This is a genomic window from Streptomyces sp. NPDC002004, from assembly GCF_053593975.1.
The window spans coordinates 223,829-281,499 of the sequence record NZ_JBSFDP010000002.1 but is presented as its reverse complement, the minus strand read 5'-3'; the positions used below and the strand labels follow the sequence as shown (position 1 = coordinate 281,499).

The 57,671-nt window shown below is 71.8% G+C and carries 44 protein-coding genes and 1 riboswitch (2 of these 45 running past the window's edge); of the genes, 18 read left to right on the top strand and 26 right to left on the bottom strand.

Going from position 1 to position 57,671, the window contains the following annotated elements; genetic code table 11:
* Positions 1-1,066, bottom strand: partial view of an ATP-binding protein gene (locus ACWCP6_RS04280; RefSeq protein ID WP_450931098.1) — the 5' portion only. The gene continues 92 nt to the left of window position 1, outside the view; only the first 1,066 of its 1,158 coding nucleotides appear in the window; its start codon is at positions 1,064-1,066; its stop codon lies beyond the left edge, outside the window.
* Between the two features lie 140 nt (positions 1,067-1,206).
* On the opposite strand from ACWCP6_RS04280, the gene ACWCP6_RS04275 reads away from it, so the two are divergent.
* Both ACWCP6_RS04275 and ACWCP6_RS04270 read left to right on the top strand, forming a co-directional pair.
* Positions 1,207-2,568 (top strand): SWIM zinc finger family protein, encoded by a 1,362-nt coding sequence (locus tag ACWCP6_RS04275; protein WP_450930784.1) that lies wholly within the window; start codon positions 1,207-1,209, stop codon positions 2,566-2,568.
* Positions 2,569-2,663: 95 nt separating this feature from the next.
* Entirely contained in the window at positions 2,664-4,445 is a 1,782-nt protein-coding gene (locus ACWCP6_RS04270; protein WP_450930783.1) for a DUF5691 domain-containing protein, read from the top strand.
* A gap of 173 nt (positions 4,446-4,618) precedes the next feature.
* Here the strand turns inward: ACWCP6_RS04270 and ACWCP6_RS04265 are convergent, their stop codons facing one another.
* A complete protein-coding gene (locus ACWCP6_RS04265) occupies positions 4,619-5,035 on the bottom strand; it encodes a cobalamin B12-binding domain-containing protein (RefSeq protein ID WP_450930782.1) in 417 nt (138 codons plus the stop codon).
* A 465-nt stretch (positions 5,036-5,500) separates the two neighbouring features.
* Between ACWCP6_RS04265 and ACWCP6_RS04260 the strand changes: the two genes are divergently transcribed.
* Together ACWCP6_RS04260 and ACWCP6_RS04255 are read left to right on the top strand one after the other, a co-directional pair.
* A complete protein-coding gene (locus ACWCP6_RS04260) occupies positions 5,501-6,394 on the top strand; it encodes an esterase/lipase family protein (RefSeq protein WP_450930781.1) in 894 nt (297 codons plus the stop codon).
* Between the two features lie 95 nt (positions 6,395-6,489).
* Positions 6,490-8,214 carry a M23 family metallopeptidase gene (locus ACWCP6_RS04255; RefSeq protein WP_450930780.1) on the top strand — a complete coding sequence of 575 codons (1,725 nt, stop codon included), beginning with the start codon at positions 6,490-6,492 and terminating at the stop codon, positions 8,212-8,214.
* 91 nt (positions 8,215-8,305) lie between these two features.
* Here ACWCP6_RS04255 and pcrA read toward each other — a convergent pair whose 3' ends face one another.
* A complete protein-coding gene (pcrA, locus tag ACWCP6_RS04250; RefSeq protein WP_450930779.1) occupies positions 8,306-10,783 on the bottom strand; it encodes a DNA helicase PcrA in 2,478 nt (825 codons plus the stop codon).
* Between the two features lie 217 nt (positions 10,784-11,000).
* A riboswitch (cyclic di-AMP (ydaO/yuaA leader) is annotated at positions 11,001-11,170 on the top strand.
* 8 nt (positions 11,171-11,178) lie between these two features.
* Between pcrA and ACWCP6_RS04245 the strand changes: the two genes are divergently transcribed.
* Complete coding sequence (locus ACWCP6_RS04245; RefSeq protein WP_450930778.1) at positions 11,179-12,366, top strand: NlpC/P60 family protein; 1,188 nt, start codon at positions 11,179-11,181, stop codon at positions 12,364-12,366.
* A gap of 120 nt (positions 12,367-12,486) precedes the next feature.
* Here ACWCP6_RS04245 and ACWCP6_RS04240 read toward each other — a convergent pair whose 3' ends face one another.
* The gene (locus ACWCP6_RS04240) at positions 12,487-12,840 is read right to left on the bottom strand and encodes a hypothetical protein (RefSeq protein WP_450930777.1); all 354 of its coding nucleotides are present in this window, start codon (positions 12,838-12,840) and stop codon (positions 12,487-12,489) included.
* Between the two features lie 280 nt (positions 12,841-13,120).
* Here ACWCP6_RS04240 and ACWCP6_RS04235 point away from each other — a divergent pair, with 280 nt between their 5' ends.
* Positions 13,121-14,188 carry an NlpC/P60 family protein gene (locus ACWCP6_RS04235; protein WP_450930776.1) on the top strand — a complete coding sequence of 356 codons (1,068 nt, stop codon included), beginning with the start codon at positions 13,121-13,123 and terminating at the stop codon, positions 14,186-14,188.
* A 52-nt stretch (positions 14,189-14,240) separates the two neighbouring features.
* Here ACWCP6_RS04235 and ACWCP6_RS04230 read toward each other — a convergent pair whose 3' ends face one another.
* Together ACWCP6_RS04230 and ACWCP6_RS04225 are read right to left on the bottom strand one after the other, a co-directional pair.
* Positions 14,241-14,966 carry a LuxR C-terminal-related transcriptional regulator gene (locus tag ACWCP6_RS04230; protein WP_450930775.1) on the bottom strand — a complete coding sequence of 242 codons (726 nt, stop codon included), beginning with the start codon at positions 14,964-14,966 and terminating at the stop codon, positions 14,241-14,243.
* The gene (locus ACWCP6_RS04225; RefSeq protein ID WP_450930774.1) at positions 14,963-16,252 is read right to left on the bottom strand and encodes an ATP-binding protein; all 1,290 of its coding nucleotides are present in this window, start codon (positions 16,250-16,252) and stop codon (positions 14,963-14,965) included. The genes ACWCP6_RS04230 and ACWCP6_RS04225 overlap by 4 nt, the downstream gene beginning before the upstream one ends.
* Before the next feature lie 208 nt (positions 16,253-16,460).
* Here ACWCP6_RS04225 and ACWCP6_RS04220 point away from each other — a divergent pair, with 208 nt between their 5' ends.
* Both ACWCP6_RS04220 and ACWCP6_RS04215 read left to right on the top strand, forming a co-directional pair.
* Positions 16,461-17,834, top strand: a complete 1,374-nt coding sequence (locus tag ACWCP6_RS04220) for a PspC domain-containing protein (protein ID WP_450930773.1) — start codon at positions 16,461-16,463, stop codon at positions 17,832-17,834.
* Positions 17,821-18,048: a hypothetical protein gene (locus ACWCP6_RS04215; protein WP_450930772.1), complete on the top strand. Its 228-nt coding sequence runs from the start codon at positions 17,821-17,823 to the stop codon at positions 18,046-18,048. Before ACWCP6_RS04220 ends, ACWCP6_RS04215 begins: the two co-directional genes overlap by 14 nt.
* Before the next feature lie 34 nt (positions 18,049-18,082).
* Here ACWCP6_RS04215 and ACWCP6_RS04210 read toward each other — a convergent pair whose 3' ends face one another.
* From ACWCP6_RS04210 to ACWCP6_RS04200, 3 genes are all read right to left on the bottom strand, one after another.
* A complete protein-coding gene (locus ACWCP6_RS04210) occupies positions 18,083-18,616 on the bottom strand; it encodes a TQO small subunit DoxD (protein WP_450930771.1) in 534 nt (177 codons plus the stop codon).
* A 308-nt stretch (positions 18,617-18,924) separates the two neighbouring features.
* A complete protein-coding gene (locus tag ACWCP6_RS04205) occupies positions 18,925-20,190 on the bottom strand; it encodes a hypothetical protein (RefSeq protein ID WP_450930770.1) in 1,266 nt (421 codons plus the stop codon).
* Between the two features lie 243 nt (positions 20,191-20,433).
* Positions 20,434-21,219, bottom strand: coding sequence for a class II aldolase/adducin family protein (locus tag ACWCP6_RS04200; protein WP_450930769.1), 786 nt, complete (start codon positions 21,217-21,219; stop codon positions 20,434-20,436).
* A 359-nt stretch (positions 21,220-21,578) separates the two neighbouring features.
* Here ACWCP6_RS04200 and ACWCP6_RS04195 point away from each other — a divergent pair, with 359 nt between their 5' ends.
* Complete coding sequence (locus tag ACWCP6_RS04195; RefSeq protein WP_450931097.1) at positions 21,579-22,139, top strand: pyridoxamine 5'-phosphate oxidase family protein; 561 nt, start codon at positions 21,579-21,581, stop codon at positions 22,137-22,139.
* A gap of 56 nt (positions 22,140-22,195) precedes the next feature.
* On the opposite strand, the gene guaA is transcribed toward ACWCP6_RS04195, so the two are convergent.
* The gene (gene guaA, locus ACWCP6_RS04190; RefSeq protein WP_450930768.1) at positions 22,196-23,782 is read right to left on the bottom strand and encodes a glutamine-hydrolyzing GMP synthase; all 1,587 of its coding nucleotides are present in this window, start codon (positions 23,780-23,782) and stop codon (positions 22,196-22,198) included.
* Positions 23,783-24,181: 399 nt separating this feature from the next.
* On the opposite strand from guaA, the gene ACWCP6_RS04185 reads away from it, so the two are divergent.
* Complete coding sequence (locus tag ACWCP6_RS04185) at positions 24,182-24,511, top strand: chorismate mutase (RefSeq protein ID WP_450930767.1); 330 nt, start codon at positions 24,182-24,184, stop codon at positions 24,509-24,511.
* A gap of 849 nt (positions 24,512-25,360) precedes the next feature.
* Entirely contained in the window at positions 25,361-26,401 is a 1,041-nt protein-coding gene (locus ACWCP6_RS04180; protein ID WP_450930766.1) for an LAETG motif-containing sortase-dependent surface protein, read from the top strand.
* A 119-nt stretch (positions 26,402-26,520) separates the two neighbouring features.
* Here ACWCP6_RS04180 and ACWCP6_RS04175 read toward each other — a convergent pair whose 3' ends face one another.
* The 6 genes from ACWCP6_RS04175 to ACWCP6_RS04150 all read right to left on the bottom strand — a co-directional run bounded on the left by ACWCP6_RS04175 (position 26,521) and on the right by ACWCP6_RS04150 (position 38,791).
* Positions 26,521-28,368 (bottom strand): GMC oxidoreductase, encoded by a 1,848-nt coding sequence (locus ACWCP6_RS04175; RefSeq protein WP_450930765.1) that lies wholly within the window; start codon positions 28,366-28,368, stop codon positions 26,521-26,523.
* Positions 28,369-28,421: 53 nt separating this feature from the next.
* Entirely contained in the window at positions 28,422-30,053 is a 1,632-nt protein-coding gene (locus tag ACWCP6_RS04170; protein WP_450930764.1) for a succinic semialdehyde dehydrogenase, read from the bottom strand.
* A gap of 280 nt (positions 30,054-30,333) precedes the next feature.
* Positions 30,334-32,034, bottom strand: a complete 1,701-nt coding sequence (locus tag ACWCP6_RS04165) for a protein kinase domain-containing protein (protein ID WP_450930763.1) — start codon at positions 32,032-32,034, stop codon at positions 30,334-30,336.
* A 117-nt stretch (positions 32,035-32,151) separates the two neighbouring features.
* The gene (locus ACWCP6_RS04160; protein ID WP_450931096.1) at positions 32,152-33,687 is read right to left on the bottom strand and encodes a serine/threonine-protein kinase; all 1,536 of its coding nucleotides are present in this window, start codon (positions 33,685-33,687) and stop codon (positions 32,152-32,154) included.
* Between the two features lie 348 nt (positions 33,688-34,035).
* Entirely contained in the window at positions 34,036-36,546 is a 2,511-nt protein-coding gene (locus tag ACWCP6_RS04155) for a protein kinase (RefSeq protein WP_450930762.1), read from the bottom strand.
* Between the two features lie 223 nt (positions 36,547-36,769).
* Positions 36,770-38,791, bottom strand: coding sequence for a serine/threonine-protein kinase (locus ACWCP6_RS04150; RefSeq protein WP_450930761.1), 2,022 nt, complete (start codon positions 38,789-38,791; stop codon positions 36,770-36,772).
* A 116-nt stretch (positions 38,792-38,907) separates the two neighbouring features.
* Here ACWCP6_RS04150 and ACWCP6_RS04145 point away from each other — a divergent pair, with 116 nt between their 5' ends.
* Positions 38,908-39,951: a serine hydrolase domain-containing protein gene (locus ACWCP6_RS04145; protein WP_450930760.1), complete on the top strand. Its 1,044-nt coding sequence runs from the start codon at positions 38,908-38,910 to the stop codon at positions 39,949-39,951.
* Between the two features lie 102 nt (positions 39,952-40,053).
* On the opposite strand, the gene ACWCP6_RS04140 is transcribed toward ACWCP6_RS04145, so the two are convergent.
* The gene (locus ACWCP6_RS04140) at positions 40,054-41,760 is read right to left on the bottom strand and encodes a glycerol-3-phosphate dehydrogenase/oxidase (protein ID WP_450930759.1); all 1,707 of its coding nucleotides are present in this window, start codon (positions 41,758-41,760) and stop codon (positions 40,054-40,056) included.
* A gap of 263 nt (positions 41,761-42,023) precedes the next feature.
* On the opposite strand from ACWCP6_RS04140, the gene ACWCP6_RS04135 reads away from it, so the two are divergent.
* Positions 42,024-43,280, top strand: a complete 1,257-nt coding sequence (locus tag ACWCP6_RS04135) for a nucleotide sugar dehydrogenase (protein ID WP_450930758.1) — start codon at positions 42,024-42,026, stop codon at positions 43,278-43,280.
* A gap of 90 nt (positions 43,281-43,370) precedes the next feature.
* Here ACWCP6_RS04135 and ACWCP6_RS04130 read toward each other — a convergent pair whose 3' ends face one another.
* The 4 genes from ACWCP6_RS04130 to ACWCP6_RS04115 form a co-directional block, all read right to left on the bottom strand.
* The gene (locus ACWCP6_RS04130; RefSeq protein ID WP_450930757.1) at positions 43,371-44,495 is read right to left on the bottom strand and encodes a GuaB3 family IMP dehydrogenase-related protein; all 1,125 of its coding nucleotides are present in this window, start codon (positions 44,493-44,495) and stop codon (positions 43,371-43,373) included.
* Between the two features lie 126 nt (positions 44,496-44,621).
* Positions 44,622-46,127: an IMP dehydrogenase gene (guaB, locus tag ACWCP6_RS04125; RefSeq protein WP_450930756.1), complete on the bottom strand. Its 1,506-nt coding sequence runs from the start codon at positions 46,125-46,127 to the stop codon at positions 44,622-44,624.
* Between the two features lie 260 nt (positions 46,128-46,387).
* Positions 46,388-46,963: a sigma-70 family RNA polymerase sigma factor gene (locus ACWCP6_RS04120; RefSeq protein WP_450930755.1), complete on the bottom strand. Its 576-nt coding sequence runs from the start codon at positions 46,961-46,963 to the stop codon at positions 46,388-46,390.
* Between the two features lie 367 nt (positions 46,964-47,330).
* Positions 47,331-47,942, bottom strand: coding sequence for a response regulator transcription factor (locus tag ACWCP6_RS04115; protein ID WP_003948568.1), 612 nt, complete (start codon positions 47,940-47,942; stop codon positions 47,331-47,333).
* A gap of 376 nt (positions 47,943-48,318) precedes the next feature.
* Here ACWCP6_RS04115 and ACWCP6_RS04110 point away from each other — a divergent pair, with 376 nt between their 5' ends.
* Positions 48,319-48,648: a WhiB family transcriptional regulator gene (locus ACWCP6_RS04110; protein ID WP_450930754.1), complete on the top strand. Its 330-nt coding sequence runs from the start codon at positions 48,319-48,321 to the stop codon at positions 48,646-48,648.
* 198 nt (positions 48,649-48,846) lie between these two features.
* Here the strand turns inward: ACWCP6_RS04110 and ACWCP6_RS04105 are convergent, their stop codons facing one another.
* Entirely contained in the window at positions 48,847-49,755 is a 909-nt protein-coding gene (locus ACWCP6_RS04105) for a LysR family transcriptional regulator (protein WP_450930753.1), read from the bottom strand.
* Between the two features lie 80 nt (positions 49,756-49,835).
* Here ACWCP6_RS04105 and ACWCP6_RS04100 point away from each other — a divergent pair, with 80 nt between their 5' ends.
* The 3 genes from ACWCP6_RS04100 to ACWCP6_RS04090 all read left to right on the top strand — a co-directional run bounded on the left by ACWCP6_RS04100 (position 49,836) and on the right by ACWCP6_RS04090 (position 52,785).
* Positions 49,836-50,513, top strand: a complete 678-nt coding sequence (locus ACWCP6_RS04100; RefSeq protein WP_450930752.1) for an MOSC domain-containing protein — start codon at positions 49,836-49,838, stop codon at positions 50,511-50,513.
* A 628-nt stretch (positions 50,514-51,141) separates the two neighbouring features.
* Positions 51,142-51,915 carry an SDR family NAD(P)-dependent oxidoreductase gene (locus ACWCP6_RS04095; RefSeq protein ID WP_450930751.1) on the top strand — a complete coding sequence of 258 codons (774 nt, stop codon included), beginning with the start codon at positions 51,142-51,144 and terminating at the stop codon, positions 51,913-51,915.
* Between the two features lie 171 nt (positions 51,916-52,086).
* The gene (locus ACWCP6_RS04090; protein ID WP_450930750.1) at positions 52,087-52,785 is read left to right on the top strand and encodes an ester cyclase; all 699 of its coding nucleotides are present in this window, start codon (positions 52,087-52,089) and stop codon (positions 52,783-52,785) included.
* A 213-nt stretch (positions 52,786-52,998) separates the two neighbouring features.
* Here ACWCP6_RS04090 and groL read toward each other — a convergent pair whose 3' ends face one another.
* The 4 genes from groL to ACWCP6_RS04070 all read right to left on the bottom strand — a co-directional run bounded on the left by groL (position 52,999) and on the right by ACWCP6_RS04070 (position 57,327).
* Entirely contained in the window at positions 52,999-54,627 is a 1,629-nt protein-coding gene (gene groL / locus ACWCP6_RS04085; RefSeq protein ID WP_450930749.1) for a chaperonin GroEL, read from the bottom strand.
* Positions 54,628-54,731: 104 nt separating this feature from the next.
* Positions 54,732-55,040, bottom strand: a complete 309-nt coding sequence (groES, locus tag ACWCP6_RS04080) for a co-chaperone GroES (RefSeq protein WP_003998759.1) — start codon at positions 55,038-55,040, stop codon at positions 54,732-54,734.
* A gap of 272 nt (positions 55,041-55,312) precedes the next feature.
* Positions 55,313-56,137 (bottom strand): polysaccharide deacetylase family protein, encoded by an 825-nt coding sequence (locus tag ACWCP6_RS04075; protein ID WP_450930748.1) that lies wholly within the window; start codon positions 56,135-56,137, stop codon positions 55,313-55,315.
* Between the two features lie 113 nt (positions 56,138-56,250).
* Positions 56,251-57,327 carry a polysaccharide deacetylase family protein gene (locus tag ACWCP6_RS04070; RefSeq protein WP_450930747.1) on the bottom strand — a complete coding sequence of 359 codons (1,077 nt, stop codon included), beginning with the start codon at positions 57,325-57,327 and terminating at the stop codon, positions 56,251-56,253.
* A 90-nt stretch (positions 57,328-57,417) separates the two neighbouring features.
* On the opposite strand from ACWCP6_RS04070, the gene ACWCP6_RS04065 reads away from it, so the two are divergent.
* Positions 57,418-57,671 carry the 5' portion of a THUMP-like domain-containing protein gene (locus ACWCP6_RS04065; RefSeq protein WP_450930746.1) on the top strand. 1,033 nt of this gene lie beyond the right edge of the window, so the window shows 254 of its 1,287 coding nt (coding positions 1-254); it begins with the start codon at positions 57,418-57,420; its stop codon lies off the right edge, out of view.

Here is a 57,671-nt window from a genome sequence, read left to right as displayed (position 1 = left end):
GGTCGGCCGCGGGATCGCGGACGACGGCGCCGAGGATGCCCGCGGCGACGTCGCCGGACCGCAGCACGCCGTCGCCGAAGTGGGCGGCGAGGGCGAGCCCGTTGGTCACCACGGAGATCGCCTCGGCCGTGGAGAGCGTGCCGCTCGGGGACTTCAGCTTCGTACGCCCGTCCGCGGTGACTCCGTCGCGCAGTTCGCGGAAGACGGTGACGACCCGGCGGATCTCGTCGATGCCGTCGGGCGCGCCCGGCAGATCCAGTGAGCGGCCGATCTGGTCGACGCGGCGGGCGACGATGTCGACCTCGGCCTCGGCGCTCTCCGGCAGCGGCAGCACCACCGTGTTGAAGCGGCGGCGCAGCGCGCTGGACAGGTCGTTGACCCCGCGGTCGCGGTCGTTGGCCGTGGCGATGAGGTTGAACCCGCGGACGGCCTGCACCTCCTGCCCCAACTCCGGTATGGGCAGCGTCTTCTCGGACAGGATCGTGATCAGGGTGTCCTGCACGTCCGCCGGGATGCGGGTCAGCTCCTCGACGCGTGCCGTCATGCCCTCCGCCATGGCCCGCATCACGGGGCTCGGCACGAGGGCATCACGGCTGGGGCCGTGCGCGAGCAGCCGCGCATAGTTCCAGCCGTACCGGATCGCCTCCTCCGGTGTACCCGCCGTGCCCTGCACCAGCAGCGTCGAGTCGCCGCTGACGGCGGCGGCCAGATGCTCGGACACCCAGGTCTTCGCGGTTCCGGGGACACCGAGCAGGAGCAGCGCCCGGTCGGTGGCCAGGGTGGTGACGGCGACCTCGACGATGCGGCGGGGCCCCACGTACTTCGGAGTGATCACCGTCCCGTCGGGCAGCGTGCCGCCGAGGAGATAGAGCGCGACGGCCCAGGGCGAGAGCCGCCAGCGGGCCGGACGCGGCCGGTCGTCCTGGGCGGCCAGCGCGGCGAGTTCGGCGGCGAACGCGTCCTCGGCATGCGGCCGCAGCGCCTGCACGTCCTCACTCTCCGCGACCGGTGCGGTGGTCGTCCCGGCCCCGGGAACGGGTGCGGACGTGGACGCGGACATGGGCATGGACATGGAGCGGTCCCCCTCCAGCTCGGCTGCTGCTCGGATGTGTCCCACCGTGCACCACCCCACTGACAATCGGCTCCGACCTGCACGAACACCCGCCGGGCGGCCGGTTGTCAGTGGGGCCGCCTACGGTCGACGACATGACTCAGCAGGGGGTGCGCTGGACGGCGGATCAGGTGCTGGCACTGGCTCCTGACGCACCGTCACGCAAGGCGGGAAGCAAACTCGGCGTGGCCGGACCGTGGTCGGACGCGGGCAGCTCGGGCGACGGCGGCACGGCGGTGTGGGGGCTGTGCAAGGGCAGCGGAAGCAAGCCGTACCGGACGGTGGTGGACCTCGCGGGTTCCGCGGGCCCGGCGTACAAGTGCAGTTGTCCGAGCCGCAAGTTCCCGTGCAAGCACGCGCTCGGACTGCTGCTGCTCTGGTCGGGCGGCGACGGCACGGTGCCGGACGGGGGCGTCCCGCCGGACTGGGCGGAGCAGTGGCTCGCCGGCCGCAGGACGCGGGCGGCGCAGAAGCGGCCGGGCGGCGGCGCCGCGTCCGGCGGCCCCGCCGACCCCGAAGCGGCGCGGCGCCGTGCGGAGAAGCGGGCCGAGCGGATCACGGCGGGGGCGACGGAACTGGAGCAGCGGCTCGCCGATCTGCTGCGCGGCGGTCTGGCCTCCGCCGACCGGGCGGGTTACGGGCTGTGGGAGGAGACGGCGGCCCGCATGGTCGACGCGCAGGCGCCGGGACTGGCCGCACGGGTGCGGGAATTGGGGGCGATACCCGCTTCGGGGTCTGGCTGGCCCGCCCGTCTGCTGGAGGAGTGCGCGCTGCTCCATCTCCTCGACCGGGGCTGGCTGCGACGGGACGCGCTGCCGGCCGGCCTGGCCGCCACGGTGCGTTCCAGGATCGGCATGCCCCTGCCCGCCGACGGTCCGCCGCTGCGCGACCGCTGGCTGGTCCTCGCCCAGTACGACACCGCGGACGGCCATCTCACGACGCGCCGGATCTGGCTCCACGGTACGGAGTCGGGCCGCACGCACCTGGTGCTGTCCTTCGGCGCCGCGGGCCGCGCCCCCGCCCTGGCCCTGCCGGTGGGCCTGGTCCTGGACGCGGAGCTCACCCCGCACCCGGGTGCCGGGCAGCTCCGGGCCGACCTGGGCGAACAGTTCGCGGCCCCGGCAGCCACCGGGATACGGCCGCCCGGCGAGCGTCCCGACGAGGCGGCGGCCCGCTATGGAGCCGCGCTCTGCGACGACCCGTGGCTGGACGCGGTTCCGGTGACGCTGCACCGCGTCGTTCCGGCCCCGCACGACGACGCCTGGCATCTGTCGGACGCGGACAGCGGCCTGGCGCTCCCGTTGACCCCGGCGGCCCAGGCCGGCCCCGGCCTGTGGCGCCTGACGGCCCTGTCCGGCGGCGCCCCGCTCACCGTATTCGGCGAGCACGGCCACCGGGGCTTCACCCCGCTCATGGCCTGGCCCGAGAAGGAGGGGGACGCGGTGGCCCTGTGCTGAGGCCCTGACCTGCCCGGTGCGCGCAACGCACCCCGGCGTGGGCGGTACACGGAGCACGCGATCGAACCGAGCACGTGATCGACGAGGACGGAGACATGAGCATGGTGACGGCAGTGGCCGGCAGCGGATTCACGAGGACGGCACGGACACCGAGGACAGTGACCGCAGGAAGCACGGCAAGCGCCGGAAACACCGGGAACAACGGCAACTCCAGCCCCTGGACCAGCGCGATGACCGGAATCGAGGACGCGCCCGGGGACCCTGCGAAGGCGGCACCCACGCACGCGCGGCACCTCGCCCTTCCCTGGGAGGAACTGGTCACCGCGGCCCTGCTGGGGACCGATCGGCGGCGGGTGGGCGACGGCGGCGGGCACGGCCCGGGGGCGCTGCTGGACGCTGCGGCGGTCGGGACCGTACGCCGGCGGGCGGGTCTGCGGCCTGGCACCGTCACGGCGTCGCTCCCGCCCGCCCCCTCGGAGAGGCGCAGGCCGTTGCCGAAGCCTGCCGCCCGGCGGCTGGCGCTGCTGCTCGCCGACCGGGCCTGGAGCGGGAACGGCGGCAGCCGTCGGGGCGTCGCACCGGATCTGACGGAACTGCTGCCGCAGTGGCTGGCCGCGGCGAACGACCGGGGGTTCGCCCCGCCCCCGGAGCTGCTGCCCGCCCTGCTGGACACGGCCCGCGGACGGACCGATCTGCGACCGCAGGTGCTCTCCTTCGCGGGACCGCGCGCGCTGTGGCTGGCGCGGCTCAACCCGGAGTGGAAGTTCGCGCTCCGGGCCGCCCCCGGCGGCGGGGCCGCGCTGCCCGGACCCGGGCGGGACGCCGATGCGGCCCGCCTCTGGCAGGAGGGCCTGTTCGCCGAGCGGGTGGCCCTCCTGGGCACCGTCCGCGCCCACGACCCGGACGCCGCCCGCGCGCTCCTCGCCGGCACCTGGTCCACGGAGCGGGCCGAGGACCGGCTGATGTTCCTCGACTCGCTGCGGACCGGACTGGGCGACGCCGACGAGCCGTTCCTGGAACAGGCCCTGTCGGACCGCAGCCGGAACGTGCGCGCGACGGCGGCCGAGCTGCTGTCGTCGCTGCCGGGCTCGGCGCTGGCCGCGCGCATGGCACGCCGGGCGGTCAGCTGCGTGACCCTGGACCGTACGCAGGACACCCCGGCGATCGTCGTCGAGGCACCCCACGAGTGCGATGCCGGGATGGAACGCGACGGAGTGGTACCGAAGCCCCCGACCGGACGGGGTGAACGGTCGTGGTGGCTGGGCCAGTTGGTGGAGGCGGCACCGCTCTCCTGCTGGACCGGACGGCTGGGCGGCCGCGGCCCCGATGAGATCGTGGCGCTGCCCGTCGCCGACGACTGGCGCGGCGAACTGCACGCGGCGTGGTGCCGCGCGGCGGTCCGGCAGGGCGACGCCACCTGGTCGCGTGCGTTGCTGGGCGCGCCGTCTTCACCGGCCGCCGCCGGGCCCGGCGCGGTGTCGCTGGCCGAGCGGGCGAAGCTGCTCGGGACACTGCCGGACGGCGAGCGGGCCGAGTGGGTCGCGGGCTTCATCGCGGCGCACGGTCTGTCGGAGGCGTTCCAGCTGCTCGGCATGTGCACGGTGCCCTGGGCCGAGCCCCTGGGCCGCGCCGTCGTGGACGCGTTGAACATCGCCCGGGACGCGGGCAGCTACCCGTGGAGCTTCAGCGGGGTGATGGGACTTGCCGAGCGGTGCCTCGATCCGGGGGAGGCCGGGCGGCTGGAGGCGCTCACGGCTGTGCCGGACGAGCCCGAGGACGCGTCACCCGGCGCCGGGGGTTACTGGGCCGAGGCCTTCCAGCGTCTCGTCAGCACCCTGCGTCTGCGGGCGGCCATGCTGGCGGAGCTGGAGCCCTGACGGCTTCTCCGCGCGGCCGGGCGGCCCCTGCGCCGTGCTCGCCCGCGCCGAGGCAGGTGGGCGCCCCGCCCCGGTCGCCCCGGCGAGCGCGGCCGGACAGGAGGAAACACCCACTCCGGCGCACCCGCGAGGGGGGTGGGTTCGGCCCGGCGCGACCGCGCCGAGCCTGGTGCTCAGGCCCCCGCGGGCTGCCGCACGTTCGCGCGGACCCAGTCCACGATCGACGTCGTCGTGGCGCCCGGGGTGAAGATCTCGGCGACGCCCTTCTCCTTCAGCGGGGGGATGTCCGCCTCGGGGATGATGCCGCCGCCGAAGACGAGGATGTCCTCGGCGTCCCGCTCCTTCAGAAGTTCGATCACGCGTGCGAACAGTGTGTTGTGGGCGCCCGAGAGGATGGACAGACCGATCGCGTCGGCGTCCTCCTGGATCGCGGTGTCCACGACCTGCTCCGGCGTCTGGTGCAGACCGGTGTAGATGACCTCCATACCGGCGTCACGCAGCGCCCGCGCGATCACCTTGGCCCCGCGATCGTGGCCGTCGAGACCCGGCTTGGCGACCACCACACGGATCGGCCCGGCTGCCACACCCATCACTGCCTCCATGTACCGACATGCCACTCGGCATGTACCCACTGCACCACAGCATTACCGCACCACCGGTTGCACCGATCGCGCTCCGGCGCGCGGGCGTCCCGCGCCGCGCGAACGGTCCGGGAAGTGAACGAACGTTATCGCCAGCATCCCGTACCCGGCAGTTTCGCGGCACAGAGCGAGGGGGAAATCACACGTGGGACATGTTCGCCGCGCGCTGTACCCGCACCAGGCGGCACACGGGCCGCACCCGGGACAGGCGCAGAGGAGCCGCGAAGAGGTCCGTGCCCCCGCGCCGTGAGCCGCGCGGTGTGGTGGCGCGGAGTGCCGACGACCGCACTGGGACCGTCCGCACCGCCATAGCCGGTGCGCCGTCCGTGCACCGCCGGTCCGCCCTCCGGCCGGCTCCTCATGAGGGCATACGGGGGACGGAGCCGCCACCCGTGTGCCGACGGGAGGTCGGCCGTGAAGGTCACCAGGGTCGTGCCCCTTCTTCCGCTCGGTCAGCGCCTTCTGCCCGCCAGGCTGGCGGGGCTGTCCATCGCCCTGCTCAAGGCGACCGCCCTGGAGCTGGCGATCCTCGCCGGGCATCTGCTGCTGTACCCGTCGGGTGTGATCCAGGAGCGCCGCAGCGGCGCCGGCCGCTCCGGCACTCCGGACACGGCGGACGCACCCGCTCCGGCCCGGCTCCCGGCGGCCGAGGCGAAGCCTCCCGTCGTGCTGCTCCACGGCTTCATCGACAACCGTTCGGTCTTCGTACTGCTGCGCCGCTCCCTCGCCCAGCACGGCCGGCACCAGCTGGAGTCGCTCAACTACTCTCCGCTCACCTGTGACATCCGGGCGGCCGCCGAGCTGCTCGCCCGGCACATCGAGGAGATCTGCGAGCGCACCGGCCACCGCGAGGTCGACATCGTCGGCCACAGCCTCGGCGGTCTGATAGCGCGCTACTACGTACAACGGCTCGGCGGCGACGTACGCGTCCACACGCTCGTCACCCTGGGCACCCCGCACGGCGGCACCCGCGTCGCACCGCTCGCGAACGCCCACCCGCTCGTCCGGCAGATGCGCCCCGACTCCGCGGTGATCACTGAGCTGCGCAGGCCCGCGCCGGGGTGCCGCACGCGTTTCGTCAGCTTCTGGAGCGACCTCGACCAGTTGATGGACCCGCTGGAGACGGCGAGCATCGACCACCCGGACCTGCTTGTGCAGAACGTTCGCGTGAGCGGCATCGGGCATCTCGCCCTGCCCGTCCACCCCGCGGTGGCGGCCGGGATACGCCGGGCCCTCGATTCCGACGAGCCCCTCACGCGCGCCACCGACCACCCGACGGGCCGTCCCGACGGCCTCACCGTGGCCTGACCGCCCCACCGGACCTCGCCGCACCCCCACGGCGCTCGAACGATTCTCGAACACAGAGCCAACACTCTGCCCGCAGTCCGCCGAAAGGCGGCTGAATGCCCGTTTCCCGCAAGGGGGAAACCAACGGAAGATTGTCGCGCCCGCGTACCGCCGGGTACAGTCGCCGCACTGCTCCGCCCCTCCATACTGTCGAGGCGAAAGAGAAGTTGGTGAACGACCGCCACCCGTCGGGGACAGCGACTCCCCCGGCCCCGTCTCCGGACTCCGCCTCGCCGCTCTACGCGTCGTACGACCCGCAGAGCGTGCAGCAGGGCGGCTACACCGGATACGGCTACGACGGTCAGAGCGCCTACGGCTCCTACTCCACCGGCACCTTCGACGCCGACCCGCTCTTCGGTGACCTGCCGGGAGAACAGGGCGGCGGATACGACGCGTATGCCGCACCCCAGCAGGGGATGGCCACGGGCACGTACGACACCGGCAGTTACTCCACGGGCTCCTTCCCGGTCACGGATTCGTACGGCTCCGGCGGGTACGCCACGGGCACGTACGACACCGGCAGTTATGACACCACCGGGGCCTGGGCGTCCACCGGTTATCAGACGCTCTCGGAGATTCCGGCACAGCCGACCACAGGTCCGGACGTTTCCGGACAGTGGGACGCAAACGCCTGGAACCAGCCGGACCAGTACGGTCAGTCGGACGGCACGGGCCAGTGGCAGACCCTCGACGCCCACTCCCTCGAGACGCAGACCTTCGAGGCCCAGCAGTTCGAGACGCAGACCTTCGAGACCGGGGCCTTCGAGACCCAGGCGTTCGACGCCCAGGCCTACGGGACGCAGACCTTCGAAGCTCAGAGCTTCGAGACCTCGCACTTCGAGACCCAGAACTTCGAGGCCCAGAGCTTCGATTCCGAGGCGATGGACGGCTTCGGTGAGGCCGAACTCCCGGAGGCGGAGCTTCCCGAGGACGAGTCCGGCGAGTTCGAGGCCCACGACTACGCCGTCGACGACGGATACGAGCCCGACGTCGAGGAGCACCGGCCCGACGCCGGCCCCCGACGCTCGGCCGCCCCGCGTTCGCGCTCCCGCCGCCGCAGCCCCGTCAAGCGGTCCGCGCTGCTCACCGTCGCAGTGCCGTCGGTCTGCGTGATGGGCGTCGCCGGAATCGCCGCCGCCTCCGTCAGCAGCATGAGCGGCGACAACGGCAAGGAGACCACCGCGGCGGCCCCCGATCCGACCGCCGTGAAGCCTTCCGTCGCCAACAACAAGTTGGACACCCAGCTGGAGAACCTCTCCGCCGACGCGGGCGACTTCGCCGACCGGGCCAGCCGTACCCAGGAGCGGATCGACCTCAAGGCGCGCCAGGAGGCCGACCGGAAGAAGGCCGCGGAAGAGGCCGCGCGCAAGGAACGGCTGCGCCCCAAGTTCCTGCTGCCGGTGACGCAGAAGGGCCTCAGCGCCTACTTCGGGCAGGCCGGCGTCAACTGGATGTCCGTGCACACCGGCATCGACTTCCCCGTCTCGTACGGGACGCAGGTGATGTCGGCGACCGACGGCGTCCTGACCACCAAGTGGAACAGCGCCTACGGCAACATGGCGATCGTCACCGCCAAGGACGGTACGGAGACGTGGTACTGCCACCTCTCCCACTACAAGCTCGCGCCGGGCACCACGGTGAAGGCGGGCGACGTCATTGCGTTCTCCGGAAACTCCGGCAACTCCACGGGTCCGCACCTGCACTTCGAGGTGCGCCCCGGGGGCGGCACCCCCATAGACCCGCTGCCCTGGCTCCGCAGCCACGGCCTGGACCCGACGTAGAGAACCGCCCCGCCTTCACCTCGGCCTCGGCCTCGGCCTCGCCCGCCCCGCCCCTCGCCCGTCCCGGGCGGCACGCGCGGCGCGCGACCGCCTAGAGCTTCTCCACCGGCGCGTACCGCAGCAGCAGCCGCTTGGGCTTCGCATCGCCGAAGTCGATCGTCGCCTCGGCGTTCGCCCCCGTGCCCTTCACGCCCACGACCGTGCCGAGGCCGAACTGGTCGTGTGTGACCCGGTCGCCGACGGCGAGCGCGACGACCGGCTTCTCGCCGGCGCGGCGCGTCGCGAAGCCCGAGGCACCGGACGCCGCGGTGCGCGAGCGCGACGAGGAGAGCGAGGCCGCGATCCCGGACGCCGGACCGGACGCCTTCGGCGCCGCACCGCCCGTACGCTTCCACTCCAGATGCCGGCCGGGGATCTCCTCCAGGAACCGCGACGGCGGGTTGTACGCGGGCTGGCCCCAGGCGCTGCGCAGGGTGGAACGGGTCAGGTAGAGCCGCTCCCGCGCGCGGGTGATGCCGACGTACGCGAGACGGCGCTCCTCCTCCAGCTCCTTCGTCTGACCGAGGGAGCGCATGTGCGGGAAGACGCCGTCCTCCATGCCGGTCAGGAAGACGACCGGGAATTCGAGGCCCTTGGCGGTGTGCAGGGTCATCAGGGTGATGACGCCGCTGCCCTCCTCGTCCTCGTCGGGGATCTGGTCGGAGTCGGCGACGAGCGCGACCTGCTCCAGGAACTCGGAGAGCGTGGCCCCCGTGGCGGCGGCCCCCGTTGTCGCCGTGTCCTCGCCCCGTTCCTGCTCGAACTCGAGCGCAACGGCGGCGAGTTCCTGGAGGTTCTCGATCCGGGTCTCGTCCTGCGGGTCGGTCGACGCCTGCAACTCGGCCAGATAGCCGGTCCGTTCGAGCACGGCCTCCAGGACCGTCGCCGGGCCCGCGCCCGACTCGACGATCGTCCGCAGTTCCTCCATCAGCGTGTTGAACCGCTTGACGGCGTTGGTGGAGCGGGCGGCCATGCCGTAGGCCTCGTCGACCCGGCGAAGCGCCTGCGTGAAGCTGATCTTCTCCCGTGAGGCCAGCGCGTCGATCATCGCCTCGGCGCGCTCGCCGATACCGCGCTTGGGGACGTTGAGGATACGGCGCAGGGGGACGGAGTCCTCCGGGTTGGCGAGGACCCGCAGGTACGCCAGGACGTCCCGGACCTCCTTGCGCTCGTAGAAGCGGACTCCGCCGACGACCTTGTAGGGCAGGCCGACGCGGATGAAGATCTCTTCGAAGACACGGGACTGGGCGTTGGTGCGGTAGAAGACGGCGACGTCCCCCGCCTTCGCCGCGCCCTCGTCCGTGAGCCGGTCGATCTCCTCGGCGACGAACTGCGCCTCGTCGTGCTCGGTGTCGGCGACGTACCCGGTGATCTGTGCGCCCGCGCCCGCGTTCGTCCACAGGTTCTTGGGGCGGCGGCTCTCGTTCCGCTCGATGACGGCGTTGGCGGCGCTCAGGATGGTCTGCGTGGAGCGGTAGTTCTGCTCCAGCAGGATCGTCGTCGCGTCCGAGTAGTCCTCCTCGAACTGGAGGATGTTGCGGATGGTGGCGCCGCGGAATGCGTAGATCGACTGGTCGGCGTCACCCACGACGCACAGCTCGGCCGGCTCGCCGTCCCCGTCCGTGGGCCCGACCAGCTCGCGCACGAGGGCGTACTGGGCGTGGTTGGTGTCCTGGTACTCGTCGACGAGGACGTGCCGGAAGCGGCGGCGGTAGTGCTCGGCGACGTCCGGGAACGCCTGGAGCAGGTGCACCGTCGTCATGATCAGGTCGTCGAAGTCCAGTGCGTTCGCCTCGCGCAGGCGCGACTGGTACAGCGCGTACGCCTGGGCGAGGGTCTTCTCGAAGCCGTCGGCGGCCTGGGCCGCGAAGGCCTCCTCGTCGATCAGCTCGTTCTTCAGATTGGAGATCTTGGCGCTGAACGACTTGGGCGGGTAGCGCTTGGGATCCAGGTCGAGGTCGCGGCAGACCAGGGCCATGAGGCGCTTGGAGTCGGCGGCGTCGTAGATCGAGAAGGAGGACGTGAAGCCGAGCTTCTTCGACTCGCGGCGCAGGATGCGGACGCACGCGCTGTGGAAGGTCATCACCCACATCGCGTTCGCCCGGGGCCCGACGAGCTGCTCGACGCGCTCCTTCATCTCGCCCGCGGCCTTGTTGGTGAACGTGATCGCGAGGATCTGCCCGGGGTGCACATCGCGCTCGGCGAGCAGGTGCGCGATGCGGTGGGTCAGCACCCGGGTCTTGCCGGAGCCGGCGCCGGCCACGATGAGCAGCGGTGTGCCGGAGTGCACGACGGCGGCGCGCTGCTGGTCGTTCAGCCCCTCGAGCAGCGCGGCCGGGTCCAGGTGCGGGCGCGGCGCACCGTCGCGGTAGTACGCGTCCCTGGCCGGAGGCACGTCGAACCTCCCGTCGAACAGGTCATCCGGAAGGTCCTCCGGAGCCTCGTCCTCGGGTGGCGGCGGGGGCTCCTCGTCCGCGCGGCGCACGGGCTGGAGGTCCGCCAGGAAGCTGTCGTCAAAGAGGCTGCTCATCGCCTCCCGAGTCTAGGCCGCCGCACCGACAACCCGCCCCGGGTTCCGGGACCGCCGGGGAGCGGAATGGAAGCGGAGCGCACCCATCCACTCACTCTGCGCGAAAGTCACGAAAATGTATCGGACATAGCGTGCATCAACCTTCACAACAGCCACACCGGTTGGCTAGCGTGCCCGGCGGGCGACCCGTACCCCTGCCGGCGAACGACGCCGGGGCGGGTGGCCTCCGCCGAGTCCGGCGCGCCCACGGCGATCCGGAGCCGGGGACCCACCGCGATCCCTGGGGTGAATCGGTTCCGCCACGCCCGCGTACGGAACCGTAGGGCAACCCTTCCGACGTCCGCCCGAACCCGACAGCTAACCCGGTAGGCGGTCCATGGAAGGAGTCGCCTCCCTTGGCGTCGCACCGCAAACCGCGGACCACCCTCACCGTTGCCGGAATACGCTCGACCCCCGCGCTGGGCCTGACCACCGCGGCCCTCACCTCCGTGGCTCTGCTGTCCCAGAGTGCGTATGCCGAGCCGACCCCCGACAAGCCCAGCCTCGAAGAGGTCCAGAAGAGGGTCGACGACCTCTACCACCAGGCCGGGGTCGCCACCGAGAAGTACAACGCGGCGAAGGAGAAGACCGCCAAGCAGCGCAAGCGCGTGGACGGCCTCCTCGACGACGTCGCCAAGCGCACGCAGAAGATGAACGAGACGCGGCAGCGCCTCGGCGAGTACGCCGCCGCCCAGTACCGCAACGGCGGGATGTCCGACACCGCGACGCTCCTGCTCGCGGAGGACCCGCAGGAGTACTTCGACCAGAACCAGCTGATGGACCGGCTCACCGGACGCCAGAAGTCCGTCCTCGACGACTACCAGAGCGAGCAGCTGGCCACCGCGAAGAAGCGCACCGAGGCGACCGAGAGCCTGCAGGCACTGACGAAGTCCCAGACGGACCTGAGGACCAACAAGCAGGAGGTCCAGAAGAAGCTCGGTGAGGCGCGCACCCTGCTGTCGAAGCTGACCGCCCAGGAGAAGGCGCGGCTCGCGGCGATCGAGAAGCAGCGGGAGGAGCAGGCCAGGCGCAAGGCGGCCGAGCTGGCCCGCAAGCAGGCCGCCGAGGAGGCGGCCCGGCAGCAGGAGCAGCAGAAGGCGGACCAGGGCTCCGGCACGAGCACCGGTACCGGCAGCAGCGGCACCGGCACCGGCACCGGCACCAGCAGCGGCACGGCGTACTCCACCAAGGCGGCCAAGGCCATCGCGTTCGCCAAGGCCCAGATCGGCAAGCCGTACGTGTGGGGGGCGACGGGGCCCGGCTCGTTCGACTGCTCGGGCCTCACGCAGGCCGCCTGGAAGGCCGCCGGGGTCTCCCTGCCGCGCACCACCTGGGAGCAGGTCAAGGTCGGCACGACCGTCCCCGTCTCCCAGGCGAAGCCCGGCGACCTGGTCTTCTTCTACGACGACATCAGCCACGTCGGGATCTACATCGGCAACGGCATGATGGTCCACGCCCCGAAGCCCGGCGCCTACGTCCGGGAGGAGTCGATCTACTACGGCGGCGACTTCATGCCGATCCACAGCGTCGTGCGTCCCGCGTGACCGTATGAGGCCGCGAGGCCTCTCCCGACACGCGGAAGGGCCCGCATTCGGGGGGATGCGGGCCCTTTCGTCCGTGCGCCACCGGGGCGCGCCGTGCGTGCGCCGTCGAGGCGCGCACGGTCAGGTCCAGAGCACCGCGATGAAGATGTTCGCCGTGGTGAGCAGACCGACCAGGGCGAACTGCCCCTTATCGACCTTCTCCTCGTCCCGCTTCACGTACACGAGCCCGAGGATCACGATCAGCAGCGCCAGCTTCACACCGATCTTGATGGTGTTGACCGTGTGACCCTGGGCTTCGTTGAGGCCGACCAGCGCCACGCCGGTGACGAGCATCGTGAGCGCGCCGTGCAGCATGGGCGGGGTGAACCTGGCCCTGCCCTCACCCATCGCCTTCATCTGGGTCAGGAAGCCGCCCAGGAGCGAGGCGATGCCGATGATGTGCAGAGCGACGAAGAGATGGATGAGTACGTCCATGAGGCCGGAGCCTAACGGGAGGGCTATCGGTCACCTTCGAGCAGGTCTGCGTCATGCACGGTCACCACTCCGGCCACTCCGACCAGTTCCGCACATTGCGTCACGAACTCATCACGGAGAGGCCTAGCGTCCTCCACCAGGTGACCGGCTCCCCACCGCCGCCCGGGCCAGGGGCGGCAGCCGGACACCACCGCCGAGAAGTCCGGCGGCGGCCCGCTCCCCCCGTGCGGGCCGCCGCCGGACGCGCAACGGCGGCCCTACGGAAGGACGTGGAGCAACCTTGGCAGCGCACAGAAGGCCCAAGCAGCGCTCCCTCAGCGGCAATACCGCCCGCACCGCTGCCACCCTCGCCCTCGCCGGGGCGGCCACCGCGACCGCATCCGCCGGCGTCGGGCACGCCGCGCCCGAGCTCACGCCCGCCCAGGTGAAGGCGAAGATCGACAGCCTGTACCACGAGGCGGAGGTCGCCACCGAGAAGTACAACGGCGCCAAGGAGCAGACCGAGGCCGCCCAGAAGTCCTTCGACGAACTGCGGGACGAGGCGGCACGCAGGACGGAGAAGCTCAACTCCGCACGGGACGCGCTCGGTACGACCGCGGCCGCGCAGTACCGCAGCGGCGGCCTCGACCCGGCCCTCCAGGTCGCCCTCTCCTCGCAGCCCGACCAGTACCTGGAACGGGCGGCGCTCGTCCAGCGCGTGGGCAGCCGGCAGGCCGCGGCCGTGTCCAAGGTGCGCAAGCAGCTGAGGGAGATCCAGCAGTTGCGCGACGAGGCGGACGCCCGGCTCAGCAAGCTCAAGGCAGACCAGGACGAGCTGAAGCGCCGCAAGGCCGGGGTCACGGCGAAGCTCGACGAGGCAAGGCGGCTGCTCGCGCGGCTGACGCCCGCCCAGCGCGCCCGCATCGGTGCGGACGACCCGGACACGTACGGCGGCGGCGCCCGCGCCTCCCGCTCGGCCTCGCGCCAGGTGCCGTCCGGCAGCGCCGTCCTGGCCCCCAACGCCCGTGCCGCGACCGCGGTCGCCTACGCCTACAAGGCACTCGGCAGCCCCTATGTATGGGGCGCCGCCGGGCCCAACGCCTTCGACTGCTCGGGGCTCGTCCAGGCCGCTTACCGCTCCGCGGGCGTCTCCCTGCCGCGCACCACCTACGACCAGATCAACGCGGGCCAGCGCATCTCGCGCGCCGACCTGCGCCCGGGCGACCTGGTGTTCTTCTACTCGGGCATCAGCCACGTCGGCATCTATGTGGGCGACGGCAGGATGATCCACGCCCCGAACCCGAGCGCACCGGTGCGGCTCGCCCCGATCGACCAGATGCCCTTCGCGGGGGCGACGCGGATCGCATGACCCCCGTGCCCGGCGCGGCGGCAGGGCAGGCGGCCGGTCCCCGGGCCGGCCGTCAGACCAGTCGTCGCGCCGTCGCCCAGCGCGTCAGCTCATGGCGGTTGGACAGCTGGAGCTTGCGCAGCACCGCGGAGACATGCGACTCGACCGTCTTCACCGAGATGAAGAGCTGCTTGGCGATCTCCTTGTACGCGTAGCCCCGGGCGATCAGGCGCAGGACCTCGCGCTCGCGCTGGGTGAGGCGGTCGAGGTCCTCGTCGACCGGCGGGGCGTCGGTGGAGGCGAAGGCGTCGAGGACGAACCCGGCCAGGCGCGGTGAGAAGACCGCGTCGCCCTCCTGGACCCGGAAGACGGAGTCGACGAGGTCCGTGCCGGTGATGGTCTTGGTGACATAGCCACGGGCTCCGCCACGGATGACACCGATCACGTCCTCGGCGGCGTCCGAGACCGACAGCGCGAGGAAACGGACTGGCTGCTCGGCGTCCGCCATCAACGCGGCGCACCGGCGCAGCACTTCTACTCCGCCGCCGCCGGGCAGATGCACGTCCAGCAGGACGACCTCGGGCCGCGTCGCCGTGATGACCGAGACGGCCTGGTCGACGTCGGCTGCCTCGCCGACCACCTCGACCCCGGTCCGCTCCGTCTGCCCGATCTCCGCCTGGACGCCGGTACGGAACATACGGTGGTCGTCGACGAGGACGACCCGCACACGACGCCCGCCCCCGCTCTCGCCGGAGCCCTGCGGCTCGGCCGCACCCGTCGCCTCGGTCGCGTCGCTCATGACGTCCTCTCCGCCCTCTCCATCTCCAGTTCGACCTCCGTGCCACCGTCGGGGACCACGCGCAGTCGCGCCGTGCCGCCGTTGCGCTCCATCCGGCCGATGATCGATTCTCGTACACCCATGCGGTCGGCGGGTATCGAATCGAGGTCGAAGCCGGGGCCGCGGTCCCGCACCGACACGAAGACCCTGTTCCCCTCGACCTCGGCGTAGACCTGCACCGCGCCGCCCTCGCCACCGTACTTGGCGGCGTTCACCATCGCTTCCCGCGCGGCCTGCATCTGTGCGGTCAGCTTTTCGTCGAGCGGGCAGTCGCCGACCACGACGACCTCCAGCGGGACACCGTGCTTGTCCTCCACCTCGGCCGCGTTGCGCTTGACGGCCTCGGAGACCGTCGCCGGCTCGTCGTCCTCGTCCTTGCCGGTGCCCTCCGGCTTGTACAGCCAGGCCCGCAGGTCCCGCTCCTGGGCACGGGCGAGCCGTCGCACCTCGTTCGCGTTCTCCGCGTTGCGCTGGATCAGCGTCAGGGTGTGCAGCACCGAGTCGTGCACATGCGCGGCGACCTCGGCCCGCTCCTGGGCGCGGATGCGCATCGTCCGCTCCTCCGAGAGGTCCTGCGTCATCCGGACCAGATAGGGCCCGGCGAGCAGGGAGATGCCGACGATCACGGCGAGCGCCGCCTGGAGCAGGGAGCCGAGGTGCACGGCCGAGCCCTGGAGCACGAAGATGCCGGTGACACCGGCGCCCACGAGCAGCACGCCCGCCCCGGCCCGGGCGAGTGTCAGGGTGCGCCGGTGGCGGCCCACCTCCATCCAGCGGGCCCGGCGGGCATTGTCGGCCTGCCGCCAGACGAGGGCGACGCCCGCGCCGACGAGGACGGCGGGCCACAGATACGCCTTGGCGCCGCCGCCGAGATTGACGCTCTGCACGAAGACCAGGGCGATCACCACCATGGCGAGCAGCGCGACGATCTGGCCCCGGTCCGGCCTGCGGGCGACGAGTCGGCGCCGGCCGTCCGCGCCGGTCTCGGTGGAGAAGGCGGGCGGCCGCTCGACGTCCACACCGCCGATGCCCAGCGGGACGAAGAACCAGAACGCCGCATACAGCAGGGCGCCGAGCCCGTCGGCCATGAACAGGCCCACGAACACGAGCCGCACCCAGATCACGGGCAGCCCGAGATGTCCGGCGAGCCCTCGCGCCACTCCGCCCAGCCAGCGGCCGTCGCTGCTGCGGTAGAGCTTGCGCGGGGGCCGCGGAGGTGCGGTGGGTGCTGCTGCGGCTTCCGGCATGTCAAAGATGGTCACACGCCGGGCACATCCGCGGCATCAGGGTCGGACCCCGAGACGCCCCTGATCATTCGCGTCGGCCCGGCCCGCCCGGGCGGCCCGTGTGCCACGCGGGCTCCGGCCCCGCTCCGGGATCGTCAGGGGCGATATCAGGGTTCGTCCAGGGTCGTCCCGACTGCCGCAGCGCCGCCCCGCCCGTCACCATGGACGCATGACAGATCAGCAGCGCGCCGCGGCGAGCGGGGCGGGGGCGGGGCCGCAGGGCGCGGCAGCCACCGCGGACCGGCAGCCCGGCGACCCGGAGAGCGCGGAGGCTCCGCGCAGGTTCCGGCGCGACCGCCGGCACAAGATGCTGGGCGGGGTGTGCGCCGGGCTCGGGCGGCACTGCGACATGGATCCGGTGATCTTCCGGATCGTGCTCGCGGTGCTGTCGGTCACCGGCGGCGCAGGCCTGATCTTCTACGGCTTCGCCTGGCTGTTCGTCCCCTTCGACGACGACGAGGGGGAGAGCGAGGCGCGCAGGCTGCTGACCGGCCGCGTCGACGGCCCGGCACTGGCCGCCATACTCTTCGCGCTGGTCGGCTGCGGTCTGTTCCTGTCGATGCTGAACAACGGCGGCGTGCTCACCTTCGCGGCGGTGCTCGCCCTGCTGCTCGCGGGAGCCGGGTACTGGTCACGGCACCGTGGCGCGGCCGACGCCGACCCGTTGGCCGCGCAGGCCGTCGCCGACGCTCCGCCCGAGGCACAGGCCCCGCCCGTCGACGTCTTCATTTCCTCGTGGTGGCGGGACCCGATAGTCAAGGACGGCACGCATGAGGGCGGCACCGGCTATCTGTGGGGTCCGGGTCTGAGCCGGGAGATGATGTCCGGCCACCAGGGGTTCTACGGCGGCTCCGCGCGCGAGCAGGAGAAGCGGGCCGGCGCCGGCCCCGCGCCCGGGCCGACGCGCCGCAGGGCGACCTCGATCGGCGGCTGGGTGTTCCTGCTGGCCCTCGTGGCGGGCGGGCTGGGCACAGGCCTCACACGGGGCGACCATACGCTCGGCACCAGCCTGCAGACGGGGCTGGCATGTGCGCTCGCCGTGTTCGGCCTCGGGATCGCGGTCAGCGCGTTCGTCGGCCGCACCGGCGCCGGGTCGGTCGTCCTCGCCGTACTCACGGCAGCTCTGCTGGCGGGTTCGGCGGTGCTTCCGGGGAACATCACCACGCGGTGGGTGCACGCCGACTGGACCCCCGCCGCCGCGGCGGACGTCCGGTCCGGGTACGACCTGGGAACCGGGGTCGGCACGCTCGATCTGAGCAAGGTCGAGGTGGCCGGCGGCCGCACGGTGACGACGCGGGCCGAGGTGGGCGCCGGACAGCTGAAGGTGGTGCTCCCGAAGGATGCGACGGTGCATCTGCGGGTCCAGGTCGGCGTCGGTGACATCCGGTTGCCGGGCGACGACCGAAAGGACGTGGACGTGGCGGCGGGCAAGGAGAAGAGCGTGACGCTGAAACCACCGGCCGGGACGCCGGCCCGGGGCACGGTCGATCTGAAGCTGCAGGTCGGCGTCGGACAGGCGGAGGTGAGCCGTGCTGCGTCATGAGTTCCAGCCGGGCAGGCTCGTCGCGGGCGCGGCCCTGCTGGCAACGGGCGTGCTCTTCCTGGGAGACGCACGGGGTGCCTGGGACGTCCCGTGGTTCGCGGTGATCCCGCTCGTCGTGGGCGGGCTGTGTCTGGCGGGCGCAGCGGGGACGGCGGCACGGGCGATACGTCACCGTCACGGATCGTCGCGCCAGATGTCCGACCACATCGGATAGGGCCCGCCGGCGAGACCCGGCGAGCGAGGGGGGACTATCCGATCCTTGTGCCCCTGCGGCGGCGGGACCTGATCAGCGCATCCACCGACATCAGCGGCGCACCGGCGAGGACGAGCGGAGTCCACGCCATCAGATACGCCAGGTCGTTGCCGTAGTAGTAGGGGCTGACCGCCCAGCTCACGGTGAGCCAGAGGCTGAGCGAGATGAGCATGCCGCCGGTCGCGGCGAGCCTGGCGAGCAGGCCGATCAGGGTGCCGATGCCGACGGCGAGTTCACCGAAGGCGATGGCGTAGCCGAAGCCGACCGGGTTCTTCAGGGCCAGGTCGACGAGGGCCGGGATCGCAGCGCTGTCACGTACTCCGCGCATCGTGTCGCCGACCGAGCCGGGCCCCGAGGCGGACATGAAGGCACTGTTCGTGAGCTTGTCGAGGCCCGCATAGATGAAGGTGACGCCGAGGAAGATCCGCAAGGGGATCAGGGCGTATCGGGCGACGGTGTCCCGCAAGTCGCCGCGTGCACCGCCGGCGTACCCGGTGTAGGGGGTCTCAGTTCGCATTCCGTGAGCCATAGCTCCTCCGCCGCCTTTCGCCCCTGTGCTCTGGTACCCGTCAAAAGACCATACGTAGGACCGGCTCCAAAGGCTCACCGAGTGCACGGTGGATTCCCCCAGGGGTGGCCAGGGGTGGGTTGATGGGGTGACAGGGGCTGGTGGGGCGTCTGAGGTACGGCCGTGGCGGGCGAGGGAGCCCAAGGCGCCGGGCGGCGGGTAGGAGCAGGGGCGGTCGCGTCGGCCGTGGTCGCCGGGGCGGGAGCGTCACGCGGGGCAGGAGCGTCACCCGAGGCCGAGCCGGACGGCGTGGGCCGTCGGTCCGGGGGTCACTCGAGTACGTCGATCGTGCAGCGGTTCGTCTCCGCGCCCGCCGCGGTGACGACCTGGACGTCGACGCGTCCGGGTTCGACGTCGGCTGGGACAGGGACGGTGAGCACGGTGTCGGAGGGGTTGGTGAAGCCGCCGGGGACGGGGACGAGGGGGACGTGCACGTGGACGGGACCGATGCGGACCGTCAGACGGGACAGATGCTCGGCGGTCTGGGCACCGGGCGGCACGAAGCCGGCGCCGCGGATCTCGATGTCGTCGCCGGTGCGGATGGGCGCGTCCAGGTCGCCCACCTCACGGGCCCTGACGACGGAGAGGATCACCGGCCGCCCGCCCTCGGCGTACTTGGCCGCGACATACGTGGCCGCCGAGACCAGGACGAGCAGGACCGGCGCCCAGGGAAGGCCGGGCAGTTGGTCGGGCCGCCGGGCGAGGCGCACCGCGGCGAAGAGGACGGCGACGGCGCAGACCAGGACGTACTGGATGTCGGCGAAGGAGGGCCGCCCGGCGTCGTCCGTGAGCAGATCGGCGGCCCGGGGCCGTGCGGCGCGCACCTTCTGGAGCCGTTGTCCGAGGACGCGCAGCCCGACGACGCGTCGGACGAGGACGGCGACGCCGCACACCACGGCTGCCGCGGTAACCGTACCGGCGCCGTGGGCGATGCCGAGCCCGGCGATCAGGGCATCCCGCTCGCGGGGGCCGGCCGCGACGGCGAGTTCGACGGTGAGCACGAGGAGGGAGAAGGCGGTGAACAGCACCCAGACGGCGGCGACGGCGCGCGACGTGGAGAGCCGGTTGTCCTCACCGGTCAGCGGCGCGAGAACGCCACCGCGTGCCCGGTGGGCGTATCCGGCACCGGTCAGCAACGCACCGGTGAGCACTCCGGCGACGAGTCCCGCGGTGCGGGCGGCGGTCCAGCCCGCGGTGACGGCCGTGCACGCCTGCACGAGCAGCAGCACGGCGACGCCGCCCCACACCACACGCAGGGTGCGCGGCCACATCAGGGCCGTCCAGGCGGCGCCCTCGGCCCGGCTGCGTTCGGCCACGGCGTTCGCGGACTGGGTCAGCTCGTCCGACACCCACTGGCGCGAGGCGCCCGCCGAATGGGCGACGGCCGCGGGCAGTCCCTCCCCCGCGGCGAGTTCGTCGCGCCGGGCGAGGAAGGCGGCCACGGCCCGCCGGTGTCCCTCACGCGCCCCGAGCGGGCAGTCGCCGCACGTGCACCCGCCTCCGTGCGTGCCCTGTCCGGCCTCCTGAAGCGCCACGAGACAACTCCGCCTTCCTGCTGACGACCATCCGGACGCACCGGCATCGCGGTGTCTCCGCCGACTCCGCACCTGATCGTGAAATTCCTTGCAGCGAAAGGGAATTGTGCCGCACGGACGCCGGGGACCGGCGGTCGGGCGAGGGTCCGTACGGGTGAAGAGGGCGCCGTTGCGTTGACGCACCGTGCCGGGCCCGGGCGCCGCGATTCCCCTGCGGCCGGGGGCGGCCGGGGACCTCGTGGGTCAGGCCAGCAGATCCGGCTCGCTCCGGCTGATGTCCTGCCACAGGGACTGGTAGTTGATCCACGCGACCAGATCCCCGCCGAGCTGCTCCCGCGTCGAGACGGCCTGCCGGTGGTCGATGAGCACAGGCCGTCCGGCGGCGCGGGCCGCCAGCTGGACCTGGCAGCAGCGTTCCAGCGTCAGGAACCACCAGGCAGCCGCGTCGACGGAGTCGCCGACCGTGAGCAGGCCGTGGTTGCGCAGGATCACCGCCTTGTGGCCGCCGAGCGCGGCGGCGATGCGGCGGCCCTCGTCGGCGTCCACGGCGACACCGCTGTAGGCGTCGTACAGCGCATGGTCCTCGTAGAAGGCGCAGGCCTCCTGCGTGATCGGTTCGACGAGTTCGGCGAGTGCGGACAGCGCGCGGCCGTGGACGGAGTGGCAGTGGGCGACGGCGACGACGTCGGGGCGGGCGCGGTGGATCTGGGCGTGCACGGTGAACGCGGCCTGGTTGACGTGGCTGCGGCCCTCGACGACCTGCCCTTCCTCGTTGGCGAGGACCAGGTCGCCGACCGTGATGTGCTTGAACGGCATCCCGAAGGGGTTCACCCAGTAGCAGTCGCCGAACTCGGGGTCCCGCGCGGTGATGTGCCCGGACACCCCGTCCTCGTAGCCGAGTCGCCCGAAGATCCGCAGTGCCCCGGCCAGCCGCTCCTTGCGGTACCGCCGCTCGTCCTCGACGCTCTCGTGCACGGGCGGCATCGCGAACTCGAGCTGCTCGGTGGGTATCGGCATGGGCCCGTGCATATGTCCTCCGTCTCTGGTCGTACGCAGCGGAAGGTACCGGCGGTACGCGCAGGACAACAGGGATGCCGCGTGAAGAACACGCCGGGATTGCCGACAGGAATACAGGACAGAGGGTGTCGGGTATCTCTCGCAGACTGGCATGCATGCCTGCCACGCACCAGACGCCCGGAATGCCCGACCCGGCCCACCGCCCCGGTCCGCCCGACTCGCAGGGCCGGTCACCTCACTCACCGGACACGTCACCCGGCTCACAGGGCTCGTCGTCCCGCTCACCCGGTTCACCGGACTCGCCGAGCTCGCCCGGCGCACCGGGCTCGGTCACCTCACCGACCCCGTCCGTCGCACCCGCCGCATCAACCCTGCCCGGCGCACCTGACGCCTCCGGCTCGACCGCGTCTCCCGACTCGCCCGGCACATCCCGTGCACCGCACCCGGACGGCTCGCCGCGTGGCGGGTCCTGGGGCGCTTTCGCCGCCGCGGAACCGGATCTCGCGAAGACCGTCCGGGAGCGGTTCGAGAAGTTCACGCACCACGTCCTCGCGACCCTTCGCAGGGACGGGTCACCACGCACGTCCGGGCTGGAGGTGCGGTTTCTGCACGGCGAGCTCTATCTCGGCATGATGCCGGACTCCCTCAAGGCACTCGATCTGCGCCGCGACCCCCGGTTCACGCTCCAGGCCAACCCGGGTCCCGGCACGGAGATGGCGGGCGGGGACGTACGCGTCGCGGGGCGCGCCGTGGAGGTCCTCGACGCCGAGGAGACCGCCCGCTACCTGGGCGAGGTCGCGCCGCCCGAGCCGTTCCACCTCTTCCGCGCAGAGGTGACGGAGGTGGTCCGGACGTTCGTCGAGGACGAGACGTATCTCGTGGTGCGGATCTGGAAGCCGGGCGAGCCCCTGCGCACGGTCAGGCGGACGTGAAAACGCGGGTGCCGCCCTCCGGACGGAGGGCGGCACCCGCGCTGGTCAGGGGGAGGTCACTCCCACTCGATGGTGCCCGGCGGCTTGCTGGTGATGTCCAGCGCCACGCGGTTGACGTCGTTGACCTCGTTCGTGATCCGGGTCGAGATCCGCGCGAGCACGTCGTACGGCAGTCGCGACCAGTCGGCCGTCATCGCGTCCTCGGACGAGACCGGACGGAGCACGATCGGGTGGCCGTAGGTGCGGCCGTCGCCCTGGACGCCGACGCTGCGGACGTCCGCGAGCAGCACGACGGGGCACTGCCAGATCTCGCGGTCGAGGCCCGCGGCCGTCAGCTCCTCGCGGGCGATGGCGTCGGCCTCGCGCAGCAGGTCCAGGCGCTCCTTGGTGACCTCGCCGACGATACGGATGCCGAGGCCGGGGCCCGGGAAGGGCTGGCGGTGGACGATCTCGTCGGGCAGGCCCAGCTCGGCGCCGACCATCCGGACCTCGTCCTTGAACAGCTTGCGCAGCGGTTCGATGAGCTGGAACTCGAGGTCCTCGGGGAGGCCGCCCACGTTGTGGTGGGACTTGATGTTCGCGGTTCCGGTGCCGCCGCCGGACTCGACCACGTCCGGGTAGAGCGTGCCCTGGACCAGGAACTGCACCGGCTGGTCGTCGGGGGCCTGGGCGACGATCTCCGCCTCGGCCTGCTCGAAGACCCGGATGAACTCACGGCCGATGATCTTCCGCTTCTCCTCGGGGTCGGAGACCCCGGCGAGGGCGTCGAGGAACCGCTCCTGCGCGTCGACGACCTTGAGCTCGACACCGGTGGCCGCGACGAAGTCCTTCTCGACCTGCTCGGTCTCACCCTTGCGCATCAGGCCGTGGTCGACGTAGACGCAGGTCAGCTGCGAGCCGATGGCCTTCTGCACGAGGGCTGCGGCGACCGCGGAGTCCACGCCGCCGGACAGGCCGCAGATCGCGCGCTTGGTGCCGACCTGGGCGCGGATCGCCTCGACCTGCTCCTCGATGACGCTGCCGGTCGTCCAGGACGGCTCGATGCCGGCGCCCCGGTAGAGGAAGTGCTCCAGGACCTGCTGGCCGTGCGTGGAGTGCATCACCTCGGGGTGGTACTGCACTCCGTACAGCTTCTTCTCGTCGTTCTCGAAGGCGGCGACGGGGACCACGTCCGTGGACGCCGTGACCGTGAAGCCCTCGGGAGCGGCGGAGCAGGCGTCGCCGTGCGACATCCACACCGGCTGCTCGGCCGGGGTGCCCTCGAACAGCGTCGAGGCGGGCTTGGTCACGTGCAGCGGCGTGCGGCCGTACTCGCGGGCGCCCGTGTTGTCGACGGTGCCTCCGAGTGTGGTCGCCATCAGCTGGAAGCCGTAGCACATGCCGAAGACGGGGACTCCGGCCTCGAACAGTGCACGGTCGACGCTCGGGGCGCCCTCCGCGTACACCGACGAGGGTCCGCCGGAGAGGATGATCGCCGCCGGGTTCTTGGCGAGCATCTCGGCGACCGGCATGGTGCTGGGCACGATCTCGCTGTAGACCCGGGCCTCACGGACCCGGCGGGCGATGAGCTGGGCGTACTGCGCACCGAAGTCGACGACCAGAACGGTGTCGGGAGCGGCGGCAGCGGGGGACGCTGATGGCACGACGGCGGCCTTCCGGCGGTGAGCGTTGAGCAGGACTTCGTTGAGCAGGACGTTTCAGCGGGCCGGCCGGGCGGAGGCCCGGGCGGAGGTCGGCTGAACGAGTGGCTTATTTGTCGATTCTAACGGTGCGCGGGACCTGACTTTCGTCTCACCGTCCGAATGCTCCGGACGATCAAGGGCGCGCCGGACGTCTCAGCATCCGGGCGCACACCCGGTCCGCCTTGACCGCGGCCCCGCGCGGACGGGCATACTGGGCGCGTGACCAAGCAGCTCAGCTTCCTCTTTACCTATGGCAACCGGCCCGCCGGTAGCCATGGTCGTGCTGCTTGATCCACTGACAAGCGACTTCCCAGGCGCCCCGGGCCGACAAGGCCCGGGGCGTCCTGTCGTTTCCGGGCCTTGCCGCTCCGGGGCACCGCTCACCGAGAACAGGAGCCCCGCATGACCGTCACCACCACCGAGAAGACCGGCGCGCACACCGCAGAGGCCGCCGATGTGATCACCGATGCCCGCGGGCGCATCGACGCGCTCGACGACCGGATCATCGGTCTCGTGCAGGAACGCATGGCCGTCTCGGCCGTCATCCAGGAGGCCCGGATCGCGTCCGGCGGCCGCCGGGTGAACCTGTCACGCGAGATGGAGGTGCTCGGCCACTACAGGGACGCCCTGGGCAAGCCGGGTACGTCGCTGGCGATGACGCTTCTGGAGCTGTGCCGGGGACGTGTCTGACCCCGGTCTGCACACGACGACGCAGCCCTGCCGCGCACTCACGTTCGGCCCCGCTCTCACCCGTACGGCGCGTGACCGGGCCGCGGCGGGCTTCGTTGGTACCGGTGTCCGTGCCAGCCAGGGGCGGGCCCGAAAGAACCACGCGTGGCTCCTGCTGGAGCGATGAGGCGCGCGGAGACGGATCGTGCCGTGCCGTGCGCCGTGGGACCTCGCTCCAGCAACATGACCGGACGGCAGGGGACAGCAGCCCGGTCATCCAATGAACGGTCGGCTCCGGGGACGCCCGGGGTCGGCCGGCGGATTCCCGTCCCGCTGCGGAATCCGTCCTCCCCCCGGCGGAGAGTCGCATCCCCGGCGCATTGCCGTCCCGAAGCAGCCAACCGTCGTCGAAACGCTTGCGTCGGCCGCGATCCGTCCAGGACGATGCGTACGAGTCCAGTTCCTACGGCCTCCCGGCCGAACCCCGTCTTTCCGACCCACGGCATCGAGCCGTGTCGTTCACGGCCGAGAGCCGGCGGCGCAACCCCCCGGCGCCGCTCCCCGGCACTGACGCCGCCCTGACGTCGGTGCCGACAGGCAAGGGCCCCGCGGCTCCGTCCGCGGGGCCCTTGCCTGTGGGCGCCGCCGATTCGGCGCTGCACCCCGGCCCCGGGCCGCTGCCAGGGACACGCCTCCCTCCTCGAATATGTGACCCACGCCACATAAAGGCAGGGTAATTGAGGGGACAACCATTAGCCGTGGTCGCTGGTCATGCATGCGGAACCAAGGGCCACACCCGCGCCCCCACCGCGGAGGCCTCCCCAACCTCGTACTGCCGCACGGCGGTACGCCGGACTTCCCGAGGTCTTCATGAAGCTTCGCCGAGCCATGGCCACGGCGGCCGCGACGGCCGTCATAGCGCCGCTCGCGCTCCTGTCGGCACCGGCCGCGTTCGCGGCCGAGCCGGACCAGAACGACACCACCCCCACATCCTCCGCGCCCGAGACGCCCGGGACGCCGGCGACGCCCGCCACCGACGCCCCGCCGTCGTCGTCCGCACCGGAGCAGACGCCCGAGGCGCCCGTGACGCCGGACGCCCCCGGCTCCTCCGTCACCCCGGGGACCACGCCGACCTCGGCCGCGCCCGGCTCGTCGGCGCCGGCCACGCCGACCTCGACGCCGCCGTCCGAGTCCGCCGAGCCCACGGACGAGCCCACCGAACCCACCGGCGAGTGCGAGACCGACCACAAGGACTACAAGTCCCGCCTCGATGTCACCCTCGGCGGCCTGCCCGGCAAGATCGCGGCCGGCAGCGGCTGGCACCCGTTCACGCTGACCGTCAGGAACCCGACGGACACGGACGTCAAGGACGCCGTCTTCTACGCGGGAGTCGGCCCGAACGACGAGAAGGCCGAGCACGCCTTCCGGGCCAACCAGGTGCGGCTGCAGGCGAAGGTGGAGGGTGTCTGGATCGACATCCGTGACGAGGAGGGCTACTCCAACGGCTTCCTCGACCTGTCCGACGTCAAGGGCGGCCAGACGTTCAACTACCAGCTCCGCCTCAATGTCGGTTCGAACGCCCCGGTCGGCTCCGGCCTGACCATCGGCGGCGGCCTGTACTTCGACGAGGAGGAGAACTGCCTGAGCGCCAGCCAGGCCGGGTACGTCATCCAGATCGTCAAGCCGGGCACCGACACGGACGGAACGAAGCCGCAGGAAGGCGGCAAGGTCCCCGTGCCGACCGAGAAGCCGAACCGGAACAACACGCACGACGTGACCGGCAGCCTCGCCGAGACCGGCTCGTCCTCGATGCTGCCCACCATCGGCCTCGTCGGCGGCCTGGCCGTCGTCGCCGGTGCCGGTGCGGTGTTCGCCGTGCGGCGCCGCAGGAGCGGGGACGCCACCGCGTAGGCGACCGGGCGGAGGTGTCCGCGCCGGATGAGCGGCGCGGCGCCTGCGCACACGGAAAGGACCTGCGTTCGGAGGGGGACGCAGGTCCTTTCCGTATCCGCGCGTGCGGCGGTGGCGGGCTACTTCCTGGGCGGAACCGCCGGGATCCCGAGGAACGGCAGCCGCAGCGCGCCGAACGCCTTCTCCGGCACGGCCGGGGACTTCGGCGCCACCGGGGCCAGCCGCTCGTACACCGCGCCCTGGGCCGGACGCAGGTCGTCCTCGCCCTTGTTCGGCCAGAACGACATCGCGCGCTCGGCCTGTGCGGTGATGGTCAGCGAGGGGTTCACGCCGAGGTTCGCGGAGACCGCGGCACCGTCGACGACGGAGATGCCGGGGTGCCCGTACAGGCGGTGGTACGGGTCGATGACGCCGGACTCCGCCGAGTCGCCGATGGGGCAGCCGCCCAGGAAGTGGGCCGTCAGCGGGGTCCCCATCAGCTCGCCGACGTTGGACCCTGCGAAGCCGTTGATCTCCTCCGCGAGGAGGGTCGCGGCGCGCGTGCCCTCGGCGATCTGGTTCGGGTTCGGCGCGCCGTGGCCCTGACGAGCGGTGAGCAGGCCCTTGCCGATGCCGCTCGGCTTGCGGTACGTCGTCAGGGAGTTGTCGAGGGACTGCATGACCAGGGCGATGATGGTCCGCTCCGACCACCGGCGGTTGGACAGGGCCCGGACGGTCAGCCAGGGGTGCCGGGCGACGTTCGCGAGCCAGCCCGCCACCCGCCCGGCCGGACGGTACGGCACCTGCAGGACCGTCATGGCGCCCATCGCGTTGGAGCCCTTGCCGTACCGCACGGGCTCGATGTGCGTGTTCTCGTCCGGGTGGATCGAGGACGTGATGGCCACGCCCTTGGTGAAGTCGACCTTGTCCTCACCGTGCCGCTTGCGGTAGCGGCGGCTGTCGGTCTGCGCGCCCACCACCGCCTCGGAGTTGGTGCGGGTCAGCGCGCCCAGCCGGCCCGAGACGTACGGCAGCAGACCGCTGTCCTTCATCCGGTGCAGCAGCGTCTGCGTGCCGTACGTGCCGGCCGCGATGACGACGCGACGGGCCGTGAAGGTCCGGCCCCTGCCCTTCTTCTTGTCGTCCGTGGGCAGCGTCCTGACGGCGAAGCCGCCGCGAGAGTCCTCGGTGACCGCGACGACCGAGGTCATGGGGTGGATGACCGCCCCGGCCTGCTCGGCCAGATACAGGTAGTTCTCGTTGAGCGTGTTCTTCGCGCCGTGCCGGCAGCCCGTCATGCATTCGCCGCACTCGGTGCACGCCTTGCGGGAGGGGCCCGCGCCCCCGAAGTACGGGTCGGCGACCTCACCGCCGGGCGGCGCCTTCACGGACCCGTCCGCGTCGTCGCCGTCTCCGAAGAACACGCCGACCGGCGCCATGTGGAAGGTGTCGCCGACCCCCATGGCCTGCGCGGTCGCCTTCAGATGGACGTCCGACGGCGTCATCGTCGGGTTGAGCCGCACACCGAGCATCCGCCGGGCCTGGTCGTAGTACGGCCCCAGCTCGTCCTGCCAGTCGGTGATGTCCTTCCACTGCGGATCGTCGAAGAACGCCTTCGGCGGTACGTAGAGGGTGTTGGCGTAGTTCAGCGAGCCGCCGCCGACCCCGGCGCCCGCCAGGACCATCACATTGCCGAGGAGATGGATGCGCTGGATGCCGTAGAGGCCGAGCGGCGGGGCCCACAGGTAGTTCTTGAGGTCCCACGAGTTCTTCGGCAGCATCTCGCGCGTGAAGCGGCGGCCCGCTTCCAGGACCCCGACCCGGTAGCCCTTCTCGGTCAGCCGCAGCGCCGACACCGATCCGCCGAAGCCGGAGCCGACGACGACGACGTCGTAGTCGTACGCGTGCTCCCCGGCGGTCTCCCCGCCGACGGGCTCCCGGTCCTCGCCCTCGCCGTCCCGGTCGCGGGCGGACTCGTCCTGTGACACCGATACCTCCGTAGAAACGTGCAGGTCAGGGAAAGGGGCCCGCAGGGCCGGGTTCAGCGCAGCCGGAGCGCCTTCATCACGCGCAGGCTCCGGTTCATGAACGCTGCGTACTTCTCGTCGTCCATGCCGAACGACGGCGCCATCGGCATGATCCGCTGGTGGGCGACGGTCTGCGCCTCCGTGTACTTGAGGATGCCCTCGGAGCCGTGACGACGGCCGAGACCGGAGTCCTTCATGCCGCCCATCGGCGACTGGACGCTGCCGTACGCGGGCGCATAACCCTCGTTGACGTTGACCGTGCCGGTGCGCAGCTTCGCGGCGACCTCCCGGCCGCGCCGGCCGTCCTTCGTCCAGACCGAGGAGTTCAGGCCGTACGGCGTGGAGTTGGCGAGGGCGATCGCCTCGTCCTCGTCCGTGAAGCGGTACAGGGACACGACGGGGCCGAAGGTCTCCTCGGCGCAGACCGCCATCGGGGCCTCGACGCCGTCCAGGATCGTGGGCTCGAAGAAGTACGGGCCGATGTCCGGGCGGGCCACGCCGCCGGCGACGAGCTTGGCGCCCTTGGCGACGGCCTCCTCGACGTGCCGGCTCACCGTCTCCAGTTGCCGCGGGCCGACCAGGGAGCCCATGTCCGCCCCGTACGCGAGGGAGGTGCCGAGCCGCATGGCCTTCGTACGGGCCGCGAACCGCTCCACGAAGGCGTCCGCGATCGACTCGTGGACGAACAGCCGCTCGATGGAGATGCACAGCTGACCCGCGGACGAGAAGCAGGCGCGGACGGCGCCCGCCGCGGCCTTGTCCACGTCGGCGTCGCGCAGCACCAGCATGGCGTTCTTGCCGCCGAGCTCGAGGGACACGCCGACGAGCCGGGCGGCGGCGCCCTGCGCGACCTCGCGGCCGGTGCGCGTGGAGCCGGTGAAGGAGACGTAGTCGGCGCGCTTGACGACCTCGGGGCCGATAACCGGGCCCTCGCCGATGACGACCTGGAAGACCTCGGCGGGCAGACCGGCTTCGATGAGCAGGTCACGCGCCCACAGGGCGGTGAGGGCGGTCTCGGTGTCCGGCTTCATCACGACCGCGTTGCCCGCGACGAAGGCGGGCAGGGCGTCGCCGACGGACAGCTCCAGCGGATAGTTCCAGGGCGCGATCTGGCCCACGACACCGCGCGCGTGGCGCAGTTCGGTGACCTTGGTGAGGGTCGGCACGGCGCCGGTGTGGCGCTTCGGCCGCAGGTACGAGGGAGCCTTGCGGCCGTAGTGGCGCGCGGCGACCGCGACGGCGAGGACCTCCTCGTGGGCGTGCAGACGGGCCTTGCCGGTCTCCAGCTGGATCAGGTCGAGCACCTCGGCCTGACGGGCGAGCACCAGGTCGTGGAAGCGGAGCAGCACGGCCGCGCGCTGCCGGGCCGGGGTCGCGGCCCAGGCGGCCTGGGCCGCGCGGGCACGCTCGAAGGCGACCGCCACGTCCTCGGGTGTCGACTCGGGCAGGTCCGCCAGCTTGTCGCCGGTGAACGGCGTGTGGTTGGCGGTGCGCCCGGACCCGACGACACCGCGGGTGAGCTGCGCGACCAGCTCGGGCGTCACCACGTCGGCCGCGGTCCGGGCGCCGGCCGGTGCCGGGGCAGTGGGATTGGTGCCGGTGGTGGCCGCTTCCTGGGTGGCGGCGGGGGCCTGCGAGTCCGTCATGAGCCGCAGCGTAGGCGCACCTCACGCTTTTGGGTACCCGTCGGTAACGCGGTTTCACGGTCTGCACACATGGCGCCAGTGGCTACTGGCAACAAAGCCCCTGATCAGGGCGTTGGGGCCGGACGGGGTCCGCCGAAAAGGATCAGCCACGGGCCGGGGCAAAGACCGGGAACGAGCGGCCCGGGGCAACGGCGGGCACGAGCCGCCTCGGGGCACCGGCGGGCACGAGTGGCCCCGGCGAGTGCTGGGACGAACGGCCCGGGCAAGGACCCCGGAGTGCTCAGCCGCGGCTCACGGCGAAGGAGTCGACCGCCGTGTCGAAGTAGCGGTGCGCCTGCGCCGTCCGTCCCACCGGCGCGGACACCCACACGTCGTACATCCGTCCGTCCTCCTCCCAGCACAGGTCGATGGTGTGCCGGGGCCCCTCCGCCTTGCTGAAGCCGTTCCAGGTGAACTCCCACAGCGCCGCCGGATGCCCCTTGTGGGTGGTCGAGGTGACCTGGCCGTCGCGGTAGCCCGGATTGTTGTCGGGGCCCTTGGCGTCCGCGGCCCGCATCGCCGCGAGCGGGCCGCCCGGGTCCGGTCCGGCCTCCTTGATGCCGATGCGGAAGGTGTCCCCCGCGGAGAGGTAGAAGGTCCGGGAGCCCTGAGGGGAGCGCCGGAAGCCGTCGGGCACGGCGAGCGAGAAGCCCTCGGGGTCCTTCACCACGCGGTACCCGGCCGGTGCGGTGGTGGCGGAGGGCACCTTGGCCCCGGAGGGCGCGGTGCTCGCCGTCCCCGTGCCGGTCTGCGACCGGGTCACGGTCACCGTCGGCGTGGGCACGGCGCTCGTCGAGGTCTTCGGCGATCCTCCGGTGGGCGTCTCGGCCGGGCCCCCGCCCTTGTCGACGAGCAGCGCCGCGGCGGACACCCCGGCCCCGGCGACCGCGGCGACCAGCGCGGCGGCGATCAGCGTCCCCCGCGCCGTACGTCTCGGCACCGGCGACCCGTCCGCTGGGGTGGGCAAGGACGCCGACGGGACCTGCGGGTGCGGCGGGGCCGGGGTGGCCGGCCCGGGCGTGCGCGAGAGGGCCGGCGGGGGCCGCATCGGCATCGGAAACCGGGAGATGCCACGCTGCGTCGGCGTGTAACCGGACCGCTCCGGGGTGCGGCCCGTGTCGACGTACGCACGCAGCATGCGCTCCGCCTCCGCCGCGTCGAGCCGCCGCTCCGCGTCGCGCTCCAGCAGGCCGAGGACGACCGGCAGCAGCGGCGCCGCCTGCGGAGGCGGGTGGATCTCGGCGACGACCACGGCGTGCAGGATGCCGCCCAGGGAATCGCGGCGGAAGGGCGATTCACCGCTGAGCGCGGTGCACAGCAGTGCGCCCAGGGACCAGAGGTCGGACTCGGGCCCGGTCCGCGAACCGGACATGCGCTCGGGCGCGGTGTACTCGGGCGAGCCGACGAACGACCCGCTCTCGGTGAGCGTGGTCGCGCCCGTGACCTGTGCGATCCCGAAGTCGGTGAGCACGACGCGGTCGGTACCCGCCTCCATGAGGACGTTGGCGGGTTTGATGTCGCGGTGCAGCACGCCCGAGTCGTGCGCCTTGCCCACCGCGCCCAGCAGGGCGATCCCGATCCGGGCCGCCTCGTCCGCGTCGACCGGGCCGCGGCGGGCGATCCGGTCGGCGAGCGAGCCCCCCTCGATGAGCTCCATGACGATGAACGGCCGTTCGTCGTCCTCGACGACGTCGTGCACGACGATGATGTGCGGATGCCGCAACTGGGCCACCGCGCGGGCCTCGCGCAGGGTGCGGTCCCGCTGGAGCCGGGCCTCCTCCGCGGAGAGCGTCTCGTCCAGGATCAGTTCCTTGACGGCGACCTGGCGGCCGAGGAGCTGGTCGGTCGCCCGCCAGACGACCCCCATGCCGCCACGGCCGAGCCGCTCCTCCAAGCGGTAACGGCCTGCGATGACACGGACGTTGTCCCCCTCGGTGCCCATACGCCCATCATGCCCCACGGGTGTCGGTGCCCACCGGTGGTCCGAACGCGGTTTGTCTCAACTGCGCCGCTGGTCCGGCGCGGGCCGAACGGTCGGCGAGGGGCGCCGGGGACCGTCTCAGGGGGTCCAGCTGCGCAGCACCGCGTCGAACTGCTCGCGGGTTCCGGGCCATTCCGCCGCGGGCACCGACATGTAGATCGCGTACTCCACGCCGTCGCGGCCGAGATACGTCTGTTCGATGGCATGCCGGGCGCCAGGGGGGCCGTTCTTGGGCAGCGCGTTCCAGGTGAACTCCCACAGCGAGCCGTGGCAGTCGCGGTACGTGTTCGAAGTGAGCCCGATGCGGTGGTAGTCCTTCAGCCGCGTCAGCTGCTTCTCCAGATCGATCTGGTGCCTGAAGGGGTCGTCGTAGTCGGGATGGCGGTCGACGCTGATCCGGACGAAATGCTTCAGGTTGTCGGGCGTGTAGTCGATCTGGCTGCCGTCCGTCTGCCGCTTCCAGGTCTTGGGCAGGGAGAGGCTGAAACCCGCCACGTCGTTGACGCGCCGCCAGTCGTCCGGGATGGCTCCGGAGCGCTGCGACGGCGACGTGCCGGGTACGGACGTGTGCTGCCCGGTCGGCGCCGTACGGTCCGCCGAACCCGACGCGTCCCGTCGGTCCAGGTACTTCAAGGCCACCGCACCGCCGACTCCGACGAGCGCGGCGGCGAGCGCCACGACGAGCGCGGTCCTCACGCCCCGTCGCCGGCGCGGGGGCGGCGCAGGGGCCTGGCGTACCCGGGTGACGTCCTCCTCCGGCACGCGCTGCGTGGGCACATAGGCCTGGGCCGCGCTCGGCCGGCGCCCCTCCGCCGCCTCGGCGAGCATGTGCTCGGCCTCCTCGGCGGAGGGCCGCGTCTGCGGGTCCTTGCGCAGCAGGGCGGTGATGACGGGCGCGAGCGGACCCGCACTGACCGGCTCGGGGGGCTCCTCCTCGACGACGGCCTGCATCGTTGTCAGAGGCGACGTACGGCGGAACGGCGAGCGTCCCTCGACCGCCGTGTACAGCGTGGCGCCCAGGGCCCACAGGTCGGCGGAGGGACCCGGGTCGGCACCGCGCACCCGCTCCGGCGCCAAGTAGTCGACGGAACCGACTATTTCGCCCGTCCTGGTGATGGTCGTGTCGCCCTCGACCTGGGCGATGCCGAAGTCCGTGAGCAGGACGCGGCCGTCCTTGGCGAGGAGAACGTTGCCGGGCTTGACGTCGCGGTGCAGCACACCGGCGGCGTGCGCGGCGCGCAACGCGCGTAGCACCCACAGTCCGGTGCGGGCGGCGCGCACCGGGTCGATGCGGCCCTCGTCCTTGACCGCATCGGCCAGGGAGCAGCCTTCGACCAACTCCATGACGATCCACGGCCGGTCGTCGTGTTCCAGGACGTCATGGACGGTGACGACGGCGGGGTGGCTGATCCGGGCGGCGGCGCGCGCCTCCGTCTGGGTGCGGGCGAGCAGCACCGCACGGTCGCCCTCCGGTACATAGAGGGCAGCCGTCAGCTCCTTGACGGCGACAGCCCGGTGCAGCACTTCGTCGTGGGCGCGCCACACCCGGCCCATGCCGCCCCGCCCGATGGACTCACCGAGCCGGTAACGGCCCGCGAGGAGCAGGCCCTGCATCTGATTCACGTTCCCCCGCAGTGTTCTTGACGGCCCAAGAGTAGGGAGCCCTCTTCGAGCTGGGAACGGCAGGGTCGGCAAGGAGACCGCACTGTGACGTGTACCTCATGGCCGGCGGGCCGACGTAGTGGACTACGTCAGCCTTTGGTCGGCTACTTGACGACCGGAGCCACGACTGCCGGATTGTCGGCGAAAGATACCGGTTGGTTCCTTGCCGAGAACCCTGCCGGACTGCCAGGCCGCCCGCCCGCCTGCCGGACCGAGAACACCCGGCAGGGGCGGGGCGGGCGTCCGGACCGGACGGCCGGTGAACGGCGCCGGACCGCGGCTACTCGGCGACCGGCGTGGCTACTTGGTGACCTGATACGTGGCCGCCGCCTGTTCGTAGAGCCGTGTCACCTCGTCCCGTTCGCCCTCGGGGCCCCGCACCTGCACGACGTGGTAGCGCCCCTCGGCCAGAACCGCGAGGTTCCGCACGTATATCTCGCCTCCGCCGCTGTCCTGCCAGGTGAACTGACCCTCCGCCATGGAGCGCCCGCTCGCGCCGACGTCGATCCTGCGCAGTCCGCTGGAGGTGGCCCAGGAGGAGTCCCGGAACGGTTGCAGTTCGCGTTCCTTCTCCCTCTGGTACGTCAGCGGATCGCTGCCGAAGTCGGCGACCCGGTCCCTACCGGGCACGACGATCAGCTCGAAATCACCGTGGGCGTAGACGACTTGACCCTGGCCGTTTTCCGGCCTGCGGGTCCATCCGGTGGCGACGGCCACCTCGAAACCGGCCGGGTCCTTCCGGAGCGCGAACCCCTTGGGGAGGTCGGGCCCGGTGGTCTGGGGCCGCTGTGAACCGGGGGTCCGGGCGGGCGGGTTGCCGTCCGTCGGGTCCGCCGTGGGACCGGATCCGGCGTCGGCGGAGAGCCCGGGGCTCGGCTGCGTCCGGCCGCCCATGCGCCTGTCGCCGGGGGCCGCCCCCTTCGACTCCGCCTTCGGCATGAACACCATGGCGTACGCGATGGCGGCCGCCAGCCCCAGCAGGATGAGCAGCAGCAGGGTCCGGCCGAGGCGCCGGGGCGGACCCTGCGGGGCGCTCTGCCGGGCCCGCTTGTGCCGGGCGGCGCCGTGCACCGTGGTTGCGGGAGCCGCGGCGCGCCGTTTGCGCACGAGCTCCCCGCGACGGCGCACGATGGGCAGCCGGCTGGGGTCCACGGGGGGCGCCGGTATGACGTGGGCGCCGGCCTCCGGCTCGGGCGCGGACCGCACCAGGGAGCGGAGCCAGCCGCGCAGTTCCTCGAAGTCGGGGCGCTCGGTGGGGTCCTGACGCAGCAGGGACTCGACGACGGGCCTGAGCGGACCGCACTCCTCGGCGAAGGCCGGCGGCTCGGCGCACACCAGCTGCACCAGCTCGGGCGTGCTCTCCTCCGGGTAGGGGGCGTGTCCCTGCACCGCCCGAAACAGCAGGGCACCCAGCGCCCACAGATCGGTCGAGGGTCCGATCGGCGCGGCCAGCTGCCAGTTCTCGTGCACCGCCCCGGCCTGCTCGGGCGCCCACCGCTCGGTGACCGGCCCCACCACCGTCATACGCGCCTGCCGTGCCCGCTCGGCCGCCAGGGCCGTCGCGGGGCCACGGGGACGGCCGCCGTCCACGAGGCCGTCCCAGCCGGGGTCCGGGGCGTCCTCCCGTGCGCCCGTGGTGTCCTCCAGGGCACCCGGGGGGCCGGGAAGCGGATTCGCCCGGGCGGGACCAAGGGCTTGGGGGCTGTGGGACGCGACGCCGTAGGGGTCGGCGATCCTGCCGTGCGGGACGGGTGCCCCGGAGGCCCGGCCGACGGCGGCACCGCCCTGCGTGTCGTACGCACCGGAGTCCCCGGGCGTGAAGCCGGACACGTCGGGCCGGGACCCCGCGGCGTCCGCGCGCGGCACGGGCAGGGCTCCGGCGCTGCTCCCGGGGCGCTGGCCCTCGCTCACACGCGCCGCCGCCCTGGCACCGGCCTGATACGCGGCGATGGCGCCCGCGCGGGCCGCACGGGCGCTCCCGGAGCCGCCGGCGCCGTTGCCGCCCGGGCCGGGCGCTCCCGGCGGGCCGGGCGTTCGCGCGGAGGCCTCGGGCCCGCCGTCCCCCGGCCCGCGCTCGCCGTACGGCGCGCCGGCGCCTGCGGCCTGCCCCGGAACCCTGCGACCCGGAGCACCGTTCGGCCTGCCGTCGCCCGTCGGCCGCCCGGTGGCGGGCTCGGGGCCGGGTTCCTCTCCGGGAGAGGCGGCCCCCCATGACTCCGGGACCGGGTCGTACCCGCACAGCGCCTCTTCGGCGGCTCCCGATGCCAGACCCGTGAGCACCACACGGCCGTCGTCGCAGACGAGCACCGTTCGGGTGGTGATGTTCCGGTGCACCCAGCCGTGCGCGTGCAGTGCCCGGAGCGCGGTGAGGACGTCCGCGCCGACCTCGGCCGCCCGGTACGGCGTGAGCGGGCGCTCCGCGAGCAGCGCCGCCAGCGGCCGGGCCGCGACGTACTCGCTGACGATCCAGAGCGAGCCGCCCTCCGCGAACACGTCGAAGACCTGGTCGAGGCGGGGGTGGTCCGGGATCCGCGCTGCCGCCTGCGCCGCTTCGATCGCGCGCCGCACGGCGGGATCCGCGGACCGGCGCGCGGCCCCGGAGGTCCGCCTCGCCCCCACGAACCCCTCGGGGCGGCCTTCCGCGTCGAGCACCTCCGCCTCGACGACCTCGGGCAACGGCACCTGCCGGACCAGCACTTCCTGCCCGCTGTAGGTGTCGAAGGCCCGGGTTTCCGCGAGTTCGTACTCGTCGGACGGGGGCAACGGCAGGCGATAGCGGTCGGCGAGGACGCGCCCCGCGAAGTCGTCCACGACGCTCCCCCTCCCGCCCGGCGGTCAATTCCGTTCGTTTTGCGTCCTGTTGTGCCCCGCCACGAGTCCCGTACCGGCTTCGTACGGTCCCCGACCACTCACGATACGTGCCGGAGGCACCCCGCACCGAGGGGTTGCCGGAACTGGGGCCCCGGGAAGAACCCGGCCCCGCGCCTTCCCCCCAGGTACCCGGACGTTCCCCTCGGGTACCCGAATCTTCCCCTCAGGACTTCGGCTGGAATGTCCTCGTGAAGGTCTGCCACGTCGTGCGCCGCTGGTCCCCGCCCCAGTCACCGGCCCTGGCCGTGTACATCATTCCGTAGCCCTGGTGGGAGTTGACGACGAAACCACGGTCCACGGACCGGTACTTGGTGCCCCCGTCGACGTAGGTGAACTCCCAGTCTGCCGTCTTCCAGCTCCGGTAGCCCACGGCCTCTATGCGGATCTTGTGGTACTGCGGCCGGACCATGGCCCCCTCCTGGTTGCGCCAGTCCTGCACCGGGTCGTCCTTGGGGGTCGACGTCCACCCGATCAGCAGCTTCTGCCCGTCGGGCCCGGTGAACCGGGCGCCCGCGTAGTCCGTCGCCTTGTAGGACCAGCCCTTCGGCAGACCTATGGAGAAGCCCTGCTTGGCCTTGTACGTCGTGACAGCCGCGTCACCCGCGCCCTTGGCGTTTCCCTTGCCGCCGTCCTGGCCGCCCTTGTCGTCTCCGTCGTCCGACGAGTCGTCCGAGCCGTCCTTGCCCTGGTCGTCCGTCTGCGTCGCGCTCTGTCCGGCTCCCTTGCCCTGCCCCTGGGTCCGGTCGCCGGTGGAGCCGTTCTTGCCCTTGCCGCTCCCGGATCCGGCGGTCGCGCCGGTGGAGGCCGCCTTGTCGGTGTGGCCTCCGCCTGCCGCGGTGCCGTCGCCGCCGTTCAGCGTGAGGGCCAGCACGGTGCCGATCACGACCAGCGCCACGATCACCGCGATGATCACCAGGGTCCGTCTGGGCACCACATCGGTCAACGACGCCTTCGGCGGGGTGCGCGGCACCGATCCGGACCGACCGCCGTTCGCCGCGCCCGAAGCCGATGCCGCCGCGGACCCGGAACCGGCGCCCGTGCCCGACCCCGTACCCGTGCCCGATGCGCCTGCCTTCTTCGTGGCCCCGTCCGACCCGGCGCCCGGCGAAGCCTTGATCTGTGCCGCGGACTTGCTCAGCGCGCTCGAGGCGGTGGCCGCGGCGGCCTTGCGCGCCGAACGCAGCGCCCCGCGCAGCCGCTCCGCCGCCTCTTCGGACTTGCGGAGCCCGGCCGCCCCGGACACCCGCGCGGCGGACCGCTCCTCGGGCGCCGGCGGGATCGGGACGACCTTCGTCGCCTCGGGCGCCTCCGGTGCCGCGGCCTCCTTGGGCTCCGGCTCGTGGATGACGACGTTCAGCAGGGCACGCGCACCCGCGTCGTCCAGCCGCTGCGCCGGGTCCTTGGCGAGCAGGCCGTAGATGACCTCCTCCAGCGGCCCCGCGTTCTTCGGCGGATCCACCGGCTCCGTCATCACCGCGGTCAGCGTTGCGATCGCCGACCCCTTGTCGTAGGGCGGCACGCCCTCCACCGACGCGTACAGCAGGCCGCCCAGCGACCACAGGTCGGCCGCGGGGCCGGGCTTGTGGCCGCGCGCCCGCTCCGGGGAGATGTAGGAAGGCGCACCGACGAGCATGCCGGTCGAGGTGATCGACGGGTCGCCCTCGACCTGCGCGATGCCGAAGTCGGTCAGCACGACGCGGCCGTCCTCGGCGATCAGCACGTTGGACGGCTTCACGTCGCGGTGCAGGATGCCCTCGCGGTGGGCGGCACGCAGCACGTCGAGGATGGCGAGACCGACCTCCGCCGCGCGCCTCGGCGTCAGGAGCCCGTCCTCACGGATCGCCTCGGCGAGGGACTTGCCCTCGACGAGCTCCATCACGATCCAGGGCCGGTCGTCCTCCTGGACGACGTCGTAGACCGTCACCGCGCCGTTGTTCCGGATACGTGCGATGGCCTTGGCCTCGCGCAGCGTCCGGGTGACGAGCCGGCGCTTCTCCTCCTCGTCGATGCTGCCCGGGAACCGGAGTTCCTTCACCGCGACCGTGCGGCCCAGCGTCTCGTCCTTGGCACGCCAGACCGTACCCATGCCGCCGCGGCCGAGCACCTCCCCCAGCCGGTACCGGCCGGCGAGGAGACGTGAACTCTTGTCCTGACGGGATTCCCCCGCCTGCTCCGCCTCCGACATGCGTCCCCTCATGCAACCCGCCCTGACAGAGCCTTCATTGTCCCTCACGCGGGGACCGGCCCACGCCCAGGGTCCGCCGTGCCCCATGATGGGCCGGACAGACGGAAGGACCCCCCATGCCTCTGCGCCGGACGCTGCTGGCCCTGCCCCTGGCCATGGTCCTGCTCGGGCTGACCCCGGACACCTTGCCGACACCCCTGGCGCCGGCCTCGGACTCCACTCTTCCGCTCCTCGTGGACAAGGGCAAGCCCGCCTCGGCCGCGCTGCTGGCCCACGACCGGTCGGGGTCCCGCTACGCGCGCAGCGGCTCCGGCATCCACCGCGCCGACCGCTTCCGCGCGGGCAGCATCACCAAGACGTTCCTGGCGACGGTGGTGCTGCAACTCGTCGCCGAGCACCGGCTGTCCCTGTCCGACACGGTCGATCAGTATCTGCCCGGCCTGGTCCGAGGCCACGGGAACGACGGCCGCGCACTGACCCTGCGTGCCCTGCTCACGCACACGAGCGGGCTCTACGACTTCACCGCCGACACCAAGGGCACCGTCCCCCTCACTCCGCTCCGGGCGGTCCGCACCGCCCTCGCCCATCCCCCGGCCCCACGCGGGCGTTTCACCTACTCGAACACCAACTACGTCCTGCTCGGCATGGTCGTCGCCCGCGTCACCGGCCACGCGTACGCCACCGAGACCGAACGCCGCATCATCACCCCGCTGCGTCTGACGGGCACCTCCTTCCCGGGCGCCCGCACCACCCTTCCGTCACCGCACGGCCATGCGTACGCGGCAGGCGGACAGGACGTCACCGATCTCGATCCGCGGGTCGCCGGAGCAGCCGGCGAGGTGATCTCGACCCTCGGAGACCTGAACCGCTTCTACACGGCGCTGCTCGGCGGACGGCTGCTCCCGCCCGCCGAACTGCACACGATGCTCAACACCCGTACCGCACACGGCCTGTACGGCATGGGCCTCTACCCGCAGAAACTGCCCTGCGGCACCACCGTCTGGGGACACAACGGCCGCATCGACGGCAGTTATGTGCGCACCGCCTCCACCCGCGACGGAACACATGTCTTCACTTTCCGCGTCAACACGGACGAACTGTCCGATCCCGACCTCGAATACACGCTGCTGACCGCGGAGTTCTGCCCTCGCACCAGGTGAGGTGCCACGCCCCGGCGGCGCCTCGCGATCCCCTCTCACCTCGTCCAACGGCCGGGCCCCGCACCGGGTTCCCGCCGATCGGACCTCTTTCACGCTCCGTGACTACAGCGGCACGATGTCGGGCGCTCCGAGCCGTGCGGCGTCCGCGGTGAGGTCGTCCGGCTGCCGCTGGGACTCGCGCTCGGCCTCCACCCGCTTCTCGTAGTGCTCGACCTCGCGCTCGATCTGGTCCTTGTCCCAGCCCAGCACCGGCGCCATCAGGTCGGCGGCCTCACGGGCGCTCCGGGTCCCCCGGTCGAAGGTCTCGATGGAGATACGGGTGCGCCGGGTCAGCACGTCGTCCAGGTGCCGCGCCCCCTCGTGCGAGGCCGCGTACACGACCTCGGCCCGCAGATAGTCGTCGGCTCCCGCCAGCGGCTCACCCAGCGAGGGCCGCTCGGTGATGAGGTCGAACAGCTCCTCGGCGAGCGAGCCGTACCTGTTCAGCAGGTGTTCGACGCGCACGACGTGCAGGCCCGTGCGCGCGGCTATTCGGGCGCGGGCGTTCCACAGTGCGCGATAGCCCTCCGCCCCCAGCAGCGGAATGTCCTCGGTGACGCATTCGGCGACGCGCTGGTCGAGTCCGTGCACGGCCTCGTCCACGGCGTCCTTGGCCATCACCCGGTACGTCGTGTACTTGCCGCCCGCGACGACGACCAGCCCGGGCACCGGGTGGGCCACGATGTGCTCGCGCGACAACTTGCTCGTCGCCTCCGACTCGCCGGCGAGCAGCGGGCGCAGGCCCGCGTACACACCCTGGACGTCGTCCCGGGTCAGCGGGACCGAGAGCACCGAGTTCACGTGCTCCAGCAGATAGTCGATGTCGGCGCTGGATGCCGCAGGGTGCGCCTTGTCGAGATCCCAGTCGGTGTCGGTGGTGCCGATGATCCAGTGCCGGCCCCAGGGGATGACGAACAGGACGCTCTTCTCGGTGCGCAGGATGAGCCCGGTCGTCGAGTGGACGCGGTCCTTCGGCACGACGAGGTGGATGCCCTTGGACGCCCGCACATGGAACCGGCCGCGCTCTCCGACCATGGCCTGGGTGTCGTCGGTCCACACGCCGGTGGCATTGACGACCTGCTTGGCGTGGATCTCGTACTCCCCGCCCCCTTCCACGTCCTTCACCCGGGCGCCGACGACCCGCTCGCCCTCGCGCAGGAAGCCGGTCACCCGGGCGCGGTTGGCGACCTTGGCTCCGTAGGCGGCGGCCGTGCGCACCAGGGTCGCCACATAGCGGGCGTCGTCCATCTGCGCGTCGTAGTACTGCAGCGCCCCGACGAGCGCCTCCTTCTTCAGGCACGGCGCGACACGCAGGGCGTGATGACGGGTCAGGTGCCGGTGCATCGGCAGTCCGCGGCCATGGCCGCGCGCCATCGACATCGCGTCGTACAGCGCCACGCCCGATCCTGCGTACAGCCGCTCCCAGCCCCTGTGCTGGAGCGGGTAGAGGAACGGCACGGGCTTCACGAGGTGCGGGGCGAGGCGCTCCAGGAGCAGTCCGCGCTCCTTCAGTGCCTCGCGGACGAGGGCGAAGTCGAGCATCTCCAAGTAGCGCAGGCCGCCATGGATCAGCTTGCTCGACCGGCTGGACGTGCCCGATGCCCAGTCCCGGGCCTCGACGAGACCGGTGGTCAGGCCGCGTGTTGCCGCATCCAGGGCCGTACCCGCACCGACCACACCCGCGCCCACGACCAGGATGTCCAGCTCGCGCTCGGCCATGGCCGCCAGTGACTCGGCGCGCTCCATCGGCCCCAGTGTCGCTGTCCTCACCGCTGCCTCCCGTCACGTGTCGTGAAGGCCGCACCCGTCGGGTGAGCCCGGGCTACGCATCTCTCCCTGCACAAAGTGTGACCGGGATACCTCGCTTCAGCCACCACGCGCAGCCCGGGCTGTGGACAACACTCGCGGAACATGGCTGGTCAATGCCGCAAGTCGGTCATATTTACGCCTAGTGTGACATTGCGCTAGTCCACTCTGTCCACTGGACTTGCGCGATCCTCGCGCCCCGGTTATTGGGAAGGACGGCCCACTCCATGCCCGCAGACCTCGCCGTCGTCGGACTCGGCCACCTCGGCCTGCCCCTGGCCCAGGCCGCCGTCGCCGCCGGCTTCGCCACGCTCGGCTACGAACCCGGCCCGACCACGGGTGACCGCAGCGAGCGGTCCCCCGTCGACGGCCTGGAGGACGGCGCGCTCACCCCCGCCGATCTGCGACGCATGCTCGCCTCGGGCTTCCGCTCCACCGCCGACCCCGCCGAACTGGGCCGCGTCCGCACCGCCGTCATCTGCGTGCCCACGCCGCGCGGCGCCGACGGCGAACTCGACCTCGGTCAGGTCACCGAGGCCGCGCGCACCCTGGCGGCCCGGCTGCGCCCGTACACCACCGTCATCCTCGAATCGGCCGTTCCGCCGGGCACCACGGAGGGCCTCCTGCTGCCCCTGCTCGAGGAGGGCTCCGGGCTCCGGGCCGGCCGCGACTTCCACCTCGCCCACGCCCCCAGCCGCATCGACCCCGGCAACCGCGTGCACAACCGCGCGAACACGCCCCAGGTCATCGGCGGACTCACCCCCGCCTGCACTGAGTCCGCCGCTGCCTTCTACGGGCGCCTCACCGACAAGGTGGTCCGCGCGCGCGGACCGCGCGAGGCCGAGACGGTGCAACTGCTGGAGACCAACTTCCGGCACGTCAACATCGCTCTGGTCAACGAGATGGCCGTGCTCTGCCACGAGTTGTGCGTGGACCTGTGGGACGTCATCCGGTGCGCGGAGACCAAGCCGTTCGGCTTCCAGGCCTTCCGGCCGGGGCCCGGCGTCGGCGGCCACGCCGTCGCGCAGGACCTCTCGGGGACACGGCACTCGGTGCGTCCGCTGCGCATGGTCGAGCTGGCGCAGCAGGTGAACGGCCAGATGCCCGGGTACGTCATCCGGCGCGTCGCGGCCCTCCTCAACGAGCACGGCAAGTCCGCGCGCGGGGCCCGTGTGCTGCTGCTCGGCGTCACCTACAAACCGGACCTCGCCGACCAGTGCGGCACGCCCGCGCAGGAGATCGCCGTCCGGCTGATGGAGCTCGGCGCCTCGGTCAGCTACCACGACCCCCTGGTGCCCGCCTGGCATGTGCTCGGCCGGCCCGTTCCGCGCGCGGACTCCCTCTACGAGGCCGCCGCCGAGGCCGACCTCACGCTGCTCCTCCAGCCCCACCGCACCTTCGACCTCCAGGGCCTGGCCGTGAAGGCGCAACTGCTGCTCGACACCCGGGGAGCGACACCGGCGGGTGCGGCGTACCGGCTGTGAGCGGGCCGACGAGCGTCCGGGACGCGCCATGCCGGAAGGGGCCGGGTCACCCGCGAGGTGAGCCGGCCCCTTCCTGTGGGCGTGGTGCCGTCAGCGCTTGTGCTGGGAGTCCGCCACGGTGACCTCGACCCGCTGGAACTCCTTGAGCTCGCTGTAGCCCGTGGTCGCCATCGCACGCTTCAGGGCGCCGAAGAAGTTCATGGAGCCGTCCGGCGTGTGCGACGGACCGGTGAGGATCTCCTCGGTGGTGCCGACTGTGCCGAGGTCGACGCGCTTGCCGCGCGGCACCTCCTCGTGGACGGCCTCCATGCCCCAGTGGTGGCCCTTGCCGGGTGCGTCCGTGGCGCGCGCCAGCGGGGAGCCCATCATGACGGAGTCCGCGCCGCAGGCGATGGCCTTGGGCAGGTCGCCGGACCAGCCCACGCCGCCGTCCGCGATGACGTGCACGTACCGGCCGCCGGACTCGTCCATGTAGTCGCGGCGGGCCGCCGCGACGTCCGCGACGGCGGTCGCCATCGGGACCTGGATGCCGAGGACGTTGCGCGTGGTGTGCGCCGCGCCGCCGCCGAAGCCGACCAGGACACCGGCCGCGCCCGTGCGCATCAGGTGCAGGGCCGCCGTGTAGGTGGCGCAGCCACCGACGATCACCGGCACGTCGAGCTCGTAGATGAACTGCTTCAGGTTCAGCGGCTCGGCGGCACCCGACACGTGCTCCGCCGACACCGTCGTGCCGCGGATGACGAAGATGTCCACGCCCGCGTCGACGACGGCCTTGGAGAACTGGGCCGTGCGCTGCGGCGAGAGCGCGGCCGCCGTGACCACACCGGAGTCGCGCACCTCCTTGATGCGCTGGCCGATCAGCTCCTCCTTGATGGGGGCCGCGTAGATCTCCTGGAGGCGCCGGGTCGCCGTCTCGGCGGGCAGCCCGACGATCTCGTCGAGCAGCGGCTGCGGGTCCTCGTACCGGGTCCACAGACCTTCGAGGTTGAGGACGCCGAGACCGCCGAGCTCACCGATGCGGATCGCGGTGGCCGGCGAGACGACCGAGTCCATGGGGGCGGCCAGGAAGGGCAGCTCGAAACGGTAGGCGTCGATCTGCCAGGCGATCGAGACCTCCTTCGGGTCCCGCGTACGACGGCTCGGGACGACGGCGATGTCGTCGAACGCGTACGCCCGGCGGCCGCGCTTGCCGCGCCCGATCTCGATCTCAGTCACGTGTGTGGCCTTTCCTCTGCGTTCCAGCGCCTCCCAGTATCCCCGACGCAATAGCGAGGGCGGCCCCGGGAAACCCCGGGACCGCCCTCCACACACGCGGGGGACCACTCGGATCCTCCCCGGAGACTACTTCCTGCTGTAGTTCGGCGCCTCGACCGTCATCTGGATGTCGTGCGGGTGGCTCTCCTTCAGACCCGCCGAGGTGATCCGCACGAAACGGCCGCGCTCCTGGAGCTCGGGGACGGTGCGGCCACCGACGTAGAACATGGACTGGCGCAGGCCACCCACCAGCTGGTGGACGACCGAGGAGAGCGGGCCGCGGTAGGGGACCTGGCCCTCGATGCCCTCGGGGATCAGCTGCTCGTCGGAGGCGACGCCCTCCTGGAAGTAGCGGTCCTTGGAGAACGACTTCCGGTCGCCGCGCGACTGCATGGCGCCCAGCGAACCCATGCCCCGGTAGGACTTGAACTGCTTGCCGTTGATGAACAGCAGCTCGCCCGGCGACTCCTCGCAGCCCGCGAGCAGCGAGCCCAGCATCACCGTGTCCGCGCCCGCGACCAGGGCCTTCGCGATGTCGCCGGAGTACTGCAGGCCGCCGTCGCCGATGACCGGGACCCCGGCCTCCTTGGCGGCGAGCGACGCCTCGTAGATCGCGGTCACCTGCGGCACACCGATGCCGGCGACGACACGGGTGGTGCAGATGGAGCCCGGGCCGACGCCCACCTTGATGCCGTCGACACCGGCGTCGACCAGCGACTGCGCGCCGTCGCGCGTGGCGACGTTGCCACCGATGACGTCCACACCGGACGCGTTCGACTTGATCTTGGCGACCATGTCGCCGACCAGCCGGGAGTGGCCGTGCGCTGTGTCGACGACGATGAAGTCGACGCCCGCCTCGATCAGCGCCTGGGCGCGCTCGAAGGAGTCGCCGGCGACTCCGACCGCGGCACCGACGATGAGGCGGCCGTTGGCGTCCTTGGCGGCGTTCGGGTACTTCTCCGCCTTGACGAAGTCCTTGACCGTGATGAGGCCCTTGAGGATGCCGTCGTCGTCGACCAGCGGCAGCTTCTCGATCTTGTGGCGGCGCAGCAGCTCCATGGCGTCCACGCCGGAGATCCCGACCTTGCCGGTGACCAGCGGCATCGGCGTCATGACCTCGCGCACCTGGCGGGAGCGGTCCGACTCGAAGGCCATGTCGCGGTTGGTGACGATGCCGAGCAGCTTGCCGCCGCCGTCGGTCACCGGGACGCCGCTGATGCGGAACTTCGCACAGATCGCGTCGGCCTCGGCGAGCGTGGCGTCCGGGTGCACCGTGATCGGGTCGGTGACCATGCCGGACTCGGAGCGCTTCACCAGGTCGACCTGGTTGGCCTGGTCCGCGATGGAGAGGTTGCGGTGCAGCACACCGGCGCCGCCCTGCCGGGCCATGGCGATGGCCATGCGCGCCTCGGTGACCTTGTCCATCGCCGCGGACAGCAGCGGGACGTTCAGCTTGACGTTCCTCGAGAGGTACGAGGCAGTGTCGATCTCGTCGGGTGCCATGTTGGACGCGCCCGGGAGGAGCAGCACGTCGTCGTAGGTCAGCCCGAGTGTCGCGAACTTTCCGGGCACTCCGTCGACGTTTGCAGTCATGACACCTTCCCCAATGGCCTTGCTCGGTGCGGATGTCCATGCTAACGGGATCCGCCGGTGTCTCATTCCACGATCAAGATCGTTGGGCAGCTTTGTATGTTCATACGGCGTGGAGGCATGGGCCACGCGCCCCCGCCGCGCGCGAAAAAGCGGGCGCAGGAGGCCCGGCCGCGGCGCGCACAGCCACTGCACACGCACTGCGCGCACGGCACGAGCACGGGCCGCCGCCCACCGTACGGACGCCCGGCGCCCAGCGCCCGCTACTGCTCGGCGAGCGCCCGCAGCCGGCTCAGTGCGCGGTGCTGCGCCACACGCACCGCCCCCGGGGACATGCCCAGCATCTGTCCGGTCTCCTCGGCGGTGAGGCCGACGGCGATACGGAGCAGAAGCAGCTCGCGCTGGTTGTCCGGAAGGTTGGCGAGGAGTTTCTTGGCCCACTCGGCGTCGCTGCTGAGCAGGGCGCGCTCCTCGGGGCCCAGCGAGTCGTCCGGGCGCTCGGGCATCTCGTCCGAGGGCACGGCGGTGGAACCGGGGTGGCGCATGGCAGCACGCTGAAGATCGGCGACCTTGTGTGCGGCGATGGCGAAGACGAACGCCTCGAAGGGGCGGCCGGTGTCCTTGTAGCGCGGCAGGGCGAGCAGCACCGCCACACAGACCTCCTGCGCGAGGTCCTCCACGAAGTGACGCGCATCACCCGGCAGCCGGGACAGCCGGGTGCGGCAGTAGCGCAGGGCGAGGGGATGGACGTGGGCCAGCAGGTCGTGCGTGGCCTGCTCGTCGCCCTCGACGGCACGATGGACGAGCGCACCGATCACCGTCGTCCCGTCGTCGCGCATCGGTCCATGGTGCCTTGGCGTCGAACGATCCGTGGCACCGCGTCCATAGTTGTGCACCGAAGCGTTATGAGCAGGTGCGCCGGAACTCATCCCTTGCGCCCTCCCCTCCCGCTCGACCGACTTGTCCCCGAGGAACTCCACACCTCAAGGATGCGGCATCCGCGACGAAACGAGCAGCGGGCGTCCTGGGGTCCGCCCCGTCGGCCCCCACGGGCTCGCGGCCACCCGTCTCGCAATGCGCGAAACGGGACACCGCGGGCCCCGCGGGCCGGCGATCACCGGACGCTGCCCGGCAGGTCCGCCGGGCAGCCCCCGCCCCGCCCGCCCGACGGCGGGCGGGGATCGCCGTACCCCCGCGGCGGCACACCTAGCGGACCAGGCCCCAGCGGAAGCCGAGCGCCACGGCGTGCGCACGGTCCGAGGCGCCGAGCTTCTTGAAGAGCCGCCGGGCATGCGTCTTGACGGTGTCCTCGGAGAGGAACAGCTCGCGCCCGATCTCGGCATTGGACCGGCCGTGACTCATGCCCTCCAGGACCTGGATCTCACGGGCGGTGAGCGTCGGCGCGGCACCCATCTCGGCGGACCGGAGCCGACGCGGGGCGAGTCGCCAGGTGGGGTCGGCGAGCGCCTGCGTCACGGTCGCCCGCAGTTCCGCGCGCGATGCGTCCTTGTGCAGATAGCCGCGGGCACCGGCGGCGACGGCCAGGGCCACCCCGTCGAGGTCCTCGGCGACGGTGAGCATGATGATCCGCGCACCGGGGTCGGCGGACAGCAGCCGCCGCACCGTCTCCACGCCGCCCAGTCCGGGCATGCGTACGTCCATCAGAATCAGGTCCGAACGGTCGGCGCCCCAGCGGCGGAGGACTTCCTCGCCGTTGGCCGCCGTCGTCACACGCTCGACGCCGGGCACGGTCGCGACCGCGCGCCGCAGCGCCTCTCGGGCAAGCGGGGAGTCGTCGCAGACGAGGACGGAAGTCATGACCGCCCTCCGCAGCTGATGCGCGTCACCTTGAGCCTCCAGGCTGGTACGAATCGTCACCTGTGCGGTTGACGCCCTCGGGCACTTGCCCGAGCGCTTGTTGTTTCAACCGCCTCCGCACTCTCAACGATGGTCACTCGAAAGAGTTACGGGCCACTCAGCCACCTTCGGCACTCTACGTGAGGGCGCGAACACACGGCAGGAGCCGAGGGTGACCGAATCGTTCGTCAAGAGCTATGCCCCATTTAGCGGCTTTTCTTCCCTTTTGCTGGTGTCTGAGGCTAGATTCACAAAGAGTCATATTTTCATCTCCTTCGACAGTAGATGTACGGTCGTGGGCAGTGTCCGCGTCAGAACGGCTTCAAGGGGACAAGCAATGGCAGATTTCTCCCGCCTTCCCGGACCGAACGCAGATCTGTGGGACTGGCAGCTCCTCGCGGCCTGCCGTGGGGTCGACAGTTCGCTCTTCTTCCACCCGGAGGGCGAGCGCGGGGCGGCACGGAGCGCACGTGAGAACTCGGCCAAAGAGGTGTGCATGAGGTGCCCGGTGCGCGCGGAATGCGCCGCTCACGCACTGGCGGTGCGTGAGCCGTACGGGGTGTGGGGCGGACTGACCGAGGACGAGCGCGAGGAGCTCATGGGCCGGGCCCGCAACCGTCTGGTCCCAGCCTCGGCGACGAGCGGCGGTCCCGCTCCGAACAGCTGAAGGAACGTTTCTGCATAGGTGCGTACGCGCGCCGTGCTTCCCGCTGCCCTGCAGTACTTCGGCGTGCCGGCCTCCGGGCGCCGTACCAACCCCGCGCCCGCTACGGCTCGAAGCGCGCCTCCGACAGCCGCGCGACCGTTACCGCCCGAAGCGCTCCTCTTGCGGCCATGCGCTCTCCGACGCGGGACGCGCCCCGTGTCAGACGGGTACCTTGCGCGCCGCCGCACGACCGAGCTGGTCCAGGGTGGCGGCCACTGCCGGGACCTGCGCCAGGTCCGGCAGCGTGAGCGCCACGATCTCCCGCTCCACCGCGGGCTCCACCACGACCGTTCGCGTGCCCTTGGCGCGTACGGCCTCCAGCGCCAACTCGGGCAGTACGGCCACGCCGAGTCCCGCGCCCACCAGACCGACCACCGCCGGATAGTCGTCCGTCGCGAAGTCGATACGGGGCGCGAAGCCCGCGCTCCGGCAGACCTCGACCAGCTGACCACGGCACCGCGGGCAGCCCGCGATCCACGGCTCGTCGGCGAGTTCCCCGATGGCCAGCGAGTCGGCCTGCGCCAGGCGGTGCTCCTCGGGCACCAGCACGACGAGCCGGTCCATGAGCAGCGGCCGCACGACGAGGTCCTGCCACTCGTCGGCCGCGGACGCGCCCCGGTACCGGAAGGCCAGTGCCACGTCGCAGTCGCCCTCGCGCAGCATCTCGACCGAGCGCGGAGGCTCGGCCTCCACCAGGGAGACCCGGGTGCCGGGGTGAGCGGCGCGCAGCGCGGCGAGCGCGGTCGGCACCAGCGTGGAACTGCCGCTCGGGAAGGACACGAGGCGTACGCGTCCGGCCCGCAGTCCAGCGATCGCAGCGACCTCCTCCTCGGCCGCGGTGAGCCCGGCGAGGATGCCCGACGCATGCCGGACCAGCGCCTCGCCCGCCTGCGTGAGGCGCATCTCGCGGCCCGTGCGGATCAGCAGCGGCGTACCGGCGGAGGACTCCAGGGCCTTCATCTGCTGGCTGACGGCGGGCTGGGTGCAGCCGAGTTCGCGGGCCGCCGCGGAGAACGAACCGGTGGCGGCGACCGCGCGCAGGACACGGAGATGACGGGCCTCGATCACCCTTCAAGCATAAGGGAGTCTTGGGTATGGCGGTGAATACCCCGTCGACTCTTTGAGGCCGACTCGCCTACCGTGAATTCATGAAGCTTCTGTCAGTGAATCTGGGGCGGCCCGAGTCCGTCCCCTACACGGATCAGCGCGACGGCGTGACCGGCATCGACAAGCGTCCGGTGGAGGGGCCGGTGCGGGTGACGGCTCCCGGACCGAAGGGCGTGGGCGGCAGCGGACTGGCCGGGGACGCGGTGTGCGACAGGCGCTACCACGGAGGCGACGACCAGGCGGTGTACGCCTTCGCCCGCGAGGACCTCGACGAGTGGGAGCGTGAGCTGGGCCGGTCGCTGCCCAGTGGCGCCTTCGGCGAGAACCTCACGACCGAGGCCCTCGACGTGACCGGCGCGAAGATCGGCGAGCGCTGGCGGATCGGTCCCGATCTGGTGCTGGAGGTCACCTCGAGCCGGATCCCCTGCCGGACGTTCGCGGGCGCGCTCGGCGAGAAGGGCTGGGTCAGGCGGTTCACGCAGAAGGGCGCGCCCGGCGCCTATCTGCGGGTGATCGAACCGGGCGAGATCCGCGCGGGCGACCCCATCGAGATCGTGCACCGCCCCGAGCACGAGGTCACGGTCGGCTTCCAGTTCCGCGCCGTGACGACCGAACGGGACCTGCTGCCGCGGATGCTGGCGGCCGGCAATGCACTGGACCCCGAGTCGGCCGCGGAAGCCCGGAAGTACCTGGCGAAGTACGGGGAACGACAGGCCTGACGGACGACGGCCGTTGCGCGGGGCGATGCGGGGGGCGTCCGCGGCAGCCCGCGAGGTACGGCGCGCCCGCGCGCCGAAGCCACCGCGGGAAGGAGGTCCGCCCCGGGGTCGGGCCGCGGACCCGCCACGGGGGCGGCGGCGTGTGGCCGGGAGCCGGTGCGCGGACGTGAGCCGCGGCTCGGTACGCGAGCCTGGGCCCGGCACGCGAGCCGGGACACGGCACGAGGACCGAGGCCCGGCACGCAAGCCGGGAGACGGCACGAGAACCGAGGCCCGGCACGCAAGCCGGGAGACGGCACGCGGACATGACCGAGGCGGCGGCGTACAGGTACGAGCCGCAGCTCGGCACGCGACACGACCCGAAGCGGCAGCGCACGGACACGAGCCCGGGCGCGGCACACGGCACGCGGGCGTCTCCTCGACGCCGTCCGTCGGGGAAGGCCCGGTCGTCCTGCCGGGGTTGAGTCGGGGACGGCTCGGGGTCCGTCCCCGATGTACGCGCCCCCCGGGATGCCGGACGCTCGACGCATGCCTCACTTCACGCGACACACCTACGGCGACCGGCGCGTCCTCGACGCCGCGGCGCAGCATGTCCTTGACACCACCGAGCGGTCACTAGCCTTGGGCCATGACTACGGCTCTGATTACGGGATCCACCGCGGGTATCGGCGCCGCCTTCGCGCGGCGACTCGCCGCCGACGGCCACAACCTCGTCCTGGTGGCACGGGACACGAAGCGGCTGCGCGAGCAGGCGACCGAGCTGCACGACCGGCATGGCATCGAGGCGGAGGTGCTGACGGCGGACCTCTCCACCGACGACGGGATCGCCGCGGTCGAGCAGCGCCTGACGGAGCGTCGGAGCCCCGTGGACCTGCTCGTCAACAACGCGGGCTTCGGCAACAAGGGCCACTACCTCGAGGTCCCGCTCGCCGACGAGCTGAAGATGCTCAAGGTGCACTGCGAGGCAGTGCTGCGGCTGACCTCCGCCGCCACAGAGGCGATGCGGGAGCGGGGCCGGGGCGGCGTCGTCAATGTCGCGTCGGTGGCGGCCTTCGTGCCGCGCGGCACGTACGGGGCGTCGAAGGCGTGGGTCGTGCAGTTCACGCAGGGCGCCGCCAAGGACCTGGCCGGGTCCGGGGTGCGGCTGATGGCACTGTGCCCCGGCTTCGTACGGACCGAGTTCCACCAGCGGGCCGGGATGGGCACGGAGAACATCCCCAAGTGGATGTGGCTCGACGCGGACAAGGTGGTCGCCACCGCCCTGGCCGATCTGGCGCGCGGGCGCTCGCTGTCCGTCCCCGACCCTCGGTACAAGGCCCTGATGGGCGTGGTGAAGCTGACGCCGCGCGGGCTGCTCGGGGGCATGACGTCGAGGACGGGGCGCAAGTACGGACCCCAGTGAGCGGATCGGGAGGCTTCCCCGGTCTGCGGGAGACGCACCTCCGGCACACCGGGACGCCGCCCGGCCGCCTGCTCATCGGGCCGGCGGGGCCACCTCATCCACCTGCACATTCCGGGCGAATGGGTGACTTCTCACTAGACTGAAGGTGTCCCGTCGAGCCCGGGAGGCGCCATGAAATTCGCACAGATAATCGACTGCAAGACCGAGCGGTTCGACGACATGAACCGTCTCATGGACCGGTGGATCGAGCAGACCAAGGGCAAGCGGACCGCGACGCACAGCCTGGTCGGCAAAGACCGCGACAGCGGAAGCCACATCGTCGAGATCGTGGAATTCCCCTCCTACGACGAGGCGATGAGGAACTCTCAGCTTCCGGAGACCGACCGGATCTTCCAGGAGATGGTGGCGCTCTGCGACGCCATGCCCACCTTCACCAACCTGGACGTGATGCGCGACGACCAGCTCAGCAAGGAACTCGTGAACCGGTTCCTCGACGAGGTGGTCGCCGAGGGCCACTACGACGTCGTCGACGAGGTCTTCGCCGAGGACTACTGCGACCACGACATCCTCAGGGACGAGCCCACCGTCTACGGCCGCGACGTCATGCGGCAGGGCGTCAAGATGTGGCGCGGCGGGTTCGACTTCTCTCTCGACAAGGACGTGCAGCTGGCCGAGGGCGACTGCGTCACCACCCTGTGGACCTGGACCGGTAGGCACCAGGGCGACTTCCTGGGCATACCGGCGACCGGGAGGACGTGCACCATGACGGGCTCGACGACGTTCCGCTGCAAGGACGGGAGGATCGCCGAGGGCTGGTGGCACTACGACGCGATGCGTCTGATGCGCGAACTGGGCGCGATGCCCGGCTGAGCGACGCCCGCGCCGGCCGGGCCCGGACCGCGGAGGCGAGCCGGGGTCACCGCACCCGCACCGCGCCCCACCGCGCTGCCGGGGCGGGGCGGCGGTGACGGCGCACGGCGCCTCGGCCTGCCGCACCTTCTTACAGCCGGGAGGCCCGGCACCCCCTCGACGGGGGAACCGGGCCTCTCGGTGCGACTGCTCGGCGCGCGTGAGCGCGTGGCGTCAGTGGCTGTGGCCGTGACCGTGGCCGTGGCCCGCCTCGGCCGGCTCCTCTTCCTTCTTCTCGACGACCAGGGTCTCGGTCGTGAGCAGCAGGGAGGCGATGGAGGCGGCGTTCTCCAGGGCGGAGCGGGTGACCTTGACCGGGTCGATGACGCCGGCCTTGATCAGGTCGCCGTACTCGCCGGAGGCGGCGTTGTAGCCGTTGCCCTTGTCGAGCTCGGCGACCTTGGACACGATCACGTAGCCCTCGAGGCCGGCGTTCTCGGCGATCCAGCGCAGCGGCTCGACGGCGGCGCGGCGGACGACGGAGACACCGGTGGCCTCGTCACCCTCCTTGTCGAGGTTGCCCTCCAGCACCTTGACGGCGTGGACCAGGGCGGAGCCACCACCGGAGACGATGCCCTCCTCGACCGCGGCGCGGGTCGCGGAGATGGCGTCCTCCAGACGGTGCTTGCGCTCCTTGAGCTCGACCTCGGTGGCGGCGCCGACCTTGATCACGCACACGCCGCCGGCCAGCTTGGCGAGGCGCTCCTGGAGCTTCTCGCGGTCCCAGTCGGAGTCCGTGGCCTCGATCTCGGCCTTGATCTGGGCGACGCGGCCGGTGACGTCCTCGGACTTGCCGCCGCCGTCGACGATGGTGGTGTCGTCCTTGGTGACGGTCACGCGGCGGGCGGTGCCCAGCACGTCCAGGCCGACCTGGTCGAGCTTGAGGCCGACCTCCTCGGCGATGACGGTGCCGCCGGTGAGGACCGCGATGTCCTGGAGCATCGCCTTGCGGCGGTCGCCGAAGCCGGGGGCCTTCACGGCAACGGCGTTGAAGGTGCCGCGGATCTTGTTCACGACGAGCGTGGACAGGGCCTCGCCCTCGACGTCCTCGGCGATGATCAGCAGCGGCTTGGAGGCGCCGGTCTGGATGATCTTCTCGAGGAGCGGCAGCAGGTCCTGGATGGAGGAGATCTTGCCCTGGTTGATGAGGATGTACGGGTCCTCCAGGACGGCCTCCATGCGCTCCTGGTCCGTCACGAAGTACGGCGACAGGTAGCCCTTGTCGAACGCCATGCCCTCGGTGAAGTCCAGCTCCAGGCCGAAGGTGTTGGACTCCTCGACGGTGATGACACCGTCCTTGCCGACCTTGTCCATCGCCTCGGCGATGAGCTCGCCGACCTGCTGGTCCTGGGCGGACAGCGCGGCCACGGCGGCGATGTCGGACTTCTCCTCGATCGGGCGGGCGGTCGCGAGCAGCTCGTCCGAAACGGCCTTGACGGCGGCGTCGATGCCCTTCTTCAGGGCGGCCGGCGAGGCGCCGGCGGCTACGTTGCGCAGACCCTCCTTGACCAGGGCCTGGGCCAGCACGGTGGCGGTGGTGGTGCCGTCACCCGCGATGTCGTTGGTCTTGGTCGCCACCTCCTTGACGAGCTGGGCGCCGAGGTTCTCGTACGGGTCCTCGAGCTCGACCTCACGGGCGATGGTGACGCCGTCGTTGGTGATGGTCGGCGCGCCGAACTTCTTGTCGATGACGACATTGCGACCCTTGGGGCCGATCGTCACCTTCACCGTGTCGGCAAGCTTGTTGACGCCGCGCTCGAGGGCGCGACGGGCGTCCTCGTCGAACTTCAGGATCTTCGCCATGGGAGCGGTTCAGCCCTCTCGGAAAGTGTGGTGAAAGAAATGCGCCCCTCGCCGCCCGGCATCAGCAGGGTGACCAGGGGCGCAGTTCGAAGAAATCGGGGTGATTACTTCTCGATGATCGCGAGGACGTCGCGAGCCGAGAGGACGAGGTACTCCTCGCCGTTGTACTTCACCTCGGTGCCGCCGTACTTGCTGTACAGCACGATGTCGCCGGTCTTGACGTCGAGCGGAAGGCGCTCGCCGTTCTCGAAGCGGCCCGGGCCCACGGCCAGGACGACGCCCTCCTGGGGCTTCTCCTTGGCGGTGTCCGGAATGACCAGGCCCGAGGCCGTGGTCTGCTCGGCGTCCAGCGGCTGGACCACGATGCGGTCCTCGAGCGGCTTGATGGCAACCTTGGAGCTGGTGGTCGTCACGATCCGACCTCCCCCTTCGGAGATCTCACGGGGTTAACTGTCTGAGGTGGCGACCAGGTGGATCCGTCGTCGCGGGTGCCGGACCTGCCCGTCGCGTATTGGCACTCTCCGGTGGGGAGTGCCAGAGCCGAGACTATGACCGCGATTAGCACTCGGTCAAGCGGAGTGCCAATGCGCCGCGCATGTCGTGCCGGAAGCCCCGCCATCACCGCCCCCACGAGCGCGATCGCCACCCGTCCCCGTCGCCGCGCCTGCGTGTCACCGGCCGGTGGTCAGAGGTAGTCCTCCAGCCGCGCCACCGTGAAACCCTGTTCCTGGATCTGCCGCAGCAGACGCGCCGTCATAGCGGTGAGCGTCTCCCCGTGCGGGTCGTCCGGGCCCCGGAAGCGCACCAGCACGATGTCCCCCGGACGGAGCCGCCCCCCGCTGGCGTCCGCGTACCGCAGGTGGTGGGTCTGCAGGGAAGCCCGCCACAGCACCACGGCCGTGATCCCGCAGTCCGCGGCGGCGCGCAGCGTGTCGTCGTCGTACTTGCCGTAGGGCGGGAGCAACAGGCGGGGCCGGGTGCCGAAGCGGTCCTTGAGCTTGTCCTGCTGGCCGCAGATCTCGGCGCGCTGTCCCGCGTACGGCAGTCCGGGCAGAAAGGGGTGGTGGAGCGTGCGGTTCTGCACGGTGGAGCCGACGGCGCGCAGCTGCCCGAAGCGCCCGTAGCCGGGCCCCTCGACGTCCGCGGTGAGGAACAGGCTGACGGGAAGACGCAGTTCGCGGACCATGTCGACGAACTTGGGGTCCTTCTCGGCGCCGTCGTCGAAGGTCAGGAAAACGATCCTGCGGTTGGTGGGGACGTGGTCGACGACGGGCGGCAGCCCTCGCGCCGCGGCACCCGGCACCGGCCGCGCGCCCGGGGGGCGGGGCGGCGCGGCGAGCGGTGTGGGCACCCCCCAGCGGCGGTAGGTGGCCGCGGTCGGCTGGTGCGGGTGGGGGCCGACCTTCTGCGCGGCCTTCCTGCTGAGCCGTTCGATCGGGTCGACGGACTGGGCACAGCCGGTGAGCAGGACGGACGCGAGCACGACGCCGGCCAGCACCGCGGACGGCATGCGACGCACCCGCGCCCGACGAGTGCCTGCCCCGTGCGCCCGGCCGCCGCCCGCCCCCGCCCCGCCGGAGGCCCAGCCGCGCATCCGGGCCCGGGGCGTTTGCGCCCGTCCCGTCACAGGTAGTCCTCCAGCCTGGCGACCGCGTAGCCCTTGGCGGTGACCAGGTTCAGGAACCGGCGCATGTCGTCGACCATGGTGCCGTTCCAGTCCTTGCGGCCCCGGAAGTGGGTGAGGACGATGTCGCCGGGGCGCAGCCGTCTGTCGTCCTCGCGGTACTCCCAGCGGTCGACGAAGACCTCTTCGTTCCAGATCGGGGCGTACTTGATGCCGCAGGAGGCGGCGGCGCGCAGGGTGTCCCGGTTGTAGCTGCCGTAGGGCGGGCGCATGACGGTGGGCCGCTTGCCGAACTCCTTCTCCATGATGTCCTGCATGCCGCAGATCTCGTGGCGCTGCGCTTCGTAGTCGAGGCCCGGCAAATAGGGGTGGGTCAGCGTGTGGTTGTTCAGCGTGACCCCGGACCTCTGCATCTTCCGGAAGTACCCGTAGTCGTTCTCGATCAGGTAGTTGCTGAGGAAGGCGGTGTACGGGATCTTCAGGTCGCTCATCATCCGAAGGAACGCCGGGTCCTTCTCTTCGCCGTCGTCGATGGTGAGGAAGACGACCTTCTGCTTGGTCGGGACGGTGGTGAACACCGGCGGGTACTTCTCCTGGTCGTGCACCTCGAACCCCGCACGGGCCCGGATCCGCGGCTTGGCCTCCGGCGGGGCGGGGGCGGTCAGGGGGGTCTCCGCCAGCCCCCAGCGCTTGGCGGCCGCGACGCGGGCACGCTGTTCGGCCGCGAGTCTGGTGGCGTACGAGTCGAGGTCGCGGGCCGCCGGGAGCTGAAGACGCTGCGGACCCGGCGCGGGCCTGACGCCGGTGTCCGAACCGGCGCAACCGGAGGCGAGGGCGGCGACGGCGAGGACCGCCAGGGCGGCGCACAGACGGGTGCGGCGGTACACGCACCCGGCCCCGGTCCCGGCCGCGGTCACGACCACGGTGCCGGTCCCTGTCCTTGCCCCGGTCCCGGTGCCGGCCACGGCGGCGGTCGTGGTACCGGCCACGGCGGCGGTCCCGTCGGCGGTCCCGATGCGGACCCCCGCGTCGACGCGCTTCTCCCCCAATTCTTCCTTTTGTCGTACTAGTTCCATGGCGCCGCATCCTCGCAGCGCCCCGTGTCCGCGCGCGGGCGACACCGCCGTCGCGCGCGCACCATCCACCGACTGGCCCACAATGGCCCGGTGAACGACCTCGCCCAGCCGGCCTCCTCCTTCCGTGCCCTGCTCACCGACGAGGGCCGCGCCCTGCTCGACGAGGTGCGGGACACCGATCCCTCGGCCGAGCTGGCCGTCGCCACCCGGCTGCGCCGCGACCATCCGGCCGAGCTGGTCTCGGCTGCGCTCGGCCAGGCGCGGCTCCGGCAGCGCGCCGTGGCCAAGTTCGGCGCGGCGGACGCGGGCCGGATGTTCTTCACGCCGAACGGCGTCGAGCAGTC

Coding starts and splice junctions, on each gene's coding strand:
- ACWCP6_RS04275 (WP_450930784.1), top strand. CDS start 1,207: ATGACTCAGCAGGGGGTGCGCTGGACGGCGGATCAGGTGCTGGCACTG.
- ACWCP6_RS04270 (WP_450930783.1), top strand. CDS start 2,664: ATGAGCATGGTGACGGCAGTGGCCGGCAGCGGATTCACGAGGACGGCA.
- ACWCP6_RS04265 (WP_450930782.1), bottom strand. CDS start 5,035: ATGGGTGTGGCAGCCGGGCCGATCCGTGTGGTGGTCGCCAAGCCGGGT.
- ACWCP6_RS04255 (WP_450930780.1), top strand. CDS start 6,490: ATGCCCGTTTCCCGCAAGGGGGAAACCAACGGAAGATTGTCGCGCCCG.
- pcrA (WP_450930779.1), bottom strand. CDS start 10,783: ATGAGCAGCCTCTTTGACGACAGCTTCCTGGCGGACCTCCAGCCCGTG.
- ACWCP6_RS04240 (WP_450930777.1), bottom strand. CDS start 12,840: ATGGACGTACTCATCCATCTCTTCGTCGCTCTGCACATCATCGGCATC.
- ACWCP6_RS04230 (WP_450930775.1), bottom strand. CDS start 14,966: ATGAGCGACGCGACCGAGGCGACGGGTGCGGCCGAGCCGCAGGGCTCC.
- ACWCP6_RS04225 (WP_450930774.1), bottom strand. CDS start 16,252: ATGCCGGAAGCCGCAGCAGCACCCACCGCACCTCCGCGGCCCCCGCGC.
- ACWCP6_RS04220 (WP_450930773.1), top strand. CDS start 16,461: ATGACAGATCAGCAGCGCGCCGCGGCGAGCGGGGCGGGGGCGGGGCCG.
- ACWCP6_RS04210 (WP_450930771.1), bottom strand. CDS start 18,616: ATGGCTCACGGAATGCGAACTGAGACCCCCTACACCGGGTACGCCGGC.
- ACWCP6_RS04200 (WP_450930769.1), bottom strand. CDS start 21,219: ATGCACGGGCCCATGCCGATACCCACCGAGCAGCTCGAGTTCGCGATG.
- ACWCP6_RS04180 (WP_450930766.1), top strand. CDS start 25,361: ATGAAGCTTCGCCGAGCCATGGCCACGGCGGCCGCGACGGCCGTCATA.
- ACWCP6_RS04170 (WP_450930764.1), bottom strand. CDS start 30,053: ATGACGGACTCGCAGGCCCCCGCCGCCACCCAGGAAGCGGCCACCACC.
- ACWCP6_RS04165 (WP_450930763.1), bottom strand. CDS start 32,034: ATGGGCACCGAGGGGGACAACGTCCGTGTCATCGCAGGCCGTTACCGC.
- ACWCP6_RS04160 (WP_450931096.1), bottom strand. CDS start 33,687: ATGCAGGGCCTGCTCCTCGCGGGCCGTTACCGGCTCGGTGAGTCCATC.
- ACWCP6_RS04150 (WP_450930761.1), bottom strand. CDS start 38,791: ATGTCGGAGGCGGAGCAGGCGGGGGAATCCCGTCAGGACAAGAGTTCA.
- ACWCP6_RS04145 (WP_450930760.1), top strand. CDS start 38,908: ATGCCTCTGCGCCGGACGCTGCTGGCCCTGCCCCTGGCCATGGTCCTG.
- ACWCP6_RS04135 (WP_450930758.1), top strand. CDS start 42,024: ATGCCCGCAGACCTCGCCGTCGTCGGACTCGGCCACCTCGGCCTGCCC.
- guaB (WP_450930756.1), bottom strand. CDS start 46,127: ATGACTGCAAACGTCGACGGAGTGCCCGGAAAGTTCGCGACACTCGGG.
- ACWCP6_RS04120 (WP_450930755.1), bottom strand. CDS start 46,963: ATGCGCGACGACGGGACGACGGTGATCGGTGCGCTCGTCCATCGTGCC.
- ACWCP6_RS04115 (WP_003948568.1), bottom strand. CDS start 47,942: ATGACTTCCGTCCTCGTCTGCGACGACTCCCCGCTTGCCCGAGAGGCG.
- ACWCP6_RS04110 (WP_450930754.1), top strand. CDS start 48,319: ATGGCAGATTTCTCCCGCCTTCCCGGACCGAACGCAGATCTGTGGGAC.
- ACWCP6_RS04100 (WP_450930752.1), top strand. CDS start 49,836: ATGAAGCTTCTGTCAGTGAATCTGGGGCGGCCCGAGTCCGTCCCCTAC.
- ACWCP6_RS04095 (WP_450930751.1), top strand. CDS start 51,142: ATGACTACGGCTCTGATTACGGGATCCACCGCGGGTATCGGCGCCGCC.
- ACWCP6_RS04090 (WP_450930750.1), top strand. CDS start 52,087: ATGAAATTCGCACAGATAATCGACTGCAAGACCGAGCGGTTCGACGAC.
- groL (WP_450930749.1), bottom strand. CDS start 54,627: ATGGCGAAGATCCTGAAGTTCGACGAGGACGCCCGTCGCGCCCTCGAG.
- ACWCP6_RS04075 (WP_450930748.1), bottom strand. CDS start 56,137: ATGCCGTCCGCGGTGCTGGCCGGCGTCGTGCTCGCGTCCGTCCTGCTC.
- ACWCP6_RS04070 (WP_450930747.1), bottom strand. CDS start 57,327: ATGGAACTAGTACGACAAAAGGAAGAATTGGGGGAGAAGCGCGTCGAC.